This is a genomic window from Paenibacillus sp. FSL P4-0338, assembly GCF_038002365.1.
Taxonomy (GTDB): Bacteria; Bacillota; Bacilli; order Paenibacillales; family Paenibacillaceae; genus Paenibacillus_AQ.
This window is the reverse complement of sequence record NZ_JBBOCG010000001.1, coordinates 3,928,357-3,986,027: the sequence shown is the minus strand read 5'-3', so window position 1 is coordinate 3,986,027 and position 57,671 is coordinate 3,928,357. Positions and strand designations below refer to the sequence as shown.

Genomic DNA, 57,671 nt, shown 5'->3' with positions numbered 1-57,671 from the left:
AATCTGATGAGCATCTATGCCGAATGCTCGGGAATGAGCCTGCAGCAGATTGCCGACAAATATGAAGGCCAAATGTACGGCGGCTTCAAAAAAGAGCTGGCTGAAGTGGTCGTAGCCCTGCTGGAGCCGATCCAGCAAAGATATCAGGACATTCGCAGCTCAGGGATGCTCAGTGATATTCTGGCCCAGGGTGCCGAAAGTGCACGGGTGAGTGCTGCTCGTACCCTGGAGGGCGTGAAGGACCGGATGGGCTTCCTGCCTACCCGTTAAGTTAAGGGGTAGGCTGGTTGCTCTCCGCCTTGCGTCTCAGCCTGGCCTTGACGATGAAGCCCCAGCCGATGTTAAGCACGCACAGCGCGCCGAGCAGCAGTGCAAGCCAAATGTTATAGCTGATCGAGATGGAAGCTGCTGTGAGGAGTAGAATTGAAGAGCAGGCGAACCACAGTGACAGACCTTTACCCATATGTTCCAAGCCTTCCTTTCTGCTTCAAATAGTGTACAAGTGAATCCCGGTGTGCGTCGTTGCATGCCGGGATTTTCAGTTCAAAAGTAAGCTTTCAGTTCAAATGTAAATAAATGTAGTAGGTGAGCACTTGCTTTGCGCTGTAACCGCTTTATGGTGATTGTGCCTTATGCAGTCCCGGGCGTCAAGGGGCAGGCAAGAGAATAGATCCCCGGTAAATATAGTCTATAACGTATTAGATGAGTTGCATAATCCTGCACAAATTGCAACATTTCGATTTATAAATCACCCCAAATCAAAAAATGTTGCACAAAAGGCAGCAATCTTCCTCCCCCAATCAGCGGAGCGGGGAAATTCCTGCACTTCATGCAACATTCTTTACAGAGACCCTTATATCCCTTATTCAAAGTTGCAATATTTACAACATCTCGGCGTGATCCCTGACCGCACATGTGGGTGTTTTTGGTGGTAAATGTAATTAAAAAAATGGCACCTGCCCCGGCAGATGCCACCTGTCTTCAAAAAAACTTCCTACAGCTTGACTGTTCCCGGGTCAATGGCGAAGCGTTCATCGAGCTTCTCGCTGCTTAACCAGCCGACATAAGTATTCAGCGGTTTATACTCATGGTCCATTACCAGGACGGCCACGAACGGGAATTGCTTACGGTGTAAATAACGGACATCTCCCCAGCGTACAATATAACCAGAGGGCAGCTCCTCCACCTCCGCGACAGCGTACGAGGTGAAGTACAGGAAGGCCTGAATATCCTGATGGGATTTGGAATGCTCGACCGCGGGGTGAGTGGAGCACACCGCATGCTTGAACCATTCCAGCCGTCCGCTGTTCAGCAGCCCGACATTATAGCTGCCGTCCGGCTTGGCTTTGACCAGATTCCACCTCGTTGGCGAAATGGTGGGGATCACATAATAACGGTCACCTGCATGGTGGTGGACATCCTTGTTCATAATGCTGCGTGTAGTGCGGGCATGAACGAGGGTCCGCCAGATGTAATACAAGACAATGCAGGCGTACAAGGTAATGAATAGTGGAGCGGGCGGCACCATTCCGCTGATCCAGAGAATAATCGCCGCTGTATGGCTGCCGAAGATAAACGGATCGAAGATATGAATGATGTTCCAGGCGATCCATTTCTCGGTGAACGGGCGGGCAGCCTGAGTCCCGTAGGTGTTGAACAGATCAGAGAATACATGGACGGCAACGCCAATGAAGCTCCAGAGCGCGATATGGCTTAAGGTGGTCAGGTCCGTGAAGCCGAACAACGGCCCGATGACCCCTGTGATCAATGCCGGCCACAGCAGTAAAAAGGGCAGGGAATGAGTGATTCCCCTGTGATTGCGGATATATACCGCGTTATCCTTGAGACGCAGGGCGGTATCGGCATCCGGTGCCTGAGAAGCCAGTACAGTAGCTACCATCACCGCCCCGGCCAGCGTTCCATTCGAAGCGACGAGCGGATCGACGAAGGACAGACCTGCAAGTCCAAGTCCCATAACAAAATGTGTGGCAGTATCCATTAGTCAGATCTCCTTTGTACGGAAGTTCTCTATTAATAACTACCCATTATTGGGCTAAGTTATTTAAGGGCGGGGAAATAAATATCGTCACGTAATTGTCGAATTAATGAACATCATGGTCAATGATTGTCAAAGTCTTTCCCAGTTTGCTATGATAAAGTTAATAGCGGAGTGTTAGAAGTTCCCTAGAAGGAGGAACCCGATACGTGGACAATCAATTGAGATATCAAGCTTCTTCTGATTCCGCATCAATGTCTGCCAAGTCTCCACCGGAAGGTGCAAGCTGGCGCGACTTTATTACCGTTACGAAGCCCGGCATTATCCGCTCCAATCTGATTGCGGCATTCGCAGGCTACTGGGTGGCATCAGGATGGGATGTACAGTATGGACGCCTGATTCTGACTTTGCTCGGCACCATGCTGGTCATGGCTTCAGCCTGTGTCTTCAATAATTATTTTGACCGCGATTTGGATATGAAGATGGAACGGACCCGGGAACGCGGGCTGCCTACAGGAAGGCTGAAGCCTACAACAGTACTTATCTATGCCATTGGACTCGGCATTGCCGGGCTAGGAGTGCTGTTCGCATTCTGCGGCGTACTGGCCGGATTGTTCGGCATCGTCGGCATGTTCGTATATGTTGTAGTGTACACCCTTTGGCTCAAAAGAACCTCTACCTGGAGCACCTCGGTAGGTGCGATCTCGGGGGCCATGCCTCCTGTCATCGGCTATGTGGCTGTTACAGGAACAGTCGATCTCGGAGCCTGGCTGCTGTTCGCAATGCTCTTTCTGTGGCAGCCGCCCCATTTCTGGGCGCTTGGCATCCGCCGCAAGGAGGAGTACCGGGCTGCAGGATTCCCGCTCCTTCCGGTTGTGAAGGGAACGCGGCGCACCAAGTTCCAGATGATTCCTTATGTCGCGCTGCTGCTCCCCGTGCCTGTGCTGATGTATGCCTACGATTATGCAGGTATTTATTATCTTATTGTATCACTGGCCTTGTCGGTTGGGTGGCTCTACTTAACCCTCATCGGATTCAAGGCCAAGGATGATGAGATCTGGGCGAAGAAAAGCTTCCTCTTCTCCATTAACTATCTGACCTTAAGCCTGATTGCCCTGGTGCTGAATACCATTCATGTGTAAGCATTCTTAGGATAGAGGGGGAAGGTGTCCTGTGCAGACCTTGAAACGTTACAAATGGACCTGGATGTTGCTGCTGCTTGCAGTAATTATGGCGGTCTATCTGGCAGTCAAATCGTTTGATTTCGGAGGTGAGAAGCTGCCGGTCATCGGTCAGGTACAGGACTTCTCCCTGGAGAATGTGGACGGGAAGCAGATCAGTCTGGCGGATACGGCAGGTAAGGCAAGGCTGGTCTATTTCTTCTTCACCGTCTGTCCCGATGTGTGTCCGATTACTACCTATATGTTGTCAGAGACGCAGGATATCCTGGTTAAGGATGGCAGCTTCGGCAAGGACGTTGAATTCGTCTCGATCTCTTTCGATCCGAAGAATGATACAAGGGAAGCGATCAAGGCCTTCGCCGACAAGTTCCATGCCGATTACAGCGGATGGTACTTCCTGCGGGGGGATCAGGAGCAGGTACGCAAGCTGGCAGCGGAGTCCTTCAAGGTGCTGATCTACGGCACAAGCAAGGATGATTTCGCCCACATGAACCTCATTGGTCTGGTGGACAAGAACAACCAGCTCCGGGGATTGTACGATGCCGGGGATACGGAGAATGTAACGCCGGAGTTCCTGGCCAGAACGGTTAAGAAGCTGGCCCGTGAATAGTACAGGAATGCACAAAACGAGGGTGTCCGTGGAGCAGTGGAGCTGCTGCACAGGACACCCTCGTTTTGTGGTGAAAGGTTAAGAATGTATATACTTCATGCAATAAATTATCCTTCTATGCCCTGAGGATAGGGCTGGGGGTAAATAATGAAATCTTCAAGTCCAGCCTTCTCCAGCTGGGTGATGTTATATTCATCCGGAGTCCCTTCCACACCGGCATAGCCCTTGCGGGTATACATATGAACGGCATCGGGGAAGGCGTCGCGCAGGACAGCACGAATTTTTTTGCCGGAGCTGTCATTGTCCATGTACAGGTAGACTTCTCCGTCCCGGATGGTATTGCGCAGAGCTTCCAGCTTCAGGGTATTCAGCGTACCGAAGGTGCACAGAATGTCGACCTCTGGTTCAAGCAGTCGCCTCAGTCTGCTGCGGTCATTCTTGCCTTCGACAATAATGGTGATGGACATATGCAATCAGCCCCCGGATCTTAGTTGTTATGACGATATTGTACCTAAGCTGCGCTATTTTTAACAGCGTAGCGGAACAATATGTATTCATTCCCCGGGAAATGTCGCATTCAGGCGGCAGGGCTGTTCCAGTCGGGAGCGTAGGAAGAGAGACGGCCGGATCTGCCCGGAGGCAGCAGCAGAAGAGCTGTCATCAGCAGCACGAAGGCAATGAAGTAGGGGGAGACATACTCCCTTAGCTGTCCGGCGGCTACAGGTCCGGCAAAGGCCCCGAGGGACATGGCGATGGATTGCAGCGAGAAGGTCCGGCCCAGCCGTCCTGCGCCGCCCAGGCCGATGAAGAGTGAGGCCATAGCCGGGAATAATACCCCTTTTGCAGAACCGAGCAGGAAGAGAACCACTCCGGCCGGGATGCTGCGGAAGGCAGCCAGAGTGAAGAAGCAGAGAGCCATTCCCAGCAGGGCGGCGGCAATACGAATGCCCGGCGAGATGCGGTTCAGGAAGAACAGGCAGAGGGTCGCCAGCGCTCCAAGGCTGAGCAGGGAGAGCAGAATTCCGGTAGAGACCATTCCGTCCTGTCCTTGTGACAGCGGAAGCTCGAAGAACAGTACGCCCTGGGAGCAGGATACGAAGAAGGGCAGCAGATAATAACGTCTGGAGACGGTAGGCTGGGTGGTTGCGGCCAGCCCGGGCTGCAGATTCTCCTTCACCGGGAGTGCAGGCTTATGCAGTACCAGAGCCGGATTATGCTTCGGTACACTGAAGAAGGCCATTACACCGGTGAAGATCAGGAGCCAGCCCAAGGTGCTGAAGGTGCCGGAATAGCCGGCTTTAGCTACGATGAAGGCTCCGGCAGCAGGGGAGACCACAGAAGCCAGCGTGTGAATAATTCCGTTGCCTGACATGTATTTGCCCTGGGTCGCCGGGTCAGACGAGAGTGAGGCCAAAAGGGTCATGCAGGCTGGGGAGAGGAATGCCAGAGCGAATCCGCTCGCTGCCCGCAGCAGTAGTAGATGCCAGGGCAGCTGGGCATGCGCCTGCAAGAGCAAGATCAGTCCTGCTACGGTAAGGGCGAACACGATATAGCGGCGGCTGCCGTTGCGGTCTACAAGTACACCGGCCAGCAGGTTGCCCGGGAGGTGGGTCAGGGAATACATCCCCATCATCCAGCCGATGAAGGCCGGGCCCGCTCCCAGTGACATGGCAAAGGGTGTCAGGATAGGATACTGGGCATGCAAATCGAAGAACGCCAGGAACATGAAGAGGTACAGCCACATTGCAGTTTTCACGGATAACACCTCCAGATTAGCGGCCAGCCGCTGATGACGGAACGGATTCCAGCAGAGGGAACAGCCTACTTGTACTTTACGTGCGGCAGCGGGGGCTTATACCATTTTCTTGGCCAGCCTTGTATGCGGTTCTGCATTCCGGTAACCATGAATTATAAGGGGCATTCATGTATAATAATTAATATTAATGAAATGTCTGACGGGACAGCGTCCCGGATTGGCGAAATTTGCGATTGGGGTGTTGTGAAATTGATGAATCCGGAAGTGTGGTCACAGTTTATCAGAGAGAATTGGCTTGTTATCGTTATTGCGCTTGTCCTGCTGTTCGCAGTCGTTAACATCGTTAAGACAATGCTGAAATGGGCTATCGTCGTCGTTATTGTTGTAGGATTGTTCATCTATAGCGGGGTAACCATGGACCAGATCGGTAATGCCGTTAACAAAGTGGCGGACGGGACAGTCAGTACGCTGAAGAATGAGGCGCAGGAGGTCATGCTCAAAGAAGCGCAGGAAGCGGTTTATACCTCCGGCGGTGACGGCACCTTCACCATTAAGACTCCTAATCTGGAGGTGAAGGGCTCTGCCGCAGAGGACAAGGTGGAAGTGGTCTTCCGCGGAGTCAGCCTCGGGAAGTGGAGCGTTACGGATACAACCAAGACCTTTATCGACGAAGCACGGAAGCAGGCGGGCAAGTAACAGTGCAGCTGGCTCAGGGTTACCTGCAGCAGCGGAAGGAGGAGTGATTCATTGAATAACTGGATAGAAAGTCTTCGGGAAGCCAATATCATCTCCATTGTCCTGCTGCTGGTGGTCCTCTTCTCTGCACTGCAGGGCTGGGGCCGGGGCTTCCGCAGAGCAGCCGGAGGGCTGTTCGGCATGCTCGGATCAGGAGTACTTGCGGCAGCTTCGCTGGTGATGGCGATTCCCGCAGCCGTATACCTCTCGCCTGCTGCCGGGAACTGGGCTTCGGGCATCACTCCGCAGGATGACAAGCTAAGCCAATGGCAGCAGCTATATTATACAGGTGCCTCTGTACTGGCGAATTCACCAATAGTGCGGTTTCTGCTGCTGCTCTTGCTGTGCTATAGCTTGATTCGTCTGCTGCTGGGTCTGCTGTTCCTTCTGCTGCCGTTCCGCCTGCCGCGCCAGTCCGGGAGGAGTTCGGGACGGATCACTGGCGCCAGCCGGCTCGTCGGGGCAGTGCTTGGCACCGCCGCAGGGCTTACCCGCGCCTTGGTGCTGGTCTTTGTCCTGTTTATCAGTGTCACCCTGAACCCGGACAGCGGCTTCAGCCGCTATGTGCAGTCCTCGCCGGTCTACAGTGAGAGTGCGGAAGCGGTATTTGAACCGCTGGCCGGTGAACAGGTCAGAGGGAAGCTTCCGGTGCTGACCAAGGCGGTAGCCGCCGAGATGAGTGACATTCTCCGGCGCAAATATGAAGTGATTGACCATGATATTTCGGTGGATATTGCCGGTGCAGCCGCAGATATTGCCGGACAAGCCAGCGGAGATGAAGAGAAGGCCAGACTGCTCTATGACTGGGTAGGTTCGCGTATTGCTTACGACTATACCAAGGCGGAGAATTATGAAGAGAGACGGATCTGGCATGAGCAGACCCCGCAGGATACGATGGATACGCGGCTTGGCGTATGCATTGATTACGCGCGGCTCTATGCCATGATGGCCCGCTCGCAAGGCCTTCAGGTGCGTGTCGTTACCGGCAAAGGCTATGACGGTCAAGGCGGCTATGGACCGCATGCCTGGAATGAGGTCTATATCAGCAGCAGTGCAGCCTGGATTCCGCTTGATTCCACTTGGGCCAGCAGCGGCGACTGGTTCAATCCGGGGGATTTCGACTCCACGCATATCAAGGAAAACATCCTCTGAGAAGGAGCGGACGCTCTTATAACTATGGTACAATAACAGCGGGCAAGTGGAAACGGCTGTGCCGTCCTTTCAAAGGACGTGCAACATATAAATTATTATATTTCAAGAACAGCTCTTGCACGTGATCTTACGGATAAGCAATACTGCAAACCATACAAGGAGAGGGACTTGCTGTGAGATGGTTCGGTAAGCCGGGCTCCGGCCCGGGCAATGGAGAGACCCGCAACTACCTGAGCTTACGCATAAATCTATTTTTCTTTGGTGCTTTTTTTTATTTTTGTGATCATGATGATCCGGCTTGCGGGACTGCAGTTTGTAGAGAGTCCCGAGCTCAGCGAGGTGGAGGCCAGCCGGGAGACCAAGGATGTTCCGCTTGCGGCGATCCGGGGGACTATTCACGCGGCGGGAGGGGAAGACATTGCCCATTCCACACCGGTTCAGTCATTATTCGTTACGTTAACCCAAGAATACACCGCAAAGGTCAAGAATAAGAAGACCGGCTTATATGAACCGACCGCTGAAGCCAAGGCGAATACGAAAGCGCTGGCGGCGGGGCTGTCATCCGTTTTTGAACAGTATGGTGATCCCTCTGCGAAGAAGCTGCTCAAGGAGGATGTTCTGCTGCTGCTGGACCTTGATTATAAGAAGTCACTGGGATATGTCCCGCGTAAGATCAAGGCCGGTCTTACGATGAAGGAAGTCGCCCATCTGATGGAGAACAGGCAGCGCTATCCCGGGGTGTCTGTTGTAGAGGAGAGTATCCGCCATTATGACAAGGACACGGTGGCCGTTCAAACGGTAGGCTATATGAAGCAATTCCGTTCTACAGAAGAAGGATATAATTTATACAAAAATATCCGCAGCGCCATGAAACAAACGGGTGGGGACCCGGGGCTTAGCTACAGGGAAGATGAGTTTGTCGGCATCTATGGTCTTGAACAGCAATATCAGCGTGAGCTTAGAGGGAAGAACGGGTATCAGACGATCTCTGTCAATGCCCAGAACATGGCCGAAGAGGTTGTCGCGTTGATCCCGCCCGTCAAGGGCAACGATATCTGGATGACGATTAACAAGAAGGTGCAGATGAGAACAGAGCAGGCCATCAATGATCAGCTCAACTGGCTGCACCGCAACCCTGTACAGGGGAAGCTTCATAAGGATGCGCTCACCGGCTATGCCGTTGCCATGGAAGTTGATACAGGCAATGTAGTGGCAATGGCGAGTATGCCGGACTATGATACGAATGTCTGGAATGCCGAGACGCTGGTTCCTGAAGTGTACGACAAGATTAGGGATTATTATCAGAACGGGACGATTACCGATATTTCCTCCGGTATCTCCGGCAACGGGCTGAAGTCATTAATCTTCCTGGGCTCCACGATTAAGCCGTTAAGTGTCTTGATCGGTCTGGAGGAAGGCTTATTCACTACCAGTGATACTTATATAGATAAAGGGATTGGTTATTTCGGTAAGGATAACAGCTCCTCGGTGAGGAATTCCTCCGGCCATGTCCTGGGCCCGCTTAGTCCGGCGAAGGCTATTCAGGAGTCCTCGAATGCTTTTATGGTAGAGTGGGTCGGTAATGCCCTGTACAAGAAGTATCCGGGAGAAGGGATTGCCATATGGGACAAATATATGAAGGCCTTCGGCCTTGGGGTGTCTACGCAAAGCGGGCTTCCGGGTGAAAGTGCCGGAGTTGCCGATTATCTTGATCCGAAGAAGGCAGGCTCTTCCCAATCGGCGCTGGTACTTGCCTCCTTCGGCCAGAAGGGGAAATATACCGCATTACAGCTTGCCCAGTATACGGCCACACTTGCGAATGAAGGTGTGCGGATTAAGCCCCAGCTCGTCAGTAAGATTACAGATCCCGACGGCAAGACGGTTAAGCAATTTGGACGGGAAGTTCTGGACAGCATCTCGTTTCATCCTTCTTACTGGAAGGAGATCAAGCGCGGGATGAATACTAAGGTTAAGGCGTTTGACGGATTTTCGTATGACTTCGCCCGCAAGACAGGAACCTCTGAGATGGAAGCCTTCGGGGCTACCCGTGACAACGGGGTATTCATTGCTTATGCTCCACGTGAGCATCCTAAGCTTGCGGTGGCCGTGATTATTCCGGAAGGCGGTTTTGGCGCGAACAGTGCAGCACCGGTAGCCCGCCAAATCTTTGAAGCCTATGACCAGGAGTATGGACTGGATGGAGTGCCTAAGAAGAATGTGCCCGAGTCAAGGGTGGATTAAACGGTTTATTTTGATGTAGAGGAGTGAAAAACTGTGGGTGTTTTCCGAAAGCAGGCCTCCCCCCCGGAAGAGAAGGGCAGCAAGAGCTCGCTTGGCCTGCGTCTTAACGTGTTTTTCTTCAGTACGTTTGTTATTTTTTGTGTAATTATTATCCGTCTCGCAGTTATTCAATTTGTGGAAGGACCCACGCTGACCGAGGTGGAGACCAGCCGGGATACCAAAAGTGTACCCCTCGCCTCCATCCGTGGGGGAATCCGCGCAGCCGCAGGCGAGCAAATTGCCTACTCGACCTCCGTTCAAACGCTGTATGTTACGCTTACGAAGGAATATACAGCGAAGGCACTGGACAAGGAGACGGGAATCAGCTCGCTGAAGCCGGAGGCAAGGGCCAATGCGTATGCGCTGGCGAATAATCTGGTTGCGAAATTTGACGAATATGGCGACCCGAACGGCGAGAAGCTGACTGTTAATGAAGTGATTAATTCTCTGGATTTATATTTCAAGAAATATTCAGGCTATATGGCCCGCAAGATCAAATCCGGTCTGACAACCAAGGAAATTGCCTATTTCATGGAGCATAAAAGCGAATTCCCGGGCCTTGAGATCGTAGAAGAAGGCGTGCGTCATTATGACAAGGATACTGTTGCCGTGCAGACAGTCGGGTATATCAAGCCCTTCAAATCCTCCAACACACTCAACATCTACAAGAATATTCAGAGTGCGATGAAGAAGATCAGCGCAGATCCCGGCCTGAATTATAAAGACGATGAATTCGTCGGCTTCGATGGTCTGGAGCTGCAATACCAGCGGGAGCTGCGCGGCAAGAACGGCTATCAGGTCATCTCGGTGAATCCGCAGAACATGGCCGAGAAGGTAGAAGAGGTAGTGCCGCCTGTCAAGGGTAATGATATCTGGATGACGATTGACAAGAATGTTCAGCTTAAGACGGAGCAGGCCATCACCGAACAGATCAATTGGCTGCACCGCAACTCTGTACAAGGCAAGACCCATCCTGATGCCAAGACAGGCTATGCCGTGGCGATGGAGGTCGATACCGGCAATATCGTAGCCATGGCCAGTATGCCGGATTACGATACCAATGTCTGGACAGCGGAGAAGCTGGATTCGGATACCTGGAACAAGATCATGGGCAACTATCAGAACGGGACTATTACCCCGTATTCTTCGGGCCTGTCCGGTCATGGATTTGGTTCCACGGTACTGCTCGGCTCCACCATTAAGCCGCTGACGGTGCTGATCGGTCTAAATGAAGGCTTCTTCAGCACTTCCTATACGTACAATGACAAAGGGATTGCCTATTTCGGTAAGGATGATAAATCCTCTGTCCGCAATTCCTCGGGTCACGTATACGGCCGGATGGACCCGGCGAAGGCGATTGAGGATTCCTCTAACGTGTTCATGGTGGATATGATCGGCAAGAGGATTTACGATCAATACAAGGGGGAAGGCATTGGAGTCTGGGATAAGTATATGAAGGAATTCGGCCTTGGCGTATCCACGCAGAGCGGTCTCCCTAATGAATACCTGGGACAGATCAACTACACGGATACTAAGGCAGCGGGCAGTGCGCAAGCCGCATTGGTCTATGCCTCCTTCGGACAGCAGGGCCGCTATACGGTACTGCAGTTAGCTCAGTATGCTTCTACGCTTGCCAATGAAGGGGTGCGGATCAAGCCGCAGCTTGTCAGCAAGATTACAGATTCATCGGGCAAGGTGGTCAAGAAATTTGAGCGCGAGGTGCTGGATGAAGTAACGACCTTTGACAAGTCCTTTTGGAGAGAAATTAAAAAGGGTATGAACAGTAAGGTCTCGGCATTCGCAGATTTCCCTTATGATTTTGCCCGTAAGACAGGGACCTCACAGCAGCTGGGAAAAGGGCAATTGCGCGATAACGGGGTATTTATTGCCTTCGCCCCGCGTAATAATCCTAAGTTGGCTGTTGCTGTAGTCATCCCCGAAGGGGGATTCGGCTCCAACAGTGCGGCTCCGGTTGCGCGTAAAATTTTCGATGCCTACGACTGGGAATACGGGCTGGATGGCGTGCCTAAGAAAAGCCTGAAAACAGCGAACCCGAATGACGGTACTACTTCCGGTGACAATTCCGATAATACTGCCGCAACAAACTGATGATATTATAGCCATGATGGAGATGTATTTGCGAGAAATACCAAATATACGGTTGCCTTCAAACGAAAGAGCAACCAAGAATGGAGGGGTGGCAAATGACTGCCAAATACCGCCTGCTTGCCTTGGATATGGATGGAACCCTACTGAACGACGAACAGAAGATTACCCCGCTTACAGTGGAATGGATCAAAAAAGCGATGGAGGCCGGCGTACATGTCTGCCTGTCTACGGGACGCTCCTCGCGCAGTGCGATGCCTTATGCTGAACAGCTTGGCCTCAACACTCCGATGATTATGGTGAACGGAAGTGAAGTCTGGCGTGCACCTCATGAGCTGTACCGCCGGTCCCTGATGGATGTGGAGCTAGTCAAAGAGATGCACAAAATCGCGGAGGAATTCGACATCTGGTTCTGGGCCTACTCTGTAGATGAGGTGTACAACCGGGATAGCTGGGACGGGGAGATTGACAGCAGGGAATGGTTGAAATTCGGCTATTCCACCGAGGATAACGATATCCGCCATAAGCTGCTGATGCGGCTGCAGGAGCTGGGCGGGCTGGAGATCACCAACTCCTCGCCGTTCAACCTGGAGATTAATCCACTGGGCGTCAACAAGGCTTCAGGCATACTTGAGGTCTGCAAGCTGCTGGGCATTAACATGTCCCAGGTTGTTGCCGTAGGTGACAGCCTCAACGATCTGGCAGCGATCCAGCAGTCCGGCTTTGGAGTGGCTATGGGCAATGCGCAGGAAACTGTCAAGCAGGAAGCGGATGCGGTTGTAGCTACGAACAACGAAGACGGGATCGCCGAAGTGATTCAGAAGTACATCCTGACAGAGGCCGGAACCTCGGCCGGCAGAATATCGAAACGAGCTTAAGATTAAGGAGTTGAGGGAATTGACAATTCTGGGCTGGATTCTGATCATTGCTTTATTCGCAATCGGAATGGCAGGAGCGGTATATCCAATCTTGCCGGGGGCGCTTGCGATTTACCTGGCTTTCTTTGTATATGGCTGGTTCTTTTCCTTCGGCTCCTTCGGACCCTGGTTCTGGATTGCCCAGACGCTAATCGTTGTGGTGCTGTTCATTGCCGACTATGTTGTCGGGGCCTGGGGCGTCAAGAAATTCGGCGGCTCCCGCGCCTCGGTGATCGGCAGCACCATCGGTCTGATTATCGGTCCGTTTCTGATTCCGGCGTTCGGCCTGCTGATTGGCCCGTTCCTGGGTGCTTTCATCGGCGAGCTGATTGCCGGCGAGAAGGCCGGTAAAGCGGTTAAGGTGAGCTTCGGCGCTCTGCTCGGGCTGTTCAGCAGCACAGTCGTCAAGATTATTCTGCAGATTGTTATGATCGTCCTCTTCTTTATCTGGATCGGACGTTTTTAAATTTATTGTGAAGAAGGCGAAACAGCTTGTCCACCAAGAAAGAATCCTTTGTCAAAGGCACGCTAATTCTGGCGGCAGCCGCACTGGTGGCCCGTGTCCTCGGGCTTGCCCAGCGGGTGCCGCTGGAGCATTTATTCAATACAACAGGGAATGCGTCGTTTACGATCGCTAATAATGTATATTTGCTACTGTTGCCGCTGGCGACAGCCGGTATTCCAAGCACGCTTAGTAAAATGGTGTCCGAGCGCTATGCGCTGAACCGACCGCAGGAAGCTCAGCAGGTGTATCGAGCTGCTCTTATCTTTGCTGCAATTGTTGGTGTGATTATGGGTGTGACGCTATACATAGCTGCTCCATATTACGCTGAATACAGCAAGGTTCCAGAGAGTACTCTGGCCATCCGGGCAATTGCCCCGGCGCTGCTGCTGTTCCCTACAATCGCGATGATGCGCGGGTATTTCCAGGGCCGTAACAATATGATGGCCGGGGGCATCTCACAGATTGTCGAGCAGATTGCCCGGGTATCCACAGCCATTCTGCTTGCATTCATCCTGCTGCACCAGGGCTACAGCAATACCTGGATGGCGGCAGGCGCATCCTTCGGCAGTGTACTCGGCAGTATCGGCGCCTTCGGCGTGATGCTGTATTATGCCATGAAGCTGCGCCGCAGCGAGGAGAAGGTGGCACTGTATGAATCGAGTGAGGCCCGTATCCCGCTGCTGAAGATTTATAAGGATATTTTCAAGCTGTCCATACCGATTGTATTATCTTCTGTTACGGTGCCTGTAGTGAACTTTATTGATACTTCTTTCATTGTTCCGCTGCTTAGCGGTAAGATCGGGATGGAGCAGGCTACTTGGGCCCTAAGTATCTTCGGCAGCCGGGCACAGAGTGTGGCCGGGATTCCTCCGGTATTGTCGATCGCCCTAAGTGCATCGCTGATTCCGATAATATCTGCCGCCTTCGCACGCAAAGATGAACAGCACCTGCAGCGTCAGGTCACACTCGCCATGCGGGTGTCTATTCTGACCGGCACACCGGTTGTACTCTCTCTGGTCGTGGCGGCGTATTCCGTTAATGGCCTGCTGTTCAAAACACTGGATGGCAGCGGCATTGTGGCGATGCTGACACTCGGTACTATTTTCCAGATTACGATGATGACCACTAACTCCATCCTGCTTGGAATGGGCAAATCGCGGATATCGATGTATTACGTGCTTGTGGGTATCCTCGTGAAGTTCGGCTCCAACTTCCTGTTCAGCCAGTGGTTTGGCATCTATGGCATTATCGGTTCTACGGCACTTTGCTTCATAGTGATTACACTGCTTAATCTGCGGATGCTCAAAAAAATCGTCCCCTTCACTATTCTCGGCAAACGATGGGGAGGCTTCTCTATTGCGGTCTTGGCTTCGGGGGGAATTGGTTATGGCCTTAATGAAGCAGGTATATTGATGACGCAGCTGATGCCGGCCCGCCTGGCCTTCCTGATTACCTGTCTGGTGGTTGGAGCGGCAGTGGTGATTGTCTATCTGGTTCTCCTGATTATTCTGGGCGTACTCAGCAGCCAGGAGATTGCCGGTTATCCCCGTCCGCTCCGCAAGGTGCTGGGTCCTTTGATGAAATTGCAGCCGGCCCGTGTACGTTCCGGTGAATAATGATGTTTGACTTATTCCTTACATTTTGATTCACTTAAAGAGCAAGCTTCGTGTGGAACTTTCTGATAGAAGGGAATGGTCAATTGATGGACAAAATCAGCTCCCCTGCCCAGTTTCAGGTAGCAATTCAGTCTCCGCGCCTGACGGTGGCAGTCTTCAAGGCAGATTGGTGTGTGGATTGTAAATTCATTGATCCGTTCATGCCGGATGTGCAGCAGAAATATGCAGAGCGTCTTACCCTGGTGGAAGTGGATGTCGATGCTGTAGGTGAAGTCAGCCAGGAACAGAATATACTGGGCATTCCAAGCTTTGTCGCGTATACCGATGGACGGGAACTGGTCCGGTTCGTGAACAAGCTCCGCAAGTCCCGGGAAGAAATCGAGAAGTTCCTTGATACGGCGCTGGACGTTTATCTCAGCATTCACAAGTAATTACGCAGCACCGCTTTCGCCCAATTCGAGCAGAAGCGGTGCTTTTTTCTTATAAACTCATTCCTATACAATACGGGTGATACTATTGACGACACTTCAATTAAAATGGCTCAGCTATCTGACCTGTCTCATTATGTTCATGGCGCTGTTTGGCGGGGTTGTGGTGACGAAGACCGGCTCGGGACTGGAATGCGGGAATGAGTGGCCGCTGTGCCACGGGAAGCTGATTCCTGCCTATACCATCGGCTCTCTGATTGAATATACCCACCGTTTGTTCAGCGGCCTGGCGGGCCTGTTATCACTGGCTTCCATGGTTGCCTTCTGGCGTTTTGCCAGGCACCGCAAGGATCTGCTGGCCTACGCCCTGCTGACCCTGATCTTCGTCATCGTTCAAGGCGGGATGGGAGCGCTTGCAGTAGTGAAGTCGCAATCAGCTGCAGTCATGGCCCTGCATATGGGCTTCTCGCTGATCGCCTTCGCCGGTTCGCTGATGCTGGCGCTTGGGACCCGGCGGGCATTCTCCCCTGGAGCGGAACTCAGCACAGGAAGTCCCAAAGTCCGCCTGGCCTTCCGCAACTTAACCTGGGTTACTGCAGTATATTCATATATCGTTGTCTATATAGGGGCCTATGTAAGCCACACCAGCTCCCAGGGCGGGTGCTCCGGCTGGCCGCTGTGTAACGGACAATGGATTCCGGAGATGAGCGGCGGAGTAGGGATCGTATTTGTGCACCGGATTGCGGCGGCGATTCTTTTCCTGCTGACGGCTATGCTTGGGCATCTGGCCTTCTGGAAGTATAAGGAGCTGCCGGAGCTGAGGGCTCTTGGAGTAGCGGCAGTTCTGCTATGCCTGATGCAGGTATTCAGCGGAGCGGCTGTGGTATACACACTGAATAATGAGAAATTGTACATATTTGCTGCGATGTCTCATATTGTGCTGATCTCCGGACTCTTCGGGGTTCTGTGCTACATGAGTGTAAGGGTCTGGCAGTTAAGCGGAGCTGGCAGAGGCAGCAAGTGATAAGCATAAGGCAACGGTGGACGGGATAAGCATAACGTCCTGTTTGAGGAGGAAGGCTATAGTGCGATACGGTAATTTACGACAATGGATCGAGCAACTCCGCAGGGATAAGGATCTGGCAGTGATAGATACGCCTGTTGATCCTTATCTGGAGCTTGCCGAAATTCACCGCCGGGTGGTGCAGGAGGAAGGCCCGGCACTGCTGTTCACGAACGTGCAAGGAACACCGTTCCCGGTCGCTACGAATCTATTCGGTTCAGTCCGGCGCGTCAACAAAGCCTTTGGGACAAGACCGGAGCAGCTGCTGAAGTCGCTGACAACGGCGATGGAGCAGCTGATCCCGCCTTCCGCCGCCGGCTTATGGCGGGAGAAGACGGTGCTGCTTGAGCTGCTGAGGGCAGGAACCAAGAACATACCGCAAGGAGAGGCTCCTGTGCTCGGCGTCTGCAGCAGCAGTGATCCGCTTAAGGAGCTGCCCCGGATCACAGCCTGGCCTAAGGATGGCGGGGCATTCCTCACGCTTCCTCTGGTCTATACGGAGAATATCACCAACCCTAAGGATCATAACCTCGGAATGTACCGGATTCAGATGTATGACGACAGTACCACAGGCATTCACTGGCAGATTCACAAGGGCGGCGGCTTTCATCACTCGCAGGCAGAGCATCTCGGGGAGACCCTGCCGGTGTCTGTCTTCATCGGCGGGCCGCCGGCCCTGATTGCTGCGGCAGTGGCTCCGGTCCCGGAACGGATTCCGGAGCTGCTGCTAGCCTCGCTGATGCTGGGTGGCAAGCTTCCCATGGTGCAGGACCCCTTGGGCGGGCACCGGATTCCGGCAGAGGCCGAGTTCTCCATCCGGGGACGCGTGTCTCCGCTGGAGCGGAGAGCGGAAGGCCCGTATGGGAGCCAGTCCGGCTACTATTCCATGCAGCATGATTTCCCGGTCATGCATGTTCAGCGCATGTGGCACCGCAAGGATGCCATCTACCCGGCGACCATCACCGGCAAGCCGCGCCAGGAGGATTATTACCTGAAGGATTATTTGCAACGGCTGCTCGCTCCGGCCTATCCTCTGCTGATCCCTTCGGTCAAAGCGCTATGGTCCTATTCCGAATCCGGTTCGCATTCATTGACCTCAGCGGTCGTGAGGGAGAGCTATCCGCGTGAGTATATGGTGTCAGCGTTTCGTATCTTAGGGGAAGGCCAGCTCTCCTTAACCAAATTCCTTCTGCTAACTAATGTGCAGGTAGAGCTTACCGACTTTCCCAAGTTGCTGGAAACGGTGCTTGAGCGCTTCAATCCGCAATTGGATCTGACGATCTTTGCCAATACCTCCATGGATACGCTGGATTATACTGGACGCAAGCTGAACCATGGCAGTAAGGCTGTGATGGCGGGCATCGGCAGCCCGGTCCGTCAGCTGCCAAAGACCTATACAGAGGGGCTGCTCCCATCAATCACCGCCGCTGTGCCTTATTGCGGAGGATGTTTAGCCGTTTCCGGTGCATCCTATGAAGAGGACCCGGAGCTGCCGGAACGGCTGGTGGCTGCCTTCAAGGAGAGGGAGACCGACTGGCCTTTGATTGTGCTGGTCGATCAGGCGGAAGAGGCGGTAAGCACGCAGACCTCATTCCTGTGGTCTGTATTCACCCGCTTCAATCCAGCGGACGATATTTATTCGGCGGCTGGGGTACAACGGGGCAGTGTCAGCTATACGCTGCCGATCATTATAGATGCCCGGATGAAGCCGGGATACCCGGAGGAGCTGGCTCCGAGCGAGGATATTGCGAAGCGGGTAGACCGCAATTGGAATCATTATTTTCCTCTAGCGTAGAAGTGAACTTTAAGGAGGGTCAAAATATGCTGCGGACATTACTGGGAGAGCCGCCCCGCGTGAACAGCGGTGTGCTGGCTGAAGCTATGGAATCCATGGCGAAGGCTGCCTCCATGCTGCGCAAGGAGATGGCGGCACATGAAGACCATGACCATGAATACCGCAAGCTGGAAATCTGGACACGGGGCTTGATCTCCTCTCTGGATGAGCTGGAGCAGAGCTGGTTCGCAGCCGCCTTTTTCCGGAAGTCAGTAATAGCCGGTTATATGGATGATATGTCGTCCACCGAGCAGGGGGAGTACGCCAGATATGTGTATTTCTACAAGGATGGCTTCATCCGTGTCTTCTCGCTGCTGGACAAGCTGGGCACGGTGCTGAACAATCTGTACAATCTCAATACAGGCAAGGTGAAAACGCATTTCTCCTACTTTACGGTGCTGAGGCAATTTCAGCTGCTTCATGCGCATCATCCGCTGGCGGACGAACTGGAGCGGATCAGGAATTCCTACCGGGAGCCGGTGGAGAATCTGCGCAAGCGGCGGAATGCCGAGATCCATTACATGAACGCGGAGATGACCGACGATCTCTGGCAGCGTCACCAGGGATTGCATGATAAGATCCGTCTGGAGGATCTGGACAGCCATCTGGAGGATTTGAAGCAGAGTCTGGAGATGGTATGCCAATCACTGGCAGCCGCATACAAGTACGGGAATGCGCAATGGCACAAGAAATTAGCGGTCCCAGGCCCGAAATCCGGGCATGCCCGTTCGTAAAAACTTACCTTTGACAAAAAACTCGAAACTGAATATACTTAGGCATACATTAACTTCTGACATGATACGGAATATATAACTTCATACTATTATCTTATCGAGAGCGGCGGAGGGATAGGCCCGATGAAGCCCGGCAACCGGTTTGAATACAGCTTTACGCTGTACCCAAATGTCATGGTGCTAATTCCTACAATGCCGCCGGTTTTGGGGTATTTGGCAGATGAGAAGGCATTGTCATTATACACACAGGGCCTCTTGCGATCTGCATGGATCGTAGGGGGTCTTTTTATTGCAATGATGGAAGCTAGAACAGAAGGGGGACGCAGCGGTTGATAGAATTGAAGGATATAACCAAGGTGTACGGCAAAGGCAGTAAGCAGGCAACTGCACTCTCTGCGCTGAGCCTGTCGATTAAGAAGGGTGAAATCTTCGGGGTGATCGGTCACTCCGGGGCCGGCAAAAGCACGCTGATCCGCTGCATTAATCTGCTCGAGCGCCCGACTGCGGGCGAGGTGTGGGTGGACGGTGTGGAGCTTACAGCGCTTAGCCAGAGACAGCTGCAAGAGCAGCGGCGCAAGATCGGGATGATTTTTCAGCATTTCAATCTGCTCTCATCGGCTACAGTCTATGATAATATCGCGTTTCCACTGCGGCTGATCGGAGCCGGAAGGAATGAGATTGAACAAAAGGTTAAAGATCTGCTCGCCCTGGTTGGACTGGAGGAGCACTGGAATAAGTACCCGGCTCAGCTATCCGGCGGACAGAAGCAGCGTGTCGGGATCGCCCGGGCGTTGGCGAGTGATCCGGACGTTCTGTTATGCGATGAAGCGACCTCGGCGCTTGATCCGCAGACGACAGACTCCATTCTTCGCCTGCTGATGGATATCAACAGCAAATTCCATCTGACCATCGTGCTGATTACACATGAGATGCATGTGATTCAGAGCATCTGCGACCGTGTTGCCGTGATCCATGGAGGCGGTATTGTGGAGCAGGGTGAAGTGGCCGAGGTATTTCTGAAGCCGAAGCATGAGGTTACCAGGGAATTCATCCGCAGTGAGACCCAGTCGGATGGACCGCTCCGGCAAGCAATTGATGCTGTGCACCCAGGCTACACGAAGTCGGTCAAAATCACTTTTCTCGGGCAAAAGACTTACGGATCCACGCTCTCACAGGTGGTTCAAGGAACAGGGGTTCACTTCGCCATTCTCCATGGCACGATCTCAACGATCAAGGATGTTCCTTACGGGCAGCTGATTGTACGGTTCGAAGGACCTGCCGATGCGGTTGAAGCCACGCTTACGGAGTTAGTAGCGCAAGGTCTTGATGTGGAGGTGATTTCCTGATGGGCGGACTGGATTTTAATAAGATTGATTGGGCAGAAATGCTCGATGCAACGGTGGCTACACTTAACATGGTAGTTATTTCAGGATTATTCACAATTATCCTTGGTTTACCGCTCGGAATTATGCTATATTTATGGGGGAGATCAAATAACACTATTATCAGAGCTGTTTACTCGGCATTATCATTTATCGTAAATATCCTGCGTTCCGTTCCGTTTATCATTCTCATGGTGGCCCTGATTCCGCTCAGCAAGATCATTATGGGCACCTCCATCGGTGTGCGCGGAACCATTCTGGCACTGGTGGTCGGTGCGGCTCCCTTTTTCGCCAGACTGGTGGAAACGGCGCTGCGGGAGGTTGACCGGGGAATTATTGAAGCAGCGCAGGGCATGGGGGCATCCACCGGGCAGATCGTGATGCGCGTCTTGCTGCCGGAGGCTCGTCCGGGCTTGCTTGCCGGAATAACCATTACTTTAGTGACCCTTGTCTCTTATACTGCCATGGCGGGATTTATTGGCGGCGGCGGTCTGGGGGATCTGGCGATCCGTTACGGCTATTACCGTTATATGAAGGAAGTTATGATTATCGCAGTGGCACTGATAGTAATACTCGTCCAACTGCTGCAAATGGCCGGTGACCGGCTGGTAAGACATTTTACACGGAAATAAGGTACGTCCACATATAGCCTTATTCAATAAAACATATGGATTAGAGGGGGATTTACAGATGAAAAAAGTACTGCTTACATTCTTCAGCCTGACCTTGGTATTGGTGCTTGCCGCTTGCGGAAACAACAAGGCCAATAACACCACGAATTCTGCTGCTACAGAACCGACTACAGAGCCTGCTGCGGACCCGGTAACCCTGGTTATTGGTGCTTCTCCTGTACCGCATGCGGAAATCCTCAAAGCGATTGCCCCACTGCTTGAAGCCCAAGGCATTAAGCTGGAAATTAAAGAATTCACAGATTATATTCTTCCCAATACACAGCTTGCCGAGAAGCAGCTCGATGCGAACTTCTTCCAGCACAAGCCTTACCTGGATGATCAGAACGCCAAGAACGGCACAGATCTCGTATCTGTAACTGCTGTTCATGTAGAGCCATTTGGCGCTTATTCCAAAAAAATCAAATCGATTGACGAATTGGCAGAGGGTGCAAAGGTTGCAATTCCGAATGATGCAACGAACGGCGGACGCGCATTGATTCTGCTGGCTAAGAACGGCCTGATCAAGCTGAAGGATGACACCAATATTGCCTCTACCAAAGCGGATATCACTGAGAACGCCAAGAAGCTGGATATCATTGAGCTGGATGCAGCCATGCTGCCCCGTCAGCTGGATGAAGTAGACCTGGCGCTGATCAACACCAACTTTGCACTGGATGCTAAGCTGTCTCCTACCAAGGATGCGTTGTTCATTGAAGGCGGCGACTCCCCGTATGCCAACCTGCTGGTTGCCCGTCCTGACAATAAGGATTCCGATGCCATTCAGAAGCTGGCAGCAGCGCTGACATCCCCGGAAGCGAAGGCATTCATCGATAAGCAATATGACGGAGCGATTATTCCGGCATTCTAAGCTTAAGCTTAGGCAAGCTGAGTAATCCTAGTGAGACCAGAAGAAGCCCGGTAGCCAGAATTGGCCAGCGGAGCGGCTTCTGGTTTTTTTGCGAAGCCAGGTGGTTGATCCTACAGACGAAATCCTCTATAATAAAAAAAATCCCGGCCTCTTAGCGGAGGCCGGGATGGTTTATGAAACGGGATTAGAATACCTGAACGACTTCTTCCACGCCTTCTACTTCTTCAATCAGGGCGCGTTCGATCCCGGCTTTTAGCGTGATCGTGGAGCTTGGGCAACTGCCGCATGCACCCATAAGCTTCAGCTTAACGATGCCGTCTTCAACATCAATCAGTTCCACGTCACCGCCATCGCGCTGCAGGAACGGACGAAGTTTATCAAGGACTTCCAGTACTTCATCGTACATGGTTGCGCTTTGTACATTCTCACTCATTTCTCAATCACTCCTTTCGTATGTTTATTATAGTACAAAAAGTTAAAAAATAAAATGGTTAAGGCAGAATAGGGAGATCATCATGAGACCAATTATAGAATTCTGTGCCAGCAACATCGGCCACGGCACTGAACCGCTCAAGCTTAAGCTGGAACAAAACCCTGAATATGATGTAGTGGAGTACGGCTGTCTGAACAACTGCGGAGAGTGTTATCTCCAGCCGTTCGCCATGGTTGACGGGGAGATCATTGAGGCTGATTCCCCTGCTGCTCTGGAAGAGGCCATAGAAGCCGCTATACGAGAGGCAGAAGCCTGGGACAACCTGGAGATTGACTAAACCGCCTGGGTTCAAGCCGGGTTTCATCAGCCGAAATGGCGTTTAGACATCCACAGCACACCGCTCTTCAGCAGGCGCGGAACCCGGCCCATGACAGAGCGGCGGCCCATCAGGCCGAAACCGGCATTTTTGCCGAGTGAACCGAGAGTTCCCTTCAGCTTAATCTTATGCAGCTTCGGGGTTTCTCCCCGCCACAGTGCCTGAATAATCTGACCCACCTGCTCGCCCTGGGCACCCGCCGCCTGTGCACTGGGGGCGAAGGGCAGGCTGGCACAATCCCCGATCACATAGACCTCCGGATATTCAGCGATATTGTAATATTCCCCGACAATGAGCCTGCCTCCGCGGTCCTTCGGAAGCTCAAGCTGCTGCACGACCTTCACCGGCTGAATACCGGCAGTCCATACCGTCACATCCGCCGGAATAGCCTGGGTGCCATTGAAGATGGCATCCTTTTCGACATGAGAGACCGACACCCCGCCGATCGTCTCCACCTGATGCTCACTGAACCATTCCTCGACATACCTGGACAGCTTAGCCGGAAAAGAAGACAGAATACGATCTCCCCGGTCCATCAGCGAGATATTCAGATCTGGCCGGCTCTCCCGCAGCTCCGAAGCAATCTCTACGCCGCTTAGTCCCCCGCCGACAATGTTGACGGTTCCATAAGGCTTCACATCGTTCAGCCTGCGGTAAGTTTCGCGGGTTCCGGCGAAGCTCTGAATACTGCAGGTGTATTCCTCAGCTCCAGGAATGTTATGGTAATTATCCGTACAGCCCAGGGCAATCGCCAGGATATCATAGGCTATCGGCTCCCCGGAATCGAGCAGGACCAGCTTGCTCTCCAGATCAATGGAACCCACCTGCCCGTAACGAACGGTCAGGCGGGGGTGTACCGGGAATTGAATCCGCAGATGGTAATCGGTGACGGTGCCTGCGGCCAGTGCATAATATTCGGTCTTGATCCCCTGATACGGCATCCGGTCCACCAGAATGATTTCCACATCAGAAGGGAGATGATGATCCAGCAGCTGCTGAATGAGGGCAAGACCGCCGTAGCCGCCGCCCAGGACAAGTAAGGTTCTCATGCGAACTGATCTTCCTTTCGGGTACGTAATGGACAAGGCAGTTCTGCGTTCACTGGCTGAGGTAAGCTTGTTCTGTTCTTATTCGTATACCTTGATCTCGTTGTAGAAGGTATCCCGTTCTACAGGAATCCGTCCCGCACCCTTCACGAGCCAGATCAGCTCATCGCGGGTCAGCCCTTCCGGTGTCAGCGCGCCGGCAGCATGGCTGATTCGTTCCTTCAGGATCGTTCCGTGCACATCGGAAGCGCCGAAGTTCAGGGCAACCTGGGTCAACTGGGCCCCGATATTAATGAAGTAAGCCTTGATGTGGTCGAAGTTATCGAGCATCAGACGGCTGACCGCAATGGTCTTGAGATCCTCATTCGCGGAGTTGCGGCGCATGATGCCCGCATTCTTATTCTTGGGTTGCATGGACAACGGAATGAATACCATGAATCCGCCGGTCTCGTCCTGCAGGTCACGAATTTGCAGCATATGGCGGATGCGGTCCTCACGGGACTCAATCGACCCGTACAGCATCGTGGTATGGGTCTTCATGCCAAGGTGATGGGCGGTGCGGTGCACCTCAAGATATTCCTCGACATTGGCTTTATCAACGCGCATTTTTTTGCGGTACTGGTCAGACAGAATCTCTGCCCCTCCTCCGGTAAGGGTCTTCAGTCCGGCAGCGCGCAGCTGCTCCAGCACCTCACGGATACTGAGTCCGCTGATGCGGGTGAAGAAGTCGATCTCTGCCGCTGTATAGGCCTTGAGAGTCACCTCGGGGAAATGCTCGTTCAGGGCCCGCAGCGAATCAACGTAGTACTGGAAGGGCACATTATCATTATGGCCGCCTACAATATGGAACTCGCGCACGCCGGGATGAATATGCTGCTGCACATACTCCACCATCTCCTGGCCGGTGAGGGTATAAGCTCCTTCTTCGCCTTCATCCTTGCGGAAATTACAGAAGGCACACCGGGATTCGCAGACATTGGTGAAATATAGACTCATGTTCTCGATAAAATAGACTTTATTCCCGTTCTTTCGCAGATTGACCTCATTGGCCAGCTGTCCGATCGTTAAGAGATCGTTACTCTCATATAAATAAACGCCATCTTCCAAATTCAATCGTTCTCCGCCGCGAACCTTCTCAATGATGTTCGCCATCCGGGCATCCGTGTGGGGTGTAATTAGGGTAGACATATAAGTTCCTCCTGAAGGTTGGCGAGGCGGTTGCATCGCATAATCGTGTACCTGAGAATATCCGGCAACAGCCGGCATAATAAATAGAGGTTAACTGCAACCCCCGTGACAATTTTTCGAATTTTTTTGAAAATACTCTTGGTTATCGCTTTTCTTATTATAAACCTCTACTTGAGGGGGAGCAACCGCCAGAAACCGTAGGACTTCCGGTATAAATTGCATATCAGCGGAGAGTTTGCGACTTGAGGGCAGAAGAATAGTGGAGTATACTGATTTCAAGAGCCAATGAAAATGATATACATCATACTCATTCTTTTCCCGCGCAAGGCTTTGATTTCATTACACACAGCCAGAAGGCTGCTTGATTCCAATACAGTGAATTCTAAGGAGGTTGTAATTATGATTAGCATAAGTGAGACAGCGGCAGGTCAATTGAAGGCTATGCTTGCGGAGCAGGAAGTGCCGGATATGTTTCTCCGTCTGGGCGTCACCGCCGGGGGCTGCAGCGGATTCTCGTACGCAATGGGCTTCGACGATACCGAGAGTGAGCAGGACGTCTACATGGACGTTGCAGGTCTGAAAGTAGTCGTCAGCAAAGACGATATCCGTTACCTGAACGGCCTCGAGATCGACTTCGAGGAATCCGGCATGACCGGCGGCTTCACCATCAACAACCCCAACGCCAGCGCTACATGCGGCTGCGGTTCCTCATTCCGTACGAAGGAAGAGGCGGGGAATCCGGCGGCGGAGCCTTGCTAAGCTTATGAATGCTGAATGATTGATAAAGTAAGCGTGGATTGCGGATTTCAAAACCTCTTAATTTGTATGGTGCAAACTATACTTATTATGAGGTTTTTTTATGTTGGCTCAAACCATTATATGTTAAAATATAGTGATGTAACAATTAATGGATATGAGAGGTGGTTAAGATGTTACGAATACCATTTGAACGCCCAACAGAGCATTATGATGAACGAATTATTGATATCGATAAACAAATTTGCTCTTTGATCAAGAAGAGAAAGGAAGTCTCGGATAATAATCCAGGATTTCCTCCGTTAGAGTATATTTCTAAATGGTCAGAGGAACAGGGGCTTTATGAAGGATTCTTGATGTCGTTATTTGGAAATATGATGAATGAAGAACAATATAAACCGATGATCGAACCAGCCGGATTCAGACAACACATTGCAATTCTGAAGTCAGTCGTAATAGGTGATCGATTCTATACTCTAACTTCTATGAAACAATACACTAATGCAAGTGTATTAACACTAAATATAGATTGGGACAGTGAGCCGGAGGTTGAATCCAAATCTCATCAGCATAGCCATTACGAACTATATATTAATGACCAATATGACTCTCGAATGATTAGTGGAGGAAGCAGATCTGACCATGCATCATATAAATATGTTATCTCACCGCCATTACCTGATGAGATTTCCGGAATTCAATTTAGGTTCAAAGAATACAGTTTCCCGTTCAATAAGAGTGAGGCAAGTCATGAGATAGTATTTGAAACTTAGTAAGGTAAATAACCCTCCACACCCTAACGAGGTGCAGGAGGGTTATTTATCGTTTACGCTAAACTTCTCTGGAGTCACGGCTAATTCCCAAGCATTCTTTAATTCAACTTGTAAAAATACGACTTTATTTGTCAAACAAGTGTCGATTATTGATTCCCCTATAAAACATACTTGACTAGTGGGTATAATGGGATTATAGTATGAAAAAAGCTTGATTGCACAGAGAGTGTTTCAACTGGAGCTTTCATTTTATCTTGAATATCTCTCAACTTAAATAATTGTATACAATTATACAGTTAACCGGGCGACCCGCAAATGAATAGCGAGGAGCAATGAAATCTATGGAAATGCGTTCACGAAGATTGTCGAAGGATAATACCTACTATGCACTTAAGCAAAAAATAATAGATAGCGAACTGGAGCCGGATCAGGCGGTTAACGAAGAGAGCCTGGCGGCACTGCTCGGGGTCAGCCGGACTCCGCTACGAGAAGCGATTCAGCGGCTGGAGAATGAGGATTTCCTGGTGCGCCAGCCCAACGGCAGGCTGCGGGTAGCCCCTTTAACGATTAAGGAGGTCGAGGAGATCTTCCAGATCCGCAGCATGCTTGAAGGCCATATCGCCAGAAGCGCTGCCAGAAACGCTACCATTAAGGATATTCAGCAGTTAACGCTGATTCTGGAGAAGCTGAAGCAATCCTTCCAGATGGGGGATCAGCAGGATGTTGTATCCTATGGCTTCGAATTCCATGATTACTTGTGGGAGATCAGCGCGCTGAAGACTTTTGAGAAGGTGCTGAACCAGTTAAGAGACCGTTCGCTCCGGTATTGTCGTTATGTCTCGCTACACGGGGATTGGAATACGCAGGCGGATGAGGAGCATCTTGTGATTCTGCAGAGAATTATAGCCAGGGATGAAGAGGGGGCGGAGCGGGCGATGCGGGAGCATATCTTAAGCAGCCTTGCGACTGCGCTGGAGCGGATTAGAGGAATTGAGCATACGTAATGAAGGGGGAAGAACAGGCCTATGAGACCACAGCATGAGACAGAAGAAGCACTGGCAGCCCGGCTAACCGAAGTGCGGAGGAACCTGCACCGTGAACCGGAGCTTAGCAATCAGGAGTATAGAACCACGGAGAAGCTGCGTAACTGGCTGACAGAAGAGAATATAACGATCTTGGATCTGCCGCTTAAGACTGGACTTATAGCGGAGATTGGACAAGGTGACGGCAGCATAGTAGCGATTCGTTGCGATATCGATGCCCTGCCGATTGAGGAGCAGACGGGCCTGCCGTTCGCATCAGAGATTCCGGGAGCCATGCATGCCTGCGGCCATGATTTCCACACCGCTGTCATCCTGGGTGCGGCCAGTCTGCTTAAGCAGCGTGAACATGAACTGCCGGGCAAGGTCAGAATCCTGTTCCAGCCGGCAGAAGAGACGGGGCATGGTGCGGAGGACGTACTGGCATCCGGCGGGCTAAGCGGGGTGGAGGCCATCTTCGGATTACATAATTCACCGGACCTGCCTAACGGGGCGTTCGGCACAAGAACGGGAGCTTTAACGGCTGGCGTGGACCGCTTTGAGATTACGGTAAAAGGGGTCGGCGCTCACGCAGCTACACCGGAGAAAGGGGTAGACACCATTGTTACCGCCGCGCAGATCATTACGATGCTGCAAACTGTAGTCAGCCGTCAAAATAACACGCAAGAGCCGGTCGTGCTCAGTGTTACCCGGATCAACGGTGGCTTTACTTGGAATGTCCTGCCGGAGAAGGTAGAGCTGGAAGGTACAGTACGTACCTATAACGAAGAGATCCGCAGCAGCATCCCGGCCCAAATGACGCGGATCATAGAAGGGATTGCAGCCGCAGCCGGAGCAGAGGCGAAGCTGCACTGGTATCCCGGCCCGCCCGCTACGGTCAATCACGGAGGATGGACAGACTTCACCAAAGAGGTCGCAGCACAAGCAAGCTATGAGGTACATGATATTCCGCCGCAGATGGGCGGCGAGGATTTCGCCTATTATTTGCAGCAGATCCCGGGTGCCTTTGTGAACATTGGTACCGGCCCCAACCATGCGCTGCATCATCCCCGCTTCGATGTCGATGAGGCGGCTATCCTGCCAGCGGCTAAGTATTTCGCCCTGCTGGCAGAAGAGGCGCTTGCGAAGCTGAAGCAGCAGACTTGAATCCTGAATCCTAAATTTACCAGATGATTGAGGGGAACAAATATGATTGAACTACGGAATGTGTACAAGACGTTCACCCGCAAAGAGGTGAAGATAGAAGCGCTGAAGGGGATTAGCCTGAAGGTTGAGAAGGGCGATATCTTCGGGGTCATCGGCTACAGCGGAGCCGGGAAAAGCACGTTAATCCGCCTGGTCAATTATCTGGAACGGCCGTCTGAGGGCCAGGTGCTGGTAGACGGGTACGATCTGGGAGCGTACAGCGACAAAGAGCTGCGGGCAGCCAAGAAAAACATCGGCATGATTTTTCAGCATTTTAACCTGCTGGAGTCCAAAAAGGTGTTCGACAATGTGGCTATTCCACTCGTGCTGCTGAAAAAGAGCAAGGCAGAAATCCGCAAGCGGGTGGAGGAGCTGCTCGAATTCGTTGGACTAAGCGACAAGGCTGGAAGCTATCCGAGCGAGCTGTCAGGCGGACAGAAGCAGCGGGTCGGGATTGCCCGGGCACTTGCCTCGAATCCTTCGATACTGTTGTGCGACGAAGCTACTTCCGCTCTGGACCCGCAGACGACACAGTCCATCCTGCAGCTGCTCAAGCGGATCAACGCGGAATACAACATCACGGTGATGATCATCACGCATGAGATGTCAGTGATTCAGGAGATCTGCAACAAGGTAGCCGTGATGGAAGAGGGACGGATTATCGAGCAGGGCAGCGTGCTGGATGTGTTCGGAGAACCGAAGCACCAGACAACGCAGAATTTCGTCAAGACAGTCATTCAGAACAGCATGACCACAAGCGTCCGAAGAACTCTGAAGACTGAGCAGGGGAGCCGGGTGTATAAGCTGAATTTTGCCGGGGAGAGCGCTTCTGAGCCTGTGCTGTACGAGATTATCCGTACCCACGGGGTCAAGGTCAACATTCTTTTTGCGAATACGACAGAGATTCAAGAGACGACGCTCGGCACCATTATTGTACAGCTGCAAGGTGAACCGGCCCAGATGGAAGCAGCCTTGAATTACATGAAGCAGCATGAGGTCCGCATAGAGGAGGTGAAGTCCTATGTTCTCGACATCGATCACAAGTGAGCAATTCCTGAAGGCGATTATTGAAACGATTCAGATGGTGGGCGTATCGCTATTCATCGGCTCGCTGCTGGGTATTCCGCTGGGCATCCTGCTGGTTATTACCCGTCCGGGCGGCGTGCTGGAGAGCAAGTGGCTGTATACCTTACTGAATCCCTTAATTAACGTTATCCGTTCGGTTCCGTTTATCATTCTGCTGTTTGCCATTATTCCGCTAACAAGAGCAATTGTTCATACCTCGATTGGGACTAGTGCGGCAATTGTTCCGCTAATTATCTATATCGCACCCTATATCGCACGGCTGGTCGAGAATTCGCTGCTGGAAGTGAATCCGGGCATTCTCGAAGCTGCGGAAGCGATGGGCGCAACACCGCTGCAGGTCATATGGTATTTTATGCTGCCGGAAGCGGTGGGCTCGTTAATTCTCTCCCTGACCACAGCGACGATCGGGCTGATCGGGGCTACGGCAATGGCCGGGGCAGTAGGCGGCGGAGGGGTCGGCGACTTGGCAATCGTGTATGGTTATCAACGTTTTGACGAGGTGGTCATGTTCGCGACGGTCATTATTCTGATCATTCTGGTGCAGGGTATTCAGTCCCTGGGCAACACATTGGCGCGCAAGATTCGCCGTTACTAGAGATTACGAGACAAAGGGGATAGGCAGATGAGTGTATGGAGCAAGCAGGAGCGTTTTCAGGCGATCTTATCCGGGGAACTTGCGGACCGGCCGATTGTCAGCGGGTGGCGCCACTTTATTGACAAGGAGCAGAATGCGGAGGACTTGGCGTCGTCTACGATTTCTTTTACGGACAAATATAATTGGGACTGGGTCAAAATCAACCCGAGAGCGACCTATCTGGCCGAAGCCTGGGGAAATGAGTATAACTTCGCAGATTACCGGACGGTATTCCCGAGACAGCTGACTACGGCGGTTCCGGCTGCCGCGAATCTCTGGGATCTTGAGGTGAAAAAAGCCGCGCAAACCCCTTCGCTGCTGGGGCATCTGGAGGCCGTAAGGAAGATCCGCCGGGGCTTGCCAGATACGCCGCTGATTCAGACGGTATTCTCCCCGCTCACGGTATTGCTGTTCATCGTAGGACGTTCTGCTTATGTTACGGAGACCGTATTCGGGATCGGGCAGCCGGTGACGCTGGAATCACTCTTCAAGGAACACCGTGCCGCCGCGCATCATGCCCTGCATGCGATTGCCTTAACCTTGGCCGATTATGTGCAGGAGCTGCGGCAGGCGGGATCAGATGGTCTATTCTATGCGGTGACAGGCACAGCCCACCCCGGTTTATTCGATGAGGCGATGTTCGATGAGCTGTCCAGACCGTATGATTCTATCGTGCTGGAGGCGGCGAGCTACGGCAAGAATATTTTACATACCTGCGGTGCTCATGCCCAGCCTGCGAAATTCAATGATTACCGGATTGACGGAATCAGCTGGGATACGGTAGCGGAAGGCAATCCCGGGCTGGACGCCGATCTCAAGGCCACGAAGGTGGGCGGAGTGGATCACGGGCTGTTTGCCGGAAATGATCTGGATCAGATTGAACAACAGGCGAAGGAAGCTTTGGCCAAGATGAAGGGTCAGCCGTTTATTCTATCGCCAAATTGCGCCATTCCGCTGACGGTTACAGACGAGGCATTAGTGCATTTTAAAAACACAGTATTAGGATAGGGGATGAGAGTGATGAAAAAATTACTGGCGGTTCTACTGATTAGTTCGATGGCGGTGCTGGCAGCTTGCGGTAACAATAAGGAAGCGGCAAGCTCCGGGGACAAGAAGGAAATCACAGTCGGATTCGGTGTAGGTACGTATGAGGAGCAGTTCCGGCAATCCATTCTCCCGATCCTGGAAGGAAAAGGGTATACTGTAGATATCAAAACCTTCTCGCAGAATATGCAGGTCAACCCGGCGATGAAGGAAGGCTCGATTGACGCGAGTATCTTCCAGAGTACCGCCTACATGGATGCGATCAATAAGGAAATTGGCGGCGATATGGTAGGTATTGCTTATGTTCCAGGCGCACCGCAGGGGCTGTACTCGGTTAATCACACGACGCTTGACGATGTGAAGGACGGCACTACCGTTGCGATTCCAAACGACCCGGTTAATCAGGAGCGCGCGCTGCGGATTCTGGAGGAGCTGGGTTGGGTCAAGATCAAAGAGGGTGCCGGGGTAGCGGACTTCAATGTGAACAGCGTGGAGCCGGACAAGTTCAAGATTGACCTGAAGGTGCTGGACCCGGCGCAGATTCTGGTCTCGCTGCAGGATGTTGACTATGGTGTGGTGAACGGGAATTATATCGCTAACGCTCCCGACCGCAAGATTACGGATGCGCTGAAGATTGAGAATACGCCTATGCAGCATAGAATCATCGTATCGGTGAACAAGAAGGACCAGGAAGCCCAGTGGGCCAAGGATCTGAAGGCTGCCTATGAATCCAAAGAGTTCGAGGAATACATCCTTGGACAAGAGAAATATGCCGGGTTCATACTGCCGGAGGCTTGGGCTAATAACTAATCTAATCAGGGAGTGAATGGAAGTGTCAAAAGGCAAGATTCATTTCATTGGCGGCGGGCAGATGGCGGAAGCGATCATCCGGGCCTGCCTGGCAGGCGGCACGCTGGCTGCCGGTCAGATCAGTGTGTCAGATATTAATGAGGGCCGGCTTGGGCTTCTAAAAACTAAGTATAACGTAGACACGGAGCGCGCGCAGGAAGAGGCGCTCTCCGGCGCAGAACTGATCGTCATCGCTGTTCGTCCGCAGGATGATCTGGCTGCACTTGGAACTCTGATCCGGCAATCCGCCTCACCGTCTGCGGTCATTGTATCGATTGTAGCAGGGGTAACGATTGCCCAGCTTGGAGATTATTTCGGAGCCGAACGCCCGATTGTCCGCGTTATTCCTAATACTCTAACCGATACCGGTTACGGATACAGCGGTGTAGCCCTGAATGCAGCCGCATCGCTTAAGCAGGTAGAAGCATTCCTGCTTGGCTTCGGCAAGGTGCAGGTTCTGGACGAGTCCTACATCGATATCTTCACCGGCTTCGGGGTTGCCGGACCGAACTATATCTATTATTTCATTGAGTCGTTCACGGATGCCGGAGTCCTCGCCGGATTGCCGCGGGAACAAGCCTGGAAGGTGGCGCTGGAGAATATGCTGGGAGCAGTAGCGATGCTACAGCAGACTGGCCTCCACCCGAGACAGCTGCTGGATATCAACAACTCGCCTGGCGGGGTTGGGATGCACGGGCTGTACGAGCTGAATAATAGTGACTTTGCGGCCGGATTACAGCGGAGTGTATTGGCAGCTGTGAAGCGGACGACAGAGCTGGGAGTGAAGAAGTAATGAGCCTGCTCAAATGGGATCATCTGGTGCACTATGTCAACGATCTGGACCAGCCGGTGAAGCTCTTCGCGGAGCATGGCCTGACGGCCTTCCGGGGCGGATCGCATAAGGATTGGGGAACGTATAACGCCTTGAGCTATTTCGGGCTCACCTACCTAGAGTTCCTCGGGATTGAGAACCTGGAGCTGGCGCGTGCGACCAAGCATAATGTGGTTGTGCGGGATGCAGTTACCGTCCTGCCGGAGCATGAGGTATTAAGCAGAGTGGTACTGCGGACAGATGATATTGAGGCAGTAGAGGGTACATTGAAGGCTGCGGGATTGGCGCTGTCACCCATTATTGACGGCCGGCGTCTGGACAACCAGGGCCGGTTAATCGAGTGGCGGATGATGACCATTGACGGCGACTTTCAGGGACTGGTCTATCCGTTCATTATCCAGTGGAGTCAGGCGGATGAGGAGCGGCTGGACAGTCTGAACGCAGCTGGAATCAACCAGCCCCATCCTGCCGGGAAGGTGGACATGACGGGCGCTGTCTTCCGTGTCTCCGAGCCTGCCGCTGCCGCTAACCATTGGAGTGAGCTGTTCGGCCTGCCCGTTACCGGGCTTGCGGACGGCAGCTACAATCTTAAGGCAGGAGATCAGCAGACCTTCAATTTCGTGCAGGGCATGAAGAACCAGTTCAGCCGGGTCGTTCTCCGGACCGATTCCCCTCAGCTGAAGGGACAGACGCTGACTGTGGGTGAAGGCGAGTACGTGTTTGAATAAATGCAGGACAAGCGTATGGGACAGGCTGGTTGCCGTAATTAGCGGTAGCAGGCCTGTCTTGTTTGTGTTAAAGTGTGACACAAGAATGAAGTAAGGGAATAAATGGAGAATGGAGGCAGCGGATGCAGAAGCTATTTGAGTATAACTGGCAAGTGCGCCAGGATTGGTTCAACTGGTGCAGCGGAGTGGACGGGGACGAATTGATGAAAAAGCGCACCGGGGGCTTAGGCTATATCCTGCCCACGTTGTATCATATTGTTGCGGTTGAATACGGCTGGATCTGCGGAGGGATTCAGGAGAGAGCCATTGAAATTCCATCGTTTGAGGAAGTAGCCAGCCTGGAGCTGGTACAGGATTTCTCCGCCCGCTGCCATGCGGAACTGGCTCCGTTTGTCTATGGGTGGTCGGAGGAGCTGGAAGACCGGATCATGGTTGATATTACAGATGAAGGGGAACGCGAGCCTCACCCCTACGGAGAAGTGATGCGGCACGTGATCGCTCATGAGATCCATCATATCGGCCAGCTCTCGGTATGGGCACGGGAGATTGGCAAGCCGCCGATTACGGCTAATTTGATTGGCAGAGGGTTGTTTGACAAATAAAAGAGTAAGGAGGCCGCAGAGATATGGAATTTGAAACAGCAAGGCTGGTGATCAGAGAGTTCACTCCAGAGGATGTAGAGCAGGTGCATGAGTATGCATCTGATCCCGCAGTAGTGACACATTCGATCTGGGGGCCGAATTCACTGGAGGATACCCGCGAATATATCCGCCATACGCTGACATTGCAGCGGGAGGAGCCCCGCCAGGGCTTCGAGTATGCGGTGGTTCTGAAGCAGAACGGGCGGCTGATCGGCGGCTGCGGCCTGCATATTACCGGAACGAGGCAGGGAGAGATCGGCTATTGCTACAACCGGCTGTACTGGGGACAGGGCTATGCTACTGAGGCTGCTGCTGCACTGCTGGACTGGGGCTTCCATAAGCTGGAGCTTCACCGGATCTATGCGACCTGCCGCCCCGGGAATATCGGCTCCGCCCGTGTGATGCAGAAGCTAGGCATGACATACGAAGGGCATCTTAGAGGACATATGTATCATAAAGAGAAGTGGATGGATTCCTATCAATATTCGATTCTGGAGGATGAGTATAGGAACAATCGCGGAAGCGAATAAGTTGCCTCAGCTGAAGTGGTTGTTCGCACCTCTATGTTACCAAAGAGTGGTTTTATGTTTGTTCTTTTGCAAAGAGGCTGTTCCAAGAGTCATCGTAGATGACCGAGGAACAGCCTCTTTCAATTCCCTCTCTCAGCCCGCTTCAAGCGTAAGAGGCTGAATTTATTCAGCCCTGAACTATAGTTCAAGCATCCGATAGATCAGCATAGCTGCTTCGGCACGTGTCGAGGAGGCAGCGGGCATGAGATGCTCTTGTGCATCTCCTTTAACGAGACCGGCGGCGGTCAGGGCGGCGATATCATCTGCCGCATAGCTTGCAATTTGCTGGTGATCGGTAAAACCTTTTAATACAGAAGAAGTATTCTCCCCTGGATTCATGCGCTCTACTGCCCGCAATGCTCTAGCTGTCATAACGAACATTTCTTGCCTGGATACCGGTACATCCGGCTGGAATAGACCTCCCGGCAGGCCTGTAATGATGCCGAGCTTCTGGGCAGTCATAAGTTCCTTGTAATAATAATTCCCCGGTGACACATCCGTGAAGCCCGGCCCCTCTGACGCTGTAAGCTCCATTCCCCGGACTAAGAGAATCGCAAATTCTGCGCGGGTAACGGACTGCTCCGGTCTGAACTCGGCTGCTGAGATGCCTTGAATAACCCCATTGGACGCAAGCACTTCAACTGCGGACTTGGCCCAGTGGAATGAGTTGATATCCTGGAAGGTCTTATGATGATAGACCGCTGCATACTGGCCAGAGGCTTGTGTTGTTGAGAAAATGGCCTGCCGCGTATCTGCGTTGTACTTCCCGTGTATCACTGGCTGGATGATTCCCTGTTCTTGGATACCCCATACAACAATATAGGCATTATCCGCTGCAGGAACAGCGGGCGGATGGGGGATTCCGATCTCTATAGCCGATTGAAGACGGTCAGGCTGCAGTGCTGCTCCATCCAGTTGAAGCCCGTAACCGATAAGCGGGCTGTCTCCCAGCTTGGCTTGCAGCTTCCCGCCGGGAGTCATGCTTCTTAGCGATAAAGTAATGGTCTTTACGCCGTCAAGCGCCTCCGCTGCGAAGATACTGTCAAGTAATCCAATGGTCGCTAAGGAAGAACGGATCTCAAGCTTGAGGGGAGCGTCTCCTGAACGAAATGCCACAGCAGGGAGGCTTAACTCGACTTCCTTCATATCCTGTGCCGTATCAGCAGTGAGTTGAATCCGCAAGGTCTTGGTACCTGTGGAATCGGCTTTGGCTACTGGAACTATTCGGTGCAGAGCGGATTCGCTTAACCGGGCTACTGCTTTTCCTGTGGTCAGACTTACGGGTAACTCAATGCTTACGCTGCCGTCCAGCAAGAGAACCGCCGGAATAGAGTCGTAGTCGGCTGATCCAGTGCCAGAGCTGCTAGTATTAGGTGCAGATGTTGGACTGGGTGTGGCAGAAGGAACAGGTGCAGCGGAAGGACTTGGTGACGGCTGGGTCCCCGGCTCTGGCTCCTGTACTTGATTCTCAAAAGGAATAAACTTCAGAAATTCCCCCCAGATGATATTCCCCTCTGCATCCCGCAGATAAGAGGTCACCGGCTGCAGACTTACGAAGTTGGCATCGGTCAGCTGCTTGCCTGACTTGTTGACGGATGCGGTACCATTGTACAAGAAGTTATTCTCTGCAGCTAAGGAAGCCGGATATTGATCCTTGCCGATGCTGCCCGACTGGTAGGATACAAAGCCGTCAATCTTGAAGTCTGGAGTAATCTGACCATATGTGGTGAAGCTCAGGTTGCCGCGGGTGTTGTTATAGCCGATATTGTTGACCGCAATGACTCCAGGATTACTGTTGCTGGTGAACCCGTAGGCACCGTTGCCGAAGGCGACCGAATTACGGATGATATGCGCGACATGAATGCCTTCTCCGCCGAGCTTGAATCCGTTTTTATCACCGGCCCCAACGGTTCCGTCCGTTAAATACCCGTTGTTGAAGGCGGCGCTGTTCTCGATGAGTACCGGACCGATGGCACCCGAGCCTGCTTTGGTGTACAGATCCCAGCCATCGTCAATGTTATTATGCGCCAGGCATCCTCTGAAAATATTCCCGGTGCCGGAGGTTAGCTTGGCCGCAAAGCCATCTGCGTTATTGTCAGACGGATCGCGGTTATCGAAGGAGGTGCTGTTCAGAATTAAATTGTAGGACGGCCATTCCGCCAGGTCTTGTGCGGTTCCGTCGGTGCGGCTGATTTGCAGGCCGGTGTCGCCGTTAGCATAGAAGCGGCTATTCTCAACGATATTATGGTTACCGCCAACCGTGAATCCCTTAGTATTGGCAGCCGAGCGGGTGAAATCTAACCCCTTCACATGCCAGTAGTCCCCACTAAGCAGCACCCCTTCTGTTTTTTTGTCAAAATCGATAATGGGCCTTGCACCGGGTGCCGCTTCCAGAACCTTTCTGGCAGCTTCGGTACCATTGTTATACTTCTGAATGACCAGCGGTGATTTCCGCACGTAATGCCCGTCAATCATAATGATATGCTGTCCCGGCTTCACATAATCAATCGCGGTATCAAGATCCAGCGGGAGAGCCATTGTCCCGTCCCCGGCACTTGTTCCGGCAGGCGATACATAGATGTCTTCCCCGTTGCCATAGCTGTTCATATTAACAGTGAAGTTGCGGACAATTGTATCGTAAGCGGTCAAGTACTGGGTATCCTCCGGCCAAAAAACAACACTGAAGTTCGTATCCCCATGTCCGCTGAGTACCGCAGGAACCGCCAGACGCTTATCGGCTGTTGCCGCTACATCCTGTGCGATAATCCTGGAGCCCTGCTTCACCGTTACGGTTCCGTTCACGTTAGGGCGGACAATCACTTCATATTCGGGTGTAGATGCTTTGCTTCGGGACAGTATGCTCAAATCTGGTGTTACAGGAGCCGCGGGTGGCTCCACCTTAGGCGCATCAGTAGCAGCGCTTGTCACTGTCAACTGGATATTGCGGATATCTATCGTAGCCAGACGGGCCGCATAGAAGCCGACATACATCGTGGAATCCTGTACGCTAAGAATATCCGGCTCGAAATGGATAGCCTCCTGCTCCGAATTGATCCGGCCTGTGAAGCCGCTGTTCGTCTTGGACAACGTTAAGCGGTATGGTGCAGCAGGGGCCGTGTTGCCGGGTGCAGGCCGCTCATTTTTGAGCATAATTGTCTTAATGCCTTCGCTTCCGGTTCCATCCGGCTTCTCGATACCGGAACGGACAAACAGCTGGGTACCCAGAGCGCTTCTTGTCCCGCCGCTGTAGCCGCCGATGGCAGCGATATTCGATGCGAATACACTCGAAGTTCCGGGTGTCCCGATTGCATCCCGCGCCATGATCCCGAAGGATTCTTGCCCGTCATAGGGGGTTTTGGCAAAGTTCAGCACCTCAATATCCGCTGATAGCACGAAGTTATCTTCCAGGGCATTAAGCTCTGTGTAGTAGAACGTTATGCCATCGTGGTCTTCTGTGACCTTACCGCCGCCTTCCAAGGCGATCACCCGGAGCGTTCCGTCGTCCTGAGCGACGACTTTGTTATTCGCAGCAGACGTAGACTGGCCGAAGGTGATACTATGCCAGACGGGCGAGGTCTTTTCTTTTACCGTGACAGGATAAGTAATTGGCTGTATGGATGAATCATCGGGGATAATCTTAACCGGATACACTCCTGCGAGCCGGTTATCGAATTTCGAGCTGTCCAGCGTGAAGCTGCTTAGCACCTCCCGGTCAGCGTTGTCATATACCTTCGATACGACCAGACCACTGCTGTCAAAGGGTTCGTCTACAAAAAAGGTGGCTCTGGGATAGCCGGTTACCTCGATGCCGGTCAGCTCTTTTATTCGGACTTTAACCGTGAAGCTTGCCGTTAATTCCTTGTAGGTTACCTTGATCTCCTTGTCTCCTGGGTTCAGGGTGTCTAGGGGAGAGACGTGATATTCGTCCTTGGCCAGCCTGACCTGGGAATGATCAGAATAATGGGCGTAGAGGGAGAGTCCTTCCAGCTGAAGGGTATCACCGATGTAATAGACAGTCTGCTTAGGCTCATGTCTTATTTCTAATTCGGACAGGGTAGCATCAATAACCTCAAGCTTCAATGCTGTGGTGACAGCCGGGGTCTCTGTGGAAGCGATCAATAGATTATAGAAGCCCGGCTCAGCAAAAGTATACGGAAACTGGTCTGTTACAGGATGGCCGTTAATGGAGAGGGTGTACAGATCATCAGCCAGTTCCTTGATCAGGTAGCCGTTATTATAATGGGCAGCAAGAATAAGTCCTTGTGGATCAAAGGAATCGCCCGGATAATAGACGGTTTTGACAGGCTCGTATTTGACGGATAATGAGCTGACGGTCAGCGGGATGATTTGCAGCGGAATATTAACAGAGGCACCGTTATAGTTAATCTGGATTCGATTCTCCCCGGCTGTGCTGCTGTCAAACCCGGTTACAATGTACTCCTCAGAAGACAGAGTGGCCTCACTGTGATCGGAGAATACAGCCTTCACGATAAGCCCGGTCAGATCCAGTGGTTCACCCACCAGATAAGAGCTCTTCGTCATCCCGCCCGTGTCTGCAGACAAGCTTGTTACACGTTTGGTCTCGATCTGAAGGTCCAGCTCACTGAAGGTTACGGTTGCATCCCGGGAGACATAAATCCCGGCAAAGACCGTATCCGTAAAAGTATCCTCCAAGGTTACGATTTCGGTCTGGCCGTTAACACTCAGCAGATAGGTATCGCCCGATTTCCGGAGGCTGAGATCGTAGACTTCGCCCGCAGCAGGGGCGCTCAGCCCGGCGAACGGATTCAGCTTCACTTGCGCCGTTTTTTTATAAAAACCCTTCATCACCAAATCTAATGCACCGGCCGCAGCATAATTGGAGGTGGTGGAGCTTGAACTTCCATGAGGATTAACCGAATTCCTTAACATAAGGCCAAAGGATTTCTGATTAGGCGCATTGACGCCGGAATTGCTGTTAAAGGCAATAACTGTAGCCCTGGCGCTGAGCTCAAAGTTCGCGCTGGCCGGAAGCTCCCGGTAATAAAAAGAGAGCCCCTCATCGGTGCCTGAAATTTTGCCGCCATAAGTAGTCAGCGTTACGGTGGAAGGATTCTCTTTGGCAGGCTCGGGGTTCTTGCCCGGGGATGTATTACCTCCGAACGCGCTGAAGGCCCAAGGACCCGGAGCTGCTTGTCCGGAAGTCCCTGCTGCTTCTGCAGATAAGGATATAGGAATGGATGAGAATAGTAGCAGAACGATTACGAACAGGGATAACAAGCGTTGTAGTTTCTTCACAATGATTACAACCTCTCCTTATATGGGACCGATTTGGATCAAATCTTAAGTCTGATCACTGAAAGTATACGTTGCTCATGAAAAGTACAGCTATAATCAATCCTTCACAACCTTCCATATATTGGACGAATGAGCGAGGATATGAGTTAATGACACTTGGTTTATACATGGATGACGGCGGCACGGCCCCACACAGCAAAGAGCGCACTGCCGCAGGCAGGCGCTCTTTGCTGTGATTTGAGGGATAAGTGATACTGTGCGGTTACAGCAGCATACCCGCTATCTCATTGATTCTTACCGCTTCTTCGGGATCAGCGGTGATCAGCTTCTGATAGACCGCCTGATCCTGAGCGCTCTGCATCCGTTGCTGAACGGCCAGAAGCCAGCGGGCAACCTCCCGGTTAACAGGGTTGTTGTAATCTTCACTGAGGCCTTGCTTCAGTGTGGATTCTGCGGCCTGCATGTCCTGCGACATGTATTGGATCTTCCCGGTGTTCAGCAGCAGTTCCGGTGTCACTGTGACTCCCTGCTGCTGTGCATCCCGGTCTGCGACGGCGTAGGTATAAGCATCCAAGCCGGTTTTGAAATACCGCTGCTTGTTAAGCGTCTCCTGGTCCTTGATCTCCAGCTTGCCCTCAGTCGCAGCTTCCTGCGACCGCTTCAGGGCTGCGGCACCCAGCTCCTGGGACCGGGCAATGACTCCGCTGTACCAGGCGGTCGTCCACAGGCTTCCGCTGTCTGTCAGATCCTCGTATCCGTTCACGAAGCCCTGCTTCACAGCCGCGTCAGCCGCATCCTTGTCCCCCGACAGGAGGTGTACTCTCCCTACGTTCAGGCCAATCGCAGGCGTGACGAAGAATTCTCGGCCCTGAAACTGCTCTGGAGGAAGACTCTTCAGATGCGCAATACCGTCCGTTACATGTGTGTAGGCGGAGAGTGCGGAAGCGAAATACGTCTGTTGTCCGGCTTCATCCTGCTTGGAGTAAGCTTGCAGTCCAAGGAGGGAGGCCCGGCTGATCAGACCGGCATACCAGTTAATATCCCACATGAACTTGTCTGCGTTGTCCAAATAGACATGATAGGCCGCATCACTCTCGCCTTTCAGGTCATAGTAGCTTGCGAGCTGGGTCAGCAGCTCTTTGTTAGACGGCTCATTCTTCAGCGCACGGGTCAATACCGCATAGGCCTCGTCCAGGAACTGCTCGTTCTTCGTCTGCTCATACACTTTCTGGTCCAGCATGGACAGGTATATAGCCGATTCCGTGAGGTATGGGCGGATGTGGAGTGCTTTTATCAAAGGGGCCTTGATCTCCTCATAGGACTGGCTTACTTGGATCAGCTTCTTGGCTGCATTAGCTTCACTGCTTGAACGAATGTAATTTAGTGACAGGAAGAGCAAATAGCCCGTGCCGATTCCGAGTACTGCGAAATAGCCTGCTCTGATCCACAGCTTGTTCCACTGAAGACGGAGCGGCTTGCTCTCCATGGCCACAGCCATTCCCCCCAGAGCGAGGAATACGAGCATACCCATGAATGCAAAACTGAGGTTGAAATCCAGCAGGCTGTGCACCAGAATGGACAAGGCGATAATTAGATAGAAGAATCCGTTGTTATAGTCATCGGTCTCCCGTTTCAGGTACTCCCTGCTGAATTTGTAGAAGATAAACAGGATGAAGCCCATGAACACCAGGAAGCCTACAATGCCCACTTCAATCAGATATTGCAGGAAGAAGTTATGCACCTGGCGGCTCAGATAAGGGTTGTTCTGATAATGCTCATAGAGTGTGGCCCAGCCGCCGCCGCCCGCGCCCAGTACCGGATAATCCTTGACGACCTTCAGGGCATCCTTGTAAAAGGTAAAACGCTCCAGGACACTGTGCTGCCTGAAGTTGATATTCTCCAGCCGTGTTCCGATATTCGCCGGGAGAATATTACGCGCACTGGTGCCAATGAACAGGAAGGCGATGATCGCGACGCCAGCCACCGACACGGCAGGAATCCATAATCCGCTCATCCGGCGGACTTCCAGTCCGCCGAGCTTGCGGCTCAGCCAAGGCGCCAGGTAACGCTGGACCACCAGGCAGAGCACAGCCGCACAAGCGGATGCTCCCAGCAGGTACCCCCAGCCCTTAAGGGCAGCAGAGGAGTTGAACTCCACATTCAGCTCCAGGCCAAGTCTCGTGACCGGGCTGGTAATCAGCAGAGAGAATAGGCCGGCAATGGCGAGATGGACAATCCACAGAATCTGCTGCACAGGCTTCAGGAAGAGCAGCAGGAGGATGAAGACCACCGGCAGCAGCACCAGTCCGCCACGGGATAAGGTAAGCAGCAGCGAGACGATGATTGGCACCAGCATGAAGCCGTGCAGCAGCTGTCCGGCCCGCTTCCGGGAGCGGATCAGCGCGAATACGGCCACGAACAGAAAAGCCATCAGGAAGGCTGCATATGTATTGGCATACTGAAAAATAGAGGTCAGGCGCAGGCCGTTCGAGTCGGTCATGACGGCAGCATTATACTGGCCGTTAATTACAGTCTTTGAGAACCAGCCCACCAGGCTGCCGGCCAGCTTCCAGCTTCCGAGCCAGTTGAGCAGTCCAAAGCCGACGATCAGGTAAGCGAGGGCAAGCACTCCATGCTGGATGACGGAATTCAGCCGCTTTTGCCGGAGCAGAAGGATGCTGACGATGAAGACTGCGGCATAGGTGAACTGGGTGAACAGCATGTTCATCGCCATATACCGGGAAGCAGCGCCGAATAACGACAGCGCATAGGTTAAGGGAAGCAGTAGAGCCGCTAGGGTGAGCAGGTCACGCTGTCCCTCAAGCCGGAAGGTTCTGAAATAGAGGACGGCAGCGGCCAGCAGGAGCAGACAGCTTAATAATGCGGCAACATAAATGGGCTTCTCGAACTCCGCCGTCATTCCGTTGAACAATCCGATTTGAAAAGCAGCCCAGCCAAAAAACAGCAGGAACGCAGCGCAAAGCGTCCAAGCTGCTCCTGAAAGCTTGTCCTTAGCTTGAACCGAAGCTGCTTGTTTTCCGTACACAGGTTTCGACACAATAGAATCTCCTTTTTCAAAATATTTGGTCTTCCAATTTATTGCACATACATATTACGGATATAAAGTGAAAAAGTTGTTGTCTGAACGGAAATTTCAAAGATTGGATTGTCTTGCAGGAGAGGGAGGGAGCGAAAAAGTGAGGAATGGGCCGGAACCTGCTCAGCGAATGAAGCAGTCTGTCCGCACAGGCCAGCCTGCTGCAGTTTTCATAGAATAATGTAACGGAGCGAATCTATGAATCATGTAAGAATGGACGCTTAAGAGTTCCGACCCGAAGGCAGCAGTGGCAGCAGGAGTTAGGCGATACGCTTCCTGGGCCACTGCTGCCGGGAACAAGCTTCAGGCAGGGATAATAAATTTCAGGTTAATCATGAACACGATCAGGGCGGAGGCCCCCAGGGAAAAGGCGATGCAGCCGGCACCGAGCACTCTGCGCCGGTCTTTGATGAATTTGAAGCCAAGCGCACAGACGAGTATTGTCGTTCCTGCCAGTACAACAGACATGCCAATCATCGCAAACCAATACAGGATTTCAAAAAACTCTGCCATTAGGAAACCCTCCCTTTCAGGCAATAATACAACGAATTTTAATGATTTTCCAGTCAAATGAATCAGGGACATAAGGCCCCGCAGCCATATGCCCTTTTTTGCTGTGGACTGCGATACCACGGACAATCATACAGGAGGGCACGGCCTTTGGTGAGTAATCTATAGGGTAGGCTGGGAATGCGAAAGGAGAGGGCAAATAATGGCGGGGAGAGAACTGGCAAGCAAGCTGCTGAAGACGGCGGCGCTGCTTAGCGATTCACGGGTTGCCGGTTACATTCCGAGAACGCGGGAATATAGTGCTGCCGGATTGTCCGCGATGCTTGAAAGATACGGCAATGTTGTCATCAAGCCGGTTGTAGGCGGAGGAGGCTATGGTGTCATCAAGGTGTTCCGGGATCAGAGGGGGTACGGCTTCACGTATATGAAGAGCACACGTATCTATGGAGACTTCACTTCCATGCGCCAGGCACTGGACAGATTCAAGGTGAAACGGAAATATTTGATCCAGCAGGGTATCTCCCTTGCACGGATCTCCGGGCGACCGATTGATTACCGGGTCAAGGTGGTGAAGAACGGCGAGCACTGGGAGTTTCGCTCTATGGTAGGGAGAGTAGCCCGGCCGGGATTGTTCGTTACGAATCTCTGCAAAGGGGGGACGATGCTAAGCTGCCGCCAGGGATTGCGAAGATCACTGCCAAGAGTGGGGACCTCATCCAAAAAGGCGGAGATGCGCAGGCTGACTTTAGTCTGCACCGAGCTGCTGGAGCGGCATTTTCCGGGGATCGGTGAACTGGGCTTCGACTATGCCGTAGATCATCGGGGGAAGATTTGGATTCTGGAAGTAAATACAAGACCAAAATAATTAATAAAATTTTTATATTTGACGATAAATACAGTAATAGGCTAATATTGCGTTTAGTTGTTCAGATTCAGAGGTAATACAACAAGAAATATCCCAGCCAATTATGAACATTCTAAAAAAGTTTTTGTGTGGAGATGTCAGGTTTCAGCCCTGTGTATAACTGTTATCCCCATAGTCCACTGTGCAATTCCTGACATTATAACCCTTACTCACATATTATACACAGGATTTCCACAGCAGCTTGTGGATAATGAGAACGCTTGTTCGAAAAATGATAGTTTGCTATGATAGATTCAGATCCAAATAAAGGAAAGGTAGGTGAACGTTATGGTTGAATTGTCGGATGAGATGCTGCTTGACTCTTATCACAGAGCGATAGAGCTGCATTTGGAGCATGATTTCATCGCCCTACTTCTCGCTGAAATTCGCAAACGGAACTTACACTCTCCAGACCATGCGGTTCTTCATTAAAGATCAGAGCACATCCTGCAGCATCGTACTTCATCAAACCGCAAGCATCAAGGAATAGGGTATCTTTTCAAGTTGAGGTGGAATCAACCTGAAAGGATACCCTTTTATTATGGCTATAAGGTTATAGACAACCTAGAGCTTAAGATTACTGCTGTGTCCTGGAGACAGCTTCGCATCGGGATCAATATACACCTTGGCGTTATTCACTGCTGTAGGCGCTTCTCCGAATCCGACAGCGATCAGCTTCAGCTTGCCCGGATAGGTCGTGATATCGCCAGCGGCGAAGATTCCCGGAATGCTGGTCTCCATGCGGGAGTCAACCACAATGGAGTTGCCCTCAATGTCGATTCCCCACTCGGCAATCGGTCCCAGGGAGGAGACAAAGCCGAAATTGACAATAACGCTATCCACTTCGATTTCCTGAGTTTCCTTGGTCTTGATATGGGACAAGGTGACCTTGGTAATGAATTCTTCACCGTGCAGCTCCGTAATCTCGGATGGTGTAATTACATTTACCTTAGAGGCCATCAGATTCTCTACACTGTGCTCATGTGCACGGAATTTATCGCGGCGGTGAATCAGGGTTACCTGCTCAGCGATCGGCTCCAGCATCAGCGCCCAGTCTACAGCGGAATCGCCGCCGCCGCTGATCAGTACTTTCTTATCTTTATAAGCATTCAGATCGCTTACGAAGTAATGCAGGTTGGCTTTCTCGAAGCGCTGTGCATCCGCAACCTCCAGACGCCGCGGTTCGAATGCGCCTACGCCTGCCGTGATGATGATAGCTTTGGAGTGATATTCTGCCTTGTCGGTGGTGACAATGAAATGGCGTTCATCCTGCTTCACAACCGATACGACCTTCTCCTCCAGACGGATATCGGACTGGAACAGCTCCATCTGCCGGGACAGGTTATCCACCAGCTCCTGTGCAGTAATTTTGGGGAAGCCGGCGACATCGTAAATATATTTCTCAGGATACAGAGCGGCAAGCTGCCCTCCAAGTTGGGGCATACTCTCAATAAGTGTTACTGAAGCCTGGCGCATACCGCCATAAAAAGCGGCAAACATACCGGCTGGTCCTCCGCCTATAATCAGCAGATCGCTCATAGGAACGGTTTGCTCTAATGTCACGTAATATTACACCTCCGAGTTGATAGTTTCAATTTGCCATACAAGCGTACCTACTCATTATAAACATAGTCTCACCTGCCTGCAAAGCCTTTGATTTCAATGAAAAATGTGACATTTTGTTGTATGATTATATTTGATTAAAACGATACTAAGGTTTACAATGGATATGGTTATTTTAGAAATCCTTTAAGTTTTATTGGAAATTCTTCTGAATTTAAGTGTATAAATTCACAAAAGAAACCTGATTTTTTAACAAAAAATAACACATAGACAGATTCACCTGTTGGAAGGAGCCGGAACATGAGCAGTATTCCCAAAATCGTTATTCTAGGCGCGGGATATGGAGGGATTTTGACCGCCCAGCGGCTGCAGAAAGCTTTGAATTATAATGAAGCCGATGTAACCCTGGTTAACCGCCATGAATATCACTATTTCACGACCCATCTGCATATGCCTGCAGCGGGCACGGACAGCATCGAGCATACACGCGTATCTATCTCCAAATTAATCGATGAGTTCAAGATCGATCTTGTCAAATCCTCGGTGCAGGAGATTCGCACCCAGCAGAAGAAGGTTATTCTGGAGGATGGAACGCTCTCGTATGATTACCTCGTGATTGCCCTTGGTGGTGAGCCTGAAACGTTCGGGATTCCGGGACTCGACAAATATGCGCTGACCATCCGCAGCATCAACTCTGTGCGGCTGATCCGGGAGCATATCCAGTACCAGTTCGCCAAATACAAGAATGAGAATAATGCACAGGAGCACATCAACTTCGTCATTGGCGGTGCGGGCTTCAGCGGGATTGAATTTGTAGCGGAGCTGGCAGACCGGATTCCCGCGCTGTGCAAAGAATTTGATGTCGATCCAAGCATGGTCAACATCTATAATATAGAAGCTGCGCCTACGGCACTGCCCGGGTTTGCGCCTGAGCTGGTGGAGCACGCCATGACCGTGCTCACCAAGAAGGGCGTAACCTTCAAGATGGGCGTAGCAATCAAGGAATGCCTGCCTGGCGGTGTGATTCTGGCCACGGGTGAAGAGATCAAAGCTTCCACCATCGTATGGACCGGCGGTATCCGCGGGAACCGTCTGATTGAAGCTGCCGGCTTCGAAGCGATGCGCGGACGGGTGAAGGTAGACGAATATCTGCGGGCTCCGGGACATGAGAACATCTTCATCATTGGTGACGGCTCCCTCATGATTAATCCGGAAGGGCGTCCATACCCGCCAACGGCACAGATTGCTATGCAGCAGGGAGAATGCTGTGCGCATAATCTCGTAGCGGCCATCCGCAGCCAGCAGCCGAAGAAATTCGCCTTCAGCAACAAGGGGACCGTAGCTTCACTGGGCAAGGGCCAGGGAATTGCCGTAGTCGGCGAGAAGACATACAAAGGCTGGAAGGCAGCGCAGCTGAAGAAGGTTGTCGATATGCGCTACCTGCTCATCATCGGCGGCATTCCGCTCGTCCTCAAAAAAGGAAGATTCCTCTAAGATGCGCCACTGCAGCGTGCAAGTACGCGGACTGTTGACGCGCGAGGAGCTGGACCGCTATAATGCTCTGATTGAGGTAGGCTCTTATCTGGAGGATCAGACCCGGTACGATCTGGCCTACCCTGTTCAGAAGGAGATCGACCTGCTGATCCTCCCGGCCATCGAGCGCCTGAAGGAGAAGAGCCGCGCCCGCGACCAGGCGACAGCGGAATATCTGGAGAGCCTGCGGGATGAGGATGAAGCGGACGAGGATGGGCGGTAGGCCTCGGACAAACAGGATACGACAAATAGACCGCATACCTTTGCTAGAGGGGGGCGGTCTATTTGCGTTGATGCTGTTACAGCTTCAGCATCTCCTCGAACGATTCCTCAGTCAACAGGGTGCCGACATAGAAGGGGCCGAACTCGCCGTAACGGGCGCTGACTTCATCGAAGCGCATCTCGTAGACGAGCTTCTTGAACTGCAGGGCATCCTCGGCGAACAGCGTTACGCCCCACTCCCAGTCATCGAAGCCGACGGAGCCGGTGATAATCTGCTTCACCTTGCCGGCATAGCTGCGGCCGATCAGGCCGTGCGAATACATCAGCTCCCGGCGTTTCTCCATATCCAGCATGTACCAGTTGTCGGCAAGCTCGCGCTTCTTGTTCATCGGGTAGAAGCAGATATGCTTCATTTGCGGCAGTACAGGCTTCAGCCGGGCAGCCACATGCGGGTTCTGCATCGGGTCGCTGCCGTCTCCGGCGCTTCCTCCTGCTGCGTAGTTACTGAGTTCAACGATGCTTACGTAGGAGTAGGCCTTCGTTGTATATTGGGCAAAGGCAATTTTGTTAAAAGCGGTCTCCAGCGCATTCAGCGCCTCCAGACTCTCTCTTAGAAACATCATCACGAAATCAGCCTTCTGGCCCACGATGGAATAGACGGCAGTGCTGCCTTCCTTCGCTTCCTCGACAGGTCCCCACTCCTGCATGAAGGCATGCAGTTCCTCCAGGGCAACTGCCCGTTCCTCATCATCTGCTGCCGTCCAGGCTGTCCAGTTCAGCGAGCGGAAGTCATGCAGCGCATACCAGCCTTCCAGTGTCAAAGCGGCTTCGTTCAAGTTGTTCACTCCTTATCAATTATCGGTGGAATATCCTCGCGTAAAATCTTCTTTGTCCGCATACCTTAATTATGTATGAACATAGGTCGGGTGCTATTTGCATTGTAGCGCAGCGGGCGGCAGAGAGCAAACGCCGGGGCCCCCATTCACGCTTATTCCGGTATTTAGCGCGATAATGTTCATTGCTTCGCTACATTTTTTCTAGTAAACTTACTATTATATAAGCTTGGGTGTGCGGTTCTTTATAGAGAGAGGGGATGGCGGTACGATGGGATTTATTCCGGTGTTTGTTCTGGCCGTTTTATTCTTTGTGATGATGTTCGGCATTGGCTTCATTCTTAACATGCTGATGAAGACTACCTGGTTCCCTGCCTATCTGTTCGTCATTGTCATTCTTCCGGTGGTGGTCTATTCCATCTGGGACCGGAGCGCGATGTCACTATGGGAGCACCTCTCTACCTTCCACATCGTGGATTATCTTACCGGGATCGCTGGTCTTGCCGGAGCGGTGCTGAGCGGCTGGACCATTCAGAAGCTGCGGCTGGGCGGATACAAGATGTTCTAAACGCTGCCTGAAGGGCGGTACAACAAGAAACGGCTAATCTCCTGCCGGGGAGAAGCCGTTTTTTTTCTGAAATATTAGAATTTATATGTTCCACGCTATAAATTATCCTTCTATTTCTCGCTGAAACGGTACCGCCCTTAAAAGGACGGTAAAGTCGTTTCCACTTGGCTTTTTCCGCCAAAAAGAACAAGGATTCATCTTTATTTTACATTTCCGGCCGGGTGTTTTGTGATAGAATAGAAATCTATATGAATTCGTATATCGTATAGAAGAGGGGGAGGTATCCGCAGATGCGTATGAGCAACCTGCATCATTTCACTGAACATCATCGGTACTGCGTTTCCCGCGAATTTGGTCTAAGCCAGCTGGACGGCCGTATGCTGGGCTCAGTCTATCAGCCAATGGTAGGCGCGTTCGCCATCAGCCTGTACAGATTGCTGTTCGAGCATATTCCGGCTGAATCTATCGGTTATTCCGGGGTGGAGCAGCAGCGCAGGCTCTTTATGACCCTGGGCGTTGAACCTAACGAGAAGGGCCGTAAATATATGGTAGATCAGGCTTCCCGGCTGGAAGCGGTGGGACTGCTGCAGACCTGCCGGCTGTATGCCGCGGAGAACGATGATTATATGTACGAGTACGAATTAATGCCGCCGCTGTCGCCGGCTGATTTTTTTGCAACCCAGCATCTGACGCTGTTGCTCCGGGATAAGATCGGCAAGTTCGCTGTGCTGTCGCTGCGTGAGCAGTTCTGGCACCGGGAACCCGAGGAATGGAGCGGGCGGTCGATGGGAAAAGAGAATATTTCACTGCCCTTTTATGATATTTTTGAGCTGAATACCCATGTAATCGACTATGAGCTGGAGCAGGCCCTGGCCGAGGTAGCTTCCGTGCGTCAACCCGGCACCACCCAAGACGCTGATTCGAATATAGCCTACAGCGATATTATCCTGCGCTTCCCGCGTGAATCGGTGAACCGTGCGCATGTCGAGAAGCTGCGTTTTGACCATAATCAGATGGGTGTCATTAATTATGTGGCCCGCAAATACGAGCTTGGCCCGCAGGATGTATGCCGCCTGCTGGATGAGGATGATGTCTTCACGCCGGACGGAGAGGTGATTCTGGATACGCTGCAATACAAGGCGAGCCAGCATTTCCGTCAGGATAGGAAGCGCCAGGAGAAAAGAGAGATCGCCGCCGCCAAGGTGGTGTCGCTGCGCTCCGCCGCTGAGGAAGAGAGTGATCCTTCTGCAGTGCCGGTGGAGCAGGCTGTCGAAATGGAGTTCTATGTAGAAGTGCCTCCGCAATTTCTGTCCAAATGTGACATTCACCAATATAATATGATGCTGCGCAACGAGCCTTATACACGGCTGTTACAGACATTCTTCCCGGGGGCGGTTCCGGGCCAGCTGATGGATATCTTCGAGAAGATTGATCTGAACTATAAGCTCAGCGGCGAAGTGATCAATGTGCTGATCCATTATCTGATGACGATGGTGGCTTCCGGCGGCGATCAGCGGATGAACCGCAACTTCGTGGAGGCGATTGCCTCCAATATGCTGGTGAAGCAGGTGAATACTTACGAGAAGGCTGTGCGCTATATCCGCGACCAGTCGAAGGTGAAGGGCAAGGGGGCGGCTTCCGCCTCCTCAAGCACAGGCACCGCGGGAACCCGTCAGCGTTCTTATGCGAAGAGCGGCGGGCGGTCCGGCAAGCAGGAGATTCCGATTGTGCTTGATGACGGCAGCGCCGGAACCGTATCGGAAGAGGAATTCGCGGCGATGATGAAGAAAGCGGCCGAGATCAAGGCCAGCAAGAAAAAAGGCGTTCTGAGAACGCCCTGAAGAAAGTGAGGTGCAGCGATGGAGTCTATGGGCGAAGTGCTGCGTTCGATGAACAACCCTGCTCTGCGCCAGCGCTCCCGTGACCTGGAGCAGACCCTGCTGAATCATCCCCTGGTCAAGGAGCTTCAGGCTGAGCACCCCGAGCTGGACGAGTCCCGGCTGCGGCTGCACTTGAGCCGTCTGTACCAATATGTCGAGGAGGACCGGCATTGTAAGAACTGTCCCGGCTTGGCGAATTGTCCGAATGATTTCCAGGGGCATTACAGCAAGCTGTCGGTGGAGACGGTGAACGGTGTAACGGATCTATATGAACGCAAGACACCGTGTAAGCTGAAGATTGCGCAGGATAATCAGGATAATGTCCGCAAGCGGATTCGCAGCTTCTATGTGGATGAGCGGGTGCTGAACGGCGGATATGATGAGATGGATATTATGGGCAAGGACCCCCGGCGGGCCTCAGCTGTGAACAAGATATTTGACTATATAGGAGCTGTGCGGGCAGAGGGCCTGACTTCGCGGGGCATTTATCTGCAGGGCAGCTTCGGCACCGGCAAAACCTTCCTGATGTGCTATCTGCTCCATGAGCTGGCTATCTCGGGCTACAGCGGCGTGATTGTCTATATGCCGGATTTCATCGAGGAACTGAAGCTGATCATGATGGACAACCAGAAGCTGAAGGAAATGGTCGATACGATGAAGAACTGTGATCTGCTTATCTTCGATGACATCGGAGCCGAGAATCTCAATCCCTGGGCGCGTGACCATGTCCTCGGAGCGATCCTGAACTACCGGATGAACCGCAAGCCGACCTTCTACACCTCGAATTATCCGCTGGACGGGCTGGAGAAGCATCTCAGCATCACTAGCAAGGACGGCGAAGAAGCCTACAAGGGCCAGAGGCTGATGGACCGGATCGCCCCGTTCGTGGATGTTATTCCGCTGCATGGGGAGAACCAGCGCGGCAAGGCCAGAGGCTGAGTTTTTATTATTTTATAAAAAGGGGACTCCGCCAGCATCTGGCCGGGGTCCCCTTTTTGCTATGCTTAGAATTTAGCTGGCGCTAAATTTCCACCAATTGATATTGAACAGGTATCCGCTGCCGCCCGTGAATTTCAGGTAAAGGTCATGAGTCCCGCTTGCTCCGCTGACCATGCAGGTCTTGGTTACCCAGCTCTGCCAGCCCCCCGTATTCTGTACCGCACAGGTGCCGATCAGTGTTCCAGTTGGACTGTCCAGCCGCAGCTCGATATTACCGCCGCTGCCTGCTGACGCTACCCGGGCCTCGAAGCCGGAAGCTCCGGCGCCGAAGTTCACATTCTTGATTTTGAGATAATCGCCGTGATCGATGAAGCCGACATTCATTCCCCCGTCTGTATCCGAGGTGGGCTCGGTCTCTACCCCGGCTGCCCATGCGCTGGTCTCGGCTTGTGTTCTGACATAGGGGTTAAGGGTGGCGAGGGGCTGTGGCCCGGCGGTTGTCATGTTGATGACCGGGAAGCTTCCGTCCGCGTTGTAGGTGAATTGCTCTACCCCCACTGACCGGGTGAAGCCGCCTCCTCCAGGCAGTGCGCCATTGTGATAAAAGAAATAAGAGCGTCCGTTGAAGTCGATGATGCCCGGGTGATTCGTGAAGCTGCCGCCCTGCGTGGGCATGATAATTCCCCGGTACTTCCACGGGCCGGTAGGCGAAGAGCTGGTGGAGTAGGCGATATTCTCAGGAATGCCGCTTGCGCCGTAGACCATGTAGTATAAGCTGCCGCGTTTGTAGAACCAGGGACCTTCTTCGTAGAGGGTCGGTCTGTCAGCATTGCCGTTTCGTACACCGAAGCTGTCTGTGGTCATAGGCACCTGGATAATACCCGTACTCTGGTTGTAGGAGATCATATCCGGGTTCAGCTTCACATATTTCAGTGTCGGGTTCCCCCAGTAGAGATAAGCCTGGCCGTCACTGTCCACATATACCGTCGGATCAATGTCGCCCCAGCTGCTGGAGACGAGCGGTTTGCCGATGGCGTCCACGAACGGCCCGGTCGGGCTGTTTGAGACGGCGACGCCGATGGCGGGCCGTCCGAGCGAAGTGCTTTTGGCCGTGACATAAAAGTAGAATTTGCCGTTGCGCTCAATGACCTGGCTGGCCCAAGCTTCTCCGCTCGACCAGCTGAACGCCTTATAGGATAGCGGTGACCCGTGATCTGTCCAGTTCGCCATGTCCTTGGAAGAGTAGACCCTCCAATCATTCATCGTATAGTAGGTCGAGTTGTCTTCGTCATGTCCGGTGTACAGGTAGACCGTATCATTGTATACAAGCGGGGCCGGGTCTGCCGTGTAGATGGTCTGTACAACAGGGTTGTCGGCGAACGATACCGGGGAATATAGCGCCGATGCCAACAAGCCTGCGACAGCAAGGCTGACAAGCTTTTTCATTCTTTTATCCTCCTCAAAATAGGGTATAAGAGCGCTTTCGCTTACAGAGTAACACGGCTCCTGTGAAACAAAAATGTGTTTTATTTTTAATAAATTGTAAATTTATGTTATTATTAATGATCCGTGATAGAACGTAACCTGAACGCAAAAAAATCCGGCATCCTGCCCTGACGCGGGCGAAGAATACCGGACACTGCACCTAAGCAGCTATTCGGACAGATACTTGATAATCACCATTCCGAAGAAGACCACGGTCATGAAGCCGGTCATCCCGAAGAAACCGACCATCAGATCACCGAGATCGTGGCGGGGCTCCTCATTGACATGCTCCCGCGGGTCACGGACCTGTGCGTTGACATTGACGTCCATTCGCTTCTTCCTCCTTGCTGTTGCATGACTGCATGAAGTGGGTTACAGTTATACATGTGAGAGAAGTCATTGACAATTAATGCGCTTTCTTCAAGTATACGAAGATGCAGAGAAGATGTAAAGATAAGATCGGCGTTCATTCCTATATCTGCTGCCAGAAGGGTGATTTTATGATACATATAAGACCTATGGAACCGCAGGAATATGATTTTCTTATGGATATGCATTATGAGTCCATACATATCGAACAAGGGAAGCCTCCCAGAAGTGAGCTGCTGAATTCTCCGGGGATGGTGAAATATAACGAGAATTGGGGCAGACAAGGCGATACGGCTCTTATTGCCCTTATTGATAATATTCCCGCAGGTGCCGCCTGGTACAGGCTATTTGACGAGACGAACCAGGGCTACGGATTTGTGGATGCGCAGACGCCAGAATTAGGTGTGGCTGTACGGTCTGACTATAGGCAGCGGGGGGTAGGAATCAGACTCATGCAGGCCATCACTCAACAAGCTGTATCCGAGGGGTACACCGCCCTTTCTCTCAGCGTTGATCCGGAGAATCAGGCGGCCGTCCGGCTATATGACAGACTCGGATTTCAGTTTCACGGAATTTCTGGAACCTCCTGGACGATGAAGCTGGATATTACAAATTAATTTTATACAATATAATTTCTTAAAATATATAACAAATGCATTGTATTTATGTTATACTGAGGATGTGTCGGTAAATGATAATTTGGTTATCATATTACATGAAGCATTTTATCCCGCTATGATTTCGGAGTAAATTCTGCGGACTTGGCTCAGGCTATAGAAGCGGAAGTTATTTCGTACAGCTTAAGCTCACAAAACTTTTTGAGGAGGAACAATATCATGGCTATCGTGAACGTGTCTGACCAATCCTTCGTGAATGAAGTGGAAGGTCAAGGTACTGTAGTAGTAGATTTCTGGGCACCTTGGTGCGGCCCTTGCAAAATGCTTGCCCCAATTCTCGAGGAATTGTCCACCGAGCTGGGTGACGATGTGAAGATCGCTAAATTGAACGTGGATGAGAATCCGGAGACAGCTTCCCGTTTTGGAGTAATGAGTATTCCTACTCTGATCTTCTTCAAAGACGGCCAGCCTGTAGACAAAGTCGTAGGACTGAACTCCAAGGATTCCCTTAAGAATATCGTAGCTAAGCACCAATAATGTATGATCATATGCTGTAACCGGGGCCTCGCGGCCCCTTCAGACAAAGCGCCTTCGGTACTCCGAGGGCGCTTTGTCTGTCAATAGAAACGGGTGTTCTATATTAAGGCTTGAATATGTAGTACATTCTATTCTAAACTTACCTTATAACCGTGTAGTAACAGGTGGGGGAGAACTTATGGATTATATGGATAATATCCGCAACAAGCTTGCGCTGCTGCCTGATCTGCCCGGCTGCTATCTGATGAAGAATCAAGAGGGCACGATCATCTATGTCGGCAAGGCCAAAGTGCTGAAGAACCGTGTACGCTCTTATTTTACCGGCAGTCACAACGGGAAGACGCAGCGGCTGGTCGCCAATATTGTTGATTTCGAATATATCGTGACATCGAGCAATATGGAAGCACTCATTCTGGAGTGCAATCTGATCAAGAAGCATATGCCGCGCTACAACGTGCTGCTTAAGGATGACAAGACCTTTCCTTATCTGAAAATCACTAATGAAGCCCATCCGCGCCTGGAGGTTACCCGCCGGGTGCTGAAAGATAAAGCTAAATATTTCGGCCCGTATCCGAACAGCTACGCCGCCCAGCAGACCAAGAAGCTGCTCGACCGGATGTATCCGCTGCGCAAATGCGGGGTGATGCCGAAGGAGGTCTGCCTGTACTATCACATGGGCCAGTGCCTTGCGCCGTGTGAGAAGGAAGTGCCGAAGTCGGCTTATGAGGAGATTATTCAGAATATCTCTTCCTTCCTCGGGGGCGGACATGATGCGGTGAAGAAGGATCTGCAGAAGAAGATGCAGGAGGCGGCCGAGGAGCTGTATTTCGAGCGGGCCAAGGAGCTGCGCGACCAGATTCAACACATCGATGCCGTCATGGAGAAGCAGAAGATCAATACGGCTGACACCAAGGACCGTGACGTCTTCGGTTATGCGGTGGACAAGGGCTGGATGTGTGTGCAGATTCTGTATATGCGGCAGGGGAAAATGATTCAGCGCCACTCGTCGGCTTTTCCGTTCTACGGGGAGGCGTACAGTGACTTCATGTCTTATGTGACGCAGTATTACAGCGACAACCCCGCGCTGCCGCAGGAAATCCTGCTGCCGGATATGGCAAGCGCCGGAATGCTTCCGCCGGAAGCAGGCGGCGCTCCCGGCCAGGGAAGCAGTGTGCAGGCGGCCGGCGTTATGCCGAGCGGCCAGGCGCTGATGGCGGCCTTAGGCGCAGAAGATGAATCGGAGGCTATTGCGCAGACCGGTGAGACGGGAATTGCAGGTGAGGGTCTTGCGGGTGCTCCGGCAGCGGCTGATGAAGCTGTGCAGGAGCAGGCGGAGCAGGAGGCGGCAGCCGAAGGGACCGTGGATGCGGCCGGGGGCGCAGCCGCCCTGCAGGAATGGCTGGGCATCAAAGTGCTGGTGCCGCAGCGCGGGCTGAAGAAGCAGATGATCGGCATGGCCTGCCAGAACAGCCGGGTCGCGCTGAATGAGAAGTTCCGCCTGATCGAGCGGGACGAAGAGCGTACCTCCGGGGCGGCCAGCAGTCTGGGGCAGAGCCTGGGGCTGGACTCGCTGAACCGGATCGAAGCGTTCGATAATTCGAATATCCAGGGAGCCAATCCGGTCTCGGCCATGGTGGTCTTCATCGACGGCAAGCCTGCCCGCAAGGAGTATCGTAAGTATAAGGTCCGCACCGTACAGGGGCCGGATGATTATGAGACGATGCGCGAGGTGATCCGGCGGCGTTATGAACGGGTGCTGAAGGAGAATCTGCCGCAGCCGGATCTGATCGTAGTCGATGGAGGAAAGGGCCAGATCTCTTCGGCGATCGATATTCTGCAGAATGAGCTGGGATTATTCATTCCCGTCTGCGGTCTGGTCAAGGATGACAAGCACAGAACCGCCCAGTTGCTGGTCGGCGACTCCGCCGAGCCGGTCTCGCTCGCGCGGGACAGCCAGGAGTTCTACCTGCTGCAGCGTATCCAGGATGAGGTTCACCGGTTCGCCATTACGTTCCACCGGGAGCAGCGCGGCAAATCGATGGTCACCTCGAAGCTGGATTCGATTCCTGGCATCGGGGATAAGCGCAGGAAGCTGCTGCTGAAGCATTTCGGGTCGCTTAAGAAGATTAAGGAAGCCTCCATCGAGGATTTCAAGGTGCTGTCCATCGGTGAGAAGCTGGCCGGTCAGATTCTGGAGGCGCTCAATGATGAGGAGCCGTCAATCTAAAAAAAGTTCGAACGGTAACGCAGCTGAAGCCGGTCCCATGTGGGCCGGCTTCTTTGGACTGGGTTAGGAATGGATGATATCGCCAGAAATCCGGCT

At 52.3% G+C, this 57,671-nt stretch carries 54 protein-coding genes and 1 riboswitch (1 of these 55 running past the window's edge); of the genes, 40 read left to right on the top strand and 14 right to left on the bottom strand.

What is annotated here, in order from left to right; translation table 11 throughout:
• On the top strand, positions 1–270 hold the 3' end of the coding sequence (trpS, locus tag MKZ07_RS17535; protein ID WP_036701724.1) for a tryptophan--tRNA ligase. The gene continues 720 nt to the left of window position 1, outside the view; the window shows 270 of its 990 coding nt (coding positions 721–990); the start codon falls outside the window, past its left edge; it ends in the stop codon at positions 268–270.
• A gap of 1 nt (position 271) precedes the next feature.
• On the opposite strand, the gene MKZ07_RS17530 is transcribed toward trpS, so the two are convergent.
• Positions 272–463: a hypothetical protein gene (locus MKZ07_RS17530; protein ID WP_036701722.1), complete on the bottom strand. Its 192-nt coding sequence runs from the start codon at positions 461–463 to the stop codon at positions 272–274.
• Positions 464–994: 531 nt separating this feature from the next.
• A complete protein-coding gene (locus MKZ07_RS17525) occupies positions 995–1,999 on the bottom strand; it encodes a metal-dependent hydrolase (protein ID WP_341026807.1) in 1,005 nt (334 codons plus the stop codon).
• Positions 2,000–2,205: 206 nt separating this feature from the next.
• Between MKZ07_RS17525 and cyoE the strand changes: the two genes are divergently transcribed.
• Both cyoE and MKZ07_RS17515 read left to right on the top strand, forming a co-directional pair.
• Positions 2,206–3,138, top strand: coding sequence for a heme o synthase (gene cyoE / locus MKZ07_RS17520; protein ID WP_036701718.1), 933 nt, complete (start codon positions 2,206–2,208; stop codon positions 3,136–3,138).
• A 31-nt stretch (positions 3,139–3,169) separates the two neighbouring features.
• Positions 3,170–3,787 (top strand): SCO family protein, encoded by a 618-nt coding sequence (locus MKZ07_RS17515; protein ID WP_156949757.1) that lies wholly within the window; start codon positions 3,170–3,172, stop codon positions 3,785–3,787.
• 107 nt (positions 3,788–3,894) lie between these two features.
• Here the strand turns inward: MKZ07_RS17515 and MKZ07_RS17510 are convergent, their stop codons facing one another.
• Positions 3,895–4,254 (bottom strand): DNA primase, encoded by a 360-nt coding sequence (locus MKZ07_RS17510; protein ID WP_036701716.1) that lies wholly within the window; start codon positions 4,252–4,254, stop codon positions 3,895–3,897.
• Positions 4,255–4,364: 110 nt separating this feature from the next.
• Positions 4,365–5,543: an MFS transporter gene (locus tag MKZ07_RS17505; protein WP_036701714.1), complete on the bottom strand. Its 1,179-nt coding sequence runs from the start codon at positions 5,541–5,543 to the stop codon at positions 4,365–4,367.
• A 252-nt stretch (positions 5,544–5,795) separates the two neighbouring features.
• Here MKZ07_RS17505 and MKZ07_RS17500 point away from each other — a divergent pair, with 252 nt between their 5' ends.
• From MKZ07_RS17500 to MKZ07_RS17435, 14 genes are all read left to right on the top strand, one after another.
• Positions 5,796–6,239 carry a hypothetical protein gene (locus tag MKZ07_RS17500; protein ID WP_036701766.1) on the top strand — a complete coding sequence of 148 codons (444 nt, stop codon included), beginning with the start codon at positions 5,796–5,798 and terminating at the stop codon, positions 6,237–6,239.
• Between the two features lie 51 nt (positions 6,240–6,290).
• The gene (locus tag MKZ07_RS17495) at positions 6,291–7,430 is read left to right on the top strand and encodes a transglutaminase domain-containing protein (protein ID WP_341026803.1); all 1,140 of its coding nucleotides are present in this window, start codon (positions 6,291–6,293) and stop codon (positions 7,428–7,430) included.
• A 285-nt stretch (positions 7,431–7,715) separates the two neighbouring features.
• Complete coding sequence (locus MKZ07_RS17490) at positions 7,716–9,671, top strand: penicillin-binding transpeptidase domain-containing protein (RefSeq protein WP_156949758.1); 1,956 nt, start codon at positions 7,716–7,718, stop codon at positions 9,669–9,671.
• A gap of 33 nt (positions 9,672–9,704) precedes the next feature.
• Entirely contained in the window at positions 9,705–11,819 is a 2,115-nt protein-coding gene (locus tag MKZ07_RS17485; protein WP_036701709.1) for a peptidoglycan D,D-transpeptidase FtsI family protein, read from the top strand.
• 95 nt (positions 11,820–11,914) lie between these two features.
• Positions 11,915–12,694, top strand: coding sequence for a Cof-type HAD-IIB family hydrolase (locus MKZ07_RS17480; RefSeq protein WP_036701707.1), 780 nt, complete (start codon positions 11,915–11,917; stop codon positions 12,692–12,694).
• A gap of 19 nt (positions 12,695–12,713) precedes the next feature.
• Positions 12,714–13,199: a DUF456 domain-containing protein gene (locus MKZ07_RS17475; RefSeq protein WP_036701705.1), complete on the top strand. Its 486-nt coding sequence runs from the start codon at positions 12,714–12,716 to the stop codon at positions 13,197–13,199.
• A gap of 26 nt (positions 13,200–13,225) precedes the next feature.
• Positions 13,226–14,854 carry a putative polysaccharide biosynthesis protein gene (locus MKZ07_RS17470; RefSeq protein WP_341026795.1) on the top strand — a complete coding sequence of 543 codons (1,629 nt, stop codon included), beginning with the start codon at positions 13,226–13,228 and terminating at the stop codon, positions 14,852–14,854.
• Positions 14,855–14,940: 86 nt separating this feature from the next.
• Complete coding sequence (locus tag MKZ07_RS17465; RefSeq protein ID WP_036701702.1) at positions 14,941–15,285, top strand: thioredoxin family protein; 345 nt, start codon at positions 14,941–14,943, stop codon at positions 15,283–15,285.
• 85 nt (positions 15,286–15,370) lie between these two features.
• Positions 15,371–16,306 (top strand): COX15/CtaA family protein, encoded by a 936-nt coding sequence (locus MKZ07_RS17460; protein ID WP_036701700.1) that lies wholly within the window; start codon positions 15,371–15,373, stop codon positions 16,304–16,306.
• A 61-nt stretch (positions 16,307–16,367) separates the two neighbouring features.
• Positions 16,368–18,140, top strand: coding sequence for a UbiD family decarboxylase (locus MKZ07_RS17455; protein WP_036701699.1), 1,773 nt, complete (start codon positions 16,368–16,370; stop codon positions 18,138–18,140).
• A gap of 26 nt (positions 18,141–18,166) precedes the next feature.
• Positions 18,167–18,913 carry a Cthe_2314 family HEPN domain-containing protein gene (locus MKZ07_RS17450; RefSeq protein WP_036701697.1) on the top strand — a complete coding sequence of 249 codons (747 nt, stop codon included), beginning with the start codon at positions 18,167–18,169 and terminating at the stop codon, positions 18,911–18,913.
• 91 nt (positions 18,914–19,004) lie between these two features.
• Positions 19,005–19,140: riboswitch (SAM riboswitch) on the top strand.
• Between the two features lie 102 nt (positions 19,141–19,242).
• Complete coding sequence (locus MKZ07_RS17445) at positions 19,243–20,259, top strand: methionine ABC transporter ATP-binding protein (protein WP_036701694.1); 1,017 nt, start codon at positions 19,243–19,245, stop codon at positions 20,257–20,259.
• The gene (locus MKZ07_RS17440; RefSeq protein ID WP_341026793.1) at positions 20,259–20,927 is read left to right on the top strand and encodes a methionine ABC transporter permease; all 669 of its coding nucleotides are present in this window, start codon (positions 20,259–20,261) and stop codon (positions 20,925–20,927) included. Before MKZ07_RS17445 ends, MKZ07_RS17440 begins: the two co-directional genes overlap by 1 nt.
• A gap of 58 nt (positions 20,928–20,985) precedes the next feature.
• Positions 20,986–21,834: a MetQ/NlpA family ABC transporter substrate-binding protein gene (locus MKZ07_RS17435; RefSeq protein WP_036701689.1), complete on the top strand. Its 849-nt coding sequence runs from the start codon at positions 20,986–20,988 to the stop codon at positions 21,832–21,834.
• A 184-nt stretch (positions 21,835–22,018) separates the two neighbouring features.
• On the opposite strand, the gene MKZ07_RS17430 is transcribed toward MKZ07_RS17435, so the two are convergent.
• Positions 22,019–22,267 carry a NifU family protein gene (locus MKZ07_RS17430; RefSeq protein ID WP_036701687.1) on the bottom strand — a complete coding sequence of 83 codons (249 nt, stop codon included), beginning with the start codon at positions 22,265–22,267 and terminating at the stop codon, positions 22,019–22,021.
• An 82-nt stretch (positions 22,268–22,349) separates the two neighbouring features.
• Between MKZ07_RS17430 and MKZ07_RS17425 the strand changes: the two genes are divergently transcribed.
• Entirely contained in the window at positions 22,350–22,604 is a 255-nt protein-coding gene (locus MKZ07_RS17425) for a YuzB family protein (RefSeq protein ID WP_063829082.1), read from the top strand.
• Between the two features lie 26 nt (positions 22,605–22,630).
• Here MKZ07_RS17425 and MKZ07_RS17420 read toward each other — a convergent pair whose 3' ends face one another.
• Positions 22,631–23,692 carry an NAD(P)/FAD-dependent oxidoreductase gene (locus MKZ07_RS17420; protein ID WP_036701682.1) on the bottom strand — a complete coding sequence of 354 codons (1,062 nt, stop codon included), beginning with the start codon at positions 23,690–23,692 and terminating at the stop codon, positions 22,631–22,633.
• Positions 23,693–23,770: 78 nt separating this feature from the next.
• A complete protein-coding gene (gene mqnE, locus MKZ07_RS17415; RefSeq protein WP_341026790.1) occupies positions 23,771–24,877 on the bottom strand; it encodes an aminofutalosine synthase MqnE in 1,107 nt (368 codons plus the stop codon).
• Between the two features lie 399 nt (positions 24,878–25,276).
• Here mqnE and MKZ07_RS17410 point away from each other — a divergent pair, with 399 nt between their 5' ends.
• The 12 genes from MKZ07_RS17410 (at position 25,277) to MKZ07_RS17355 (ending at position 34,975) form a co-directional block, all read left to right on the top strand.
• Positions 25,277–25,636: a HesB/IscA family protein gene (locus MKZ07_RS17410; protein WP_341026788.1), complete on the top strand. Its 360-nt coding sequence runs from the start codon at positions 25,277–25,279 to the stop codon at positions 25,634–25,636.
• 170 nt (positions 25,637–25,806) lie between these two features.
• Entirely contained in the window at positions 25,807–26,406 is a 600-nt protein-coding gene (locus MKZ07_RS17405; protein WP_036701674.1) for a hypothetical protein, read from the top strand.
• 341 nt (positions 26,407–26,747) lie between these two features.
• On the top strand, positions 26,748–27,410 hold the full coding sequence (locus MKZ07_RS17400; RefSeq protein ID WP_076161480.1) for a GntR family transcriptional regulator: 663 nt from the start codon (positions 26,748–26,750) through the stop codon (positions 27,408–27,410).
• A 21-nt stretch (positions 27,411–27,431) separates the two neighbouring features.
• A complete protein-coding gene (locus MKZ07_RS17395; protein ID WP_036701670.1) occupies positions 27,432–28,592 on the top strand; it encodes an amidohydrolase in 1,161 nt (386 codons plus the stop codon).
• A 42-nt stretch (positions 28,593–28,634) separates the two neighbouring features.
• Positions 28,635–29,678 (top strand): methionine ABC transporter ATP-binding protein, encoded by a 1,044-nt coding sequence (locus MKZ07_RS17390; protein ID WP_341026782.1) that lies wholly within the window; start codon positions 28,635–28,637, stop codon positions 29,676–29,678.
• Positions 29,653–30,312, top strand: a complete 660-nt coding sequence (locus tag MKZ07_RS17385) for a methionine ABC transporter permease (RefSeq protein WP_036701665.1) — start codon at positions 29,653–29,655, stop codon at positions 30,310–30,312. The genes MKZ07_RS17390 and MKZ07_RS17385 overlap by 26 nt, the downstream gene beginning before the upstream one ends.
• 27 nt (positions 30,313–30,339) lie before the next feature.
• Entirely contained in the window at positions 30,340–31,359 is a 1,020-nt protein-coding gene (locus MKZ07_RS17380; protein ID WP_341026781.1) for a uroporphyrinogen decarboxylase family protein, read from the top strand.
• A gap of 12 nt (positions 31,360–31,371) precedes the next feature.
• Positions 31,372–32,205 carry a MetQ/NlpA family ABC transporter substrate-binding protein gene (locus MKZ07_RS17375; protein WP_036701659.1) on the top strand — a complete coding sequence of 278 codons (834 nt, stop codon included), beginning with the start codon at positions 31,372–31,374 and terminating at the stop codon, positions 32,203–32,205.
• A gap of 22 nt (positions 32,206–32,227) precedes the next feature.
• Positions 32,228–33,037 carry a pyrroline-5-carboxylate reductase gene (gene proC, locus MKZ07_RS17370; RefSeq protein ID WP_341026778.1) on the top strand — a complete coding sequence of 270 codons (810 nt, stop codon included), beginning with the start codon at positions 32,228–32,230 and terminating at the stop codon, positions 33,035–33,037.
• The gene (locus MKZ07_RS17365; RefSeq protein ID WP_341026777.1) at positions 33,037–33,804 is read left to right on the top strand and encodes a VOC family protein; all 768 of its coding nucleotides are present in this window, start codon (positions 33,037–33,039) and stop codon (positions 33,802–33,804) included. Before proC ends, MKZ07_RS17365 begins: the two co-directional genes overlap by 1 nt.
• Positions 33,805–33,926: 122 nt before the next feature.
• Positions 33,927–34,406 carry a DinB family protein gene (locus MKZ07_RS17360; RefSeq protein WP_341026775.1) on the top strand — a complete coding sequence of 160 codons (480 nt, stop codon included), beginning with the start codon at positions 33,927–33,929 and terminating at the stop codon, positions 34,404–34,406.
• Between the two features lie 23 nt (positions 34,407–34,429).
• The gene (locus MKZ07_RS17355; RefSeq protein ID WP_036701649.1) at positions 34,430–34,975 is read left to right on the top strand and encodes a GNAT family N-acetyltransferase; all 546 of its coding nucleotides are present in this window, start codon (positions 34,430–34,432) and stop codon (positions 34,973–34,975) included.
• 177 nt (positions 34,976–35,152) lie between these two features.
• Here MKZ07_RS17355 and MKZ07_RS17350 read toward each other — a convergent pair whose 3' ends face one another.
• The 3 genes from MKZ07_RS17350 to MKZ07_RS17340 form a co-directional block, all read right to left on the bottom strand.
• The gene (locus tag MKZ07_RS17350; RefSeq protein ID WP_341026772.1) at positions 35,153–40,291 is read right to left on the bottom strand and encodes a bacterial Ig-like domain-containing protein; all 5,139 of its coding nucleotides are present in this window, start codon (positions 40,289–40,291) and stop codon (positions 35,153–35,155) included.
• 262 nt (positions 40,292–40,553) lie between these two features.
• Complete coding sequence (locus MKZ07_RS17345; RefSeq protein WP_341026770.1) at positions 40,554–43,349, bottom strand: O-antigen ligase family protein; 2,796 nt, start codon at positions 43,347–43,349, stop codon at positions 40,554–40,556.
• A gap of 342 nt (positions 43,350–43,691) precedes the next feature.
• Positions 43,692–43,901 carry a hypothetical protein gene (locus tag MKZ07_RS17340; protein WP_036701644.1) on the bottom strand — a complete coding sequence of 70 codons (210 nt, stop codon included), beginning with the start codon at positions 43,899–43,901 and terminating at the stop codon, positions 43,692–43,694.
• 199 nt (positions 43,902–44,100) lie between these two features.
• Between MKZ07_RS17340 and MKZ07_RS17335 the strand changes: the two genes are divergently transcribed.
• Positions 44,101–44,763 (top strand): YheC/YheD family protein, encoded by a 663-nt coding sequence (locus MKZ07_RS17335; protein ID WP_341026767.1) that lies wholly within the window; start codon positions 44,101–44,103, stop codon positions 44,761–44,763.
• A gap of 327 nt (positions 44,764–45,090) precedes the next feature.
• The gene (locus MKZ07_RS17330) at positions 45,091–45,234 is read left to right on the top strand and encodes a sporulation histidine kinase inhibitor Sda (protein ID WP_036721967.1); all 144 of its coding nucleotides are present in this window, start codon (positions 45,091–45,093) and stop codon (positions 45,232–45,234) included.
• Between the two features lie 132 nt (positions 45,235–45,366).
• On the opposite strand, the gene MKZ07_RS17325 is transcribed toward MKZ07_RS17330, so the two are convergent.
• Positions 45,367–46,341: an NAD(P)/FAD-dependent oxidoreductase gene (locus MKZ07_RS17325; protein WP_036701639.1), complete on the bottom strand. Its 975-nt coding sequence runs from the start codon at positions 46,339–46,341 to the stop codon at positions 45,367–45,369.
• Positions 46,342–46,665: 324 nt separating this feature from the next.
• Between MKZ07_RS17325 and MKZ07_RS17320 the strand changes: the two genes are divergently transcribed.
• Both MKZ07_RS17320 and MKZ07_RS17315 read left to right on the top strand, forming a co-directional pair.
• Positions 46,666–47,859: an NAD(P)/FAD-dependent oxidoreductase gene (locus tag MKZ07_RS17320; protein WP_036701637.1), complete on the top strand. Its 1,194-nt coding sequence runs from the start codon at positions 46,666–46,668 to the stop codon at positions 47,857–47,859.
• 1 nt (position 47,860) lies between these two features.
• Complete coding sequence (locus MKZ07_RS17315; RefSeq protein ID WP_036701635.1) at positions 47,861–48,121, top strand: hypothetical protein; 261 nt, start codon at positions 47,861–47,863, stop codon at positions 48,119–48,121.
• Positions 48,122–48,197: 76 nt separating this feature from the next.
• Here MKZ07_RS17315 and hemQ read toward each other — a convergent pair whose 3' ends face one another.
• A complete protein-coding gene (hemQ, locus tag MKZ07_RS17310) occupies positions 48,198–48,956 on the bottom strand; it encodes a hydrogen peroxide-dependent heme synthase (RefSeq protein WP_341026763.1) in 759 nt (252 codons plus the stop codon).
• Between the two features lie 268 nt (positions 48,957–49,224).
• Between hemQ and MKZ07_RS17305 the strand changes: the two genes are divergently transcribed.
• From MKZ07_RS17305 to dnaI, 3 genes are all read left to right on the top strand, one after another.
• Entirely contained in the window at positions 49,225–49,521 is a 297-nt protein-coding gene (locus tag MKZ07_RS17305; RefSeq protein ID WP_025707684.1) for a YuiB family protein, read from the top strand.
• A gap of 290 nt (positions 49,522–49,811) precedes the next feature.
• Positions 49,812–51,362 (top strand): helicase DnaB, encoded by a 1,551-nt coding sequence (locus tag MKZ07_RS17300; protein WP_341026761.1) that lies wholly within the window; start codon positions 49,812–49,814, stop codon positions 51,360–51,362.
• An 18-nt stretch (positions 51,363–51,380) separates the two neighbouring features.
• Positions 51,381–52,340 carry a primosomal protein DnaI gene (gene dnaI / locus MKZ07_RS17295; protein ID WP_036701624.1) on the top strand — a complete coding sequence of 320 codons (960 nt, stop codon included), beginning with the start codon at positions 51,381–51,383 and terminating at the stop codon, positions 52,338–52,340.
• A 72-nt stretch (positions 52,341–52,412) separates the two neighbouring features.
• On the opposite strand, the gene MKZ07_RS17290 is transcribed toward dnaI, so the two are convergent.
• Together MKZ07_RS17290 and MKZ07_RS17285 are read right to left on the bottom strand one after the other, a co-directional pair.
• Entirely contained in the window at positions 52,413–53,786 is a 1,374-nt protein-coding gene (locus MKZ07_RS17290) for a glycoside hydrolase family 43 protein (RefSeq protein WP_341026757.1), read from the bottom strand.
• A gap of 207 nt (positions 53,787–53,993) precedes the next feature.
• On the bottom strand, positions 53,994–54,155 hold the full coding sequence (locus tag MKZ07_RS17285; protein ID WP_143804448.1) for a YqzM family protein: 162 nt from the start codon (positions 54,153–54,155) through the stop codon (positions 53,994–53,996).
• A 170-nt stretch (positions 54,156–54,325) separates the two neighbouring features.
• Here MKZ07_RS17285 and MKZ07_RS17280 point away from each other — a divergent pair, with 170 nt between their 5' ends.
• The 3 genes from MKZ07_RS17280 to uvrC all read left to right on the top strand — a co-directional run bounded on the left by MKZ07_RS17280 (position 54,326) and on the right by uvrC (position 57,575).
• Entirely contained in the window at positions 54,326–54,811 is a 486-nt protein-coding gene (locus MKZ07_RS17280; RefSeq protein WP_036701618.1) for a GNAT family N-acetyltransferase, read from the top strand.
• Positions 54,812–55,030: 219 nt separating this feature from the next.
• Positions 55,031–55,348, top strand: coding sequence for a thioredoxin (trxA, locus tag MKZ07_RS17275; protein ID WP_036701616.1), 318 nt, complete (start codon positions 55,031–55,033; stop codon positions 55,346–55,348).
• A 178-nt stretch (positions 55,349–55,526) separates the two neighbouring features.
• Positions 55,527–57,575, top strand: a complete 2,049-nt coding sequence (uvrC, locus tag MKZ07_RS17270) for an excinuclease ABC subunit UvrC (RefSeq protein ID WP_036701614.1) — start codon at positions 55,527–55,529, stop codon at positions 57,573–57,575.
• Positions 57,576–57,671: the final 96 nt, after the last annotated feature.

Bases quoted from the DNA above. Each gene is read 5' to 3' on its own strand.
- MKZ07_RS17305 (WP_025707684.1), top strand. From the start codon at position 49,225: ATGGGATTTATTCCGGTGTTTGTTCTGGCCGTTTTATTCTTTGTGATG.
- MKZ07_RS17315 (WP_036701635.1), top strand. From the start codon at position 47,861: ATGCGCCACTGCAGCGTGCAAGTACGCGGACTGTTGACGCGCGAGGAG.
- MKZ07_RS17340 (WP_036701644.1), bottom strand. From the start codon at position 43,901: ATGGCAGAGTTTTTTGAAATCCTGTATTGGTTTGCGATGATTGGCATG.
- MKZ07_RS17440 (WP_341026793.1), top strand. From the start codon at position 20,259: ATGGGCGGACTGGATTTTAATAAGATTGATTGGGCAGAAATGCTCGAT.
- MKZ07_RS17400 (WP_076161480.1), top strand. From the start codon at position 26,748: ATGGAAATGCGTTCACGAAGATTGTCGAAGGATAATACCTACTATGCA.
- mqnE (WP_341026790.1), bottom strand. From the start codon at position 24,877: ATGTCTACCCTAATTACACCCCACACGGATGCCCGGATGGCGAACATC.
- MKZ07_RS17320 (WP_036701637.1), top strand. From the start codon at position 46,666: ATGAGCAGTATTCCCAAAATCGTTATTCTAGGCGCGGGATATGGAGGG.
- MKZ07_RS17330 (WP_036721967.1), top strand. From the start codon at position 45,091: ATGGTTGAATTGTCGGATGAGATGCTGCTTGACTCTTATCACAGAGCG.
- MKZ07_RS17375 (WP_036701659.1), top strand. From the start codon at position 31,372: ATGAAAAAATTACTGGCGGTTCTACTGATTAGTTCGATGGCGGTGCTG.
- MKZ07_RS17380 (WP_341026781.1), top strand. From the start codon at position 30,340: ATGAGTGTATGGAGCAAGCAGGAGCGTTTTCAGGCGATCTTATCCGGG.
- MKZ07_RS17360 (WP_341026775.1), top strand. From the start codon at position 33,927: ATGCAGAAGCTATTTGAGTATAACTGGCAAGTGCGCCAGGATTGGTTC.
- dnaI (WP_036701624.1), top strand. From the start codon at position 51,381: ATGGAGTCTATGGGCGAAGTGCTGCGTTCGATGAACAACCCTGCTCTG.
- MKZ07_RS17490 (WP_156949758.1), top strand. From the start codon at position 7,716: ATGATGATCCGGCTTGCGGGACTGCAGTTTGTAGAGAGTCCCGAGCTC.
- uvrC (WP_036701614.1), top strand. From the start codon at position 55,527: ATGGATTATATGGATAATATCCGCAACAAGCTTGCGCTGCTGCCTGAT.
- MKZ07_RS17335 (WP_341026767.1), top strand. From the start codon at position 44,101: ATGGCGGGGAGAGAACTGGCAAGCAAGCTGCTGAAGACGGCGGCGCTG.
- MKZ07_RS17530 (WP_036701722.1), bottom strand. From the start codon at position 463: ATGGGTAAAGGTCTGTCACTGTGGTTCGCCTGCTCTTCAATTCTACTC.
- MKZ07_RS17325 (WP_036701639.1), bottom strand. From the start codon at position 46,341: ATGAGCGATCTGCTGATTATAGGCGGAGGACCAGCCGGTATGTTTGCC.
- MKZ07_RS17385 (WP_036701665.1), top strand. From the start codon at position 29,653: ATGTTCTCGACATCGATCACAAGTGAGCAATTCCTGAAGGCGATTATT.
- MKZ07_RS17450 (WP_036701697.1), top strand. From the start codon at position 18,167: ATGCTGCGGACATTACTGGGAGAGCCGCCCCGCGTGAACAGCGGTGTG.
- MKZ07_RS17280 (WP_036701618.1), top strand. From the start codon at position 54,326: ATGATACATATAAGACCTATGGAACCGCAGGAATATGATTTTCTTATG.
- MKZ07_RS17405 (WP_036701674.1), top strand. From the start codon at position 25,807: ATGTTACGAATACCATTTGAACGCCCAACAGAGCATTATGATGAACGA.
- trxA (WP_036701616.1), top strand. From the start codon at position 55,031: ATGGCTATCGTGAACGTGTCTGACCAATCCTTCGTGAATGAAGTGGAA.
- MKZ07_RS17285 (WP_143804448.1), bottom strand. From the start codon at position 54,155: ATGGACGTCAATGTCAACGCACAGGTCCGTGACCCGCGGGAGCATGTC.
- MKZ07_RS17300 (WP_341026761.1), top strand. From the start codon at position 49,812: ATGCGTATGAGCAACCTGCATCATTTCACTGAACATCATCGGTACTGC.
- MKZ07_RS17510 (WP_036701716.1), bottom strand. From the start codon at position 4,254: ATGTCCATCACCATTATTGTCGAAGGCAAGAATGACCGCAGCAGACTG.
- MKZ07_RS17500 (WP_036701766.1), top strand. From the start codon at position 5,796: ATGAATCCGGAAGTGTGGTCACAGTTTATCAGAGAGAATTGGCTTGTT.
- MKZ07_RS17290 (WP_341026757.1), bottom strand. From the start codon at position 53,786: ATGAAAAAGCTTGTCAGCCTTGCTGTCGCAGGCTTGTTGGCATCGGCG.
- MKZ07_RS17390 (WP_341026782.1), top strand. From the start codon at position 28,635: ATGATTGAACTACGGAATGTGTACAAGACGTTCACCCGCAAAGAGGTG.
- MKZ07_RS17525 (WP_341026807.1), bottom strand. From the start codon at position 1,999: ATGGATACTGCCACACATTTTGTTATGGGACTTGGACTTGCAGGTCTG.
- MKZ07_RS17355 (WP_036701649.1), top strand. From the start codon at position 34,430: ATGGAATTTGAAACAGCAAGGCTGGTGATCAGAGAGTTCACTCCAGAG.
- MKZ07_RS17410 (WP_341026788.1), top strand. From the start codon at position 25,277: ATGATTAGCATAAGTGAGACAGCGGCAGGTCAATTGAAGGCTATGCTT.
- MKZ07_RS17395 (WP_036701670.1), top strand. From the start codon at position 27,432: ATGAGACCACAGCATGAGACAGAAGAAGCACTGGCAGCCCGGCTAACC.
- MKZ07_RS17425 (WP_063829082.1), top strand. From the start codon at position 22,350: ATGAGACCAATTATAGAATTCTGTGCCAGCAACATCGGCCACGGCACT.
- MKZ07_RS17365 (WP_341026777.1), top strand. From the start codon at position 33,037: ATGAGCCTGCTCAAATGGGATCATCTGGTGCACTATGTCAACGATCTG.
- MKZ07_RS17430 (WP_036701687.1), bottom strand. From the start codon at position 22,267: ATGAGTGAGAATGTACAAAGCGCAACCATGTACGATGAAGTACTGGAA.
- MKZ07_RS17435 (WP_036701689.1), top strand. From the start codon at position 20,986: ATGAAAAAAGTACTGCTTACATTCTTCAGCCTGACCTTGGTATTGGTG.
- MKZ07_RS17420 (WP_036701682.1), bottom strand. From the start codon at position 23,692: ATGAGAACCTTACTTGTCCTGGGCGGCGGCTACGGCGGTCTTGCCCTC.
- MKZ07_RS17465 (WP_036701702.1), top strand. From the start codon at position 14,941: ATGGACAAAATCAGCTCCCCTGCCCAGTTTCAGGTAGCAATTCAGTCT.
- MKZ07_RS17480 (WP_036701707.1), top strand. From the start codon at position 11,915: ATGACTGCCAAATACCGCCTGCTTGCCTTGGATATGGATGGAACCCTA.